Origin of the sequence: Arthrobacter sp. B3I4 (assembly GCF_030816855.1) — a bacterium.
In the GTDB taxonomy this organism is placed as follows: Bacteria; Actinomycetota; Actinomycetes; order Actinomycetales; family Micrococcaceae; genus Arthrobacter.
Genome location: NZ_JAUSYK010000001.1, coordinates 2,431,268 through 2,488,938 on the forward strand (window position 1 = coordinate 2,431,268; position 57,671 = coordinate 2,488,938).

The 57,671-nt window shown below is 67.8% G+C and carries 45 protein-coding genes and 4 pseudogenes (2 of these 49 running past the window's edge); 38 read left to right on the forward strand and 11 right to left on the reverse strand.

The annotated features are described in order from the left end of the window. From QFZ61_RS11630 to QFZ61_RS11650, 5 genes are all read left to right on the forward strand, one after another. Positions 1 to 175, forward strand: the end of a protein-coding gene (locus QFZ61_RS11630) for a lipopolysaccharide assembly protein LapB (protein ID WP_307036177.1). The gene continues 341 nt to the left of window position 1, outside the view; the window shows 175 of its 516 coding nt (coding positions 342-516); its start codon lies off the left edge, out of view; its stop codon occupies positions 173 to 175. A 148-nt stretch (positions 176 to 323) separates the two neighbouring features. Further along, entirely contained in the window at positions 324 to 887 is a 564-nt protein-coding gene (efp, locus tag QFZ61_RS11635; protein WP_090581102.1) for an elongation factor P, read from the forward strand. Beyond that, positions 887 to 1,297, forward strand: coding sequence for a transcription antitermination factor NusB (gene nusB / locus QFZ61_RS11640; protein WP_307036181.1), 411 nt, complete (start codon positions 887 to 889; stop codon positions 1,295 to 1,297). Before efp ends, nusB begins: the two co-directional genes overlap by 1 nt. 107 nt (positions 1,298 to 1,404) lie before the next feature. Beyond that, entirely contained in the window at positions 1,405 to 1,884 is a 480-nt protein-coding gene (locus tag QFZ61_RS11645) for a helix-turn-helix domain-containing protein (protein ID WP_307035401.1), read from the forward strand. A 14-nt stretch (positions 1,885 to 1,898) separates the two neighbouring features. Continuing rightward, on the forward strand, positions 1,899 to 2,666 hold the full coding sequence (locus QFZ61_RS11650) for an IS3 family transposase (RefSeq protein WP_307038155.1): 768 nt from the start codon (positions 1,899 to 1,901) through the stop codon (positions 2,664 to 2,666). 94 nt (positions 2,667 to 2,760) lie between these two features. Here the strand turns inward: QFZ61_RS11650 and QFZ61_RS11655 are convergent, their stop codons facing one another. Further along, a complete protein-coding gene (locus QFZ61_RS11655) occupies positions 2,761 to 4,014 on the reverse strand; it encodes a PrsW family intramembrane metalloprotease (protein WP_307036183.1) in 1,254 nt (417 codons plus the stop codon). A gap of 220 nt (positions 4,015 to 4,234) precedes the next feature. On the opposite strand from QFZ61_RS11655, the gene pyrR reads away from it, so the two are divergent. The 15 genes and pseudogenes from pyrR to QFZ61_RS11730 all read left to right on the forward strand — a co-directional run bounded on the left by pyrR (position 4,235) and on the right by QFZ61_RS11730 (position 23,155). Next, the gene (pyrR, locus tag QFZ61_RS11660; RefSeq protein ID WP_307036185.1) at positions 4,235 to 4,834 is read left to right on the forward strand and encodes a bifunctional pyr operon transcriptional regulator/uracil phosphoribosyltransferase PyrR; all 600 of its coding nucleotides are present in this window, start codon (positions 4,235 to 4,237) and stop codon (positions 4,832 to 4,834) included. Beyond that, entirely contained in the window at positions 4,831 to 5,838 is a 1,008-nt protein-coding gene (locus QFZ61_RS11665) for an aspartate carbamoyltransferase catalytic subunit (protein ID WP_307036187.1), read from the forward strand. The genes pyrR and QFZ61_RS11665 overlap by 4 nt, the downstream gene beginning before the upstream one ends. Beyond that, positions 5,838 to 7,223, forward strand: coding sequence for a dihydroorotase (locus QFZ61_RS11670; protein WP_307036189.1), 1,386 nt, complete (start codon positions 5,838 to 5,840; stop codon positions 7,221 to 7,223). Before QFZ61_RS11665 ends, QFZ61_RS11670 begins: the two co-directional genes overlap by 1 nt. After that, on the forward strand, positions 7,223 to 7,741 hold the full coding sequence (locus QFZ61_RS11675; RefSeq protein ID WP_307036190.1) for a hypothetical protein: 519 nt from the start codon (positions 7,223 to 7,225) through the stop codon (positions 7,739 to 7,741). The genes QFZ61_RS11670 and QFZ61_RS11675 overlap by 1 nt, the downstream gene beginning before the upstream one ends. A 19-nt stretch (positions 7,742 to 7,760) precedes the next feature. Then, positions 7,761 to 8,957, forward strand: a complete 1,197-nt coding sequence (carA, locus tag QFZ61_RS11680; RefSeq protein ID WP_307038157.1) for a glutamine-hydrolyzing carbamoyl-phosphate synthase small subunit — start codon at positions 7,761 to 7,763, stop codon at positions 8,955 to 8,957. Next, positions 8,957 to 12,286, forward strand: a complete 3,330-nt coding sequence (carB, locus tag QFZ61_RS11685) for a carbamoyl-phosphate synthase large subunit (protein ID WP_307036192.1) — start codon at positions 8,957 to 8,959, stop codon at positions 12,284 to 12,286. The genes carA and carB overlap by 1 nt, the downstream gene beginning before the upstream one ends. A gap of 52 nt (positions 12,287 to 12,338) precedes the next feature. Then, positions 12,339 to 13,181: an orotidine-5'-phosphate decarboxylase gene (gene pyrF / locus QFZ61_RS11690; RefSeq protein ID WP_307038159.1), complete on the forward strand. Its 843-nt coding sequence runs from the start codon at positions 12,339 to 12,341 to the stop codon at positions 13,179 to 13,181. A gap of 994 nt (positions 13,182 to 14,175) precedes the next feature. After that, positions 14,176 to 14,493: an integration host factor, actinobacterial type gene (gene mihF, locus QFZ61_RS11695; RefSeq protein WP_307036194.1), complete on the forward strand. Its 318-nt coding sequence runs from the start codon at positions 14,176 to 14,178 to the stop codon at positions 14,491 to 14,493. 37 nt (positions 14,494 to 14,530) lie between these two features. After that, positions 14,531 to 15,104: pseudogene (gene gmk / locus QFZ61_RS11700) on the forward strand (guanylate kinase). Between the two features lie 39 nt (positions 15,105 to 15,143). Then, a complete protein-coding gene (rpoZ, locus tag QFZ61_RS11705; protein WP_138769242.1) occupies positions 15,144 to 15,407 on the forward strand; it encodes a DNA-directed RNA polymerase subunit omega in 264 nt (87 codons plus the stop codon). A gap of 26 nt (positions 15,408 to 15,433) precedes the next feature. Continuing rightward, on the forward strand, positions 15,434 to 16,897 hold the full coding sequence (locus QFZ61_RS11710) for a phosphopantothenate--cysteine ligase family flavoprotein (RefSeq protein ID WP_307036197.1): 1,464 nt from the start codon (positions 15,434 to 15,436) through the stop codon (positions 16,895 to 16,897). A gap of 78 nt (positions 16,898 to 16,975) precedes the next feature. After that, positions 16,976 to 18,211, forward strand: coding sequence for a methionine adenosyltransferase (gene metK, locus QFZ61_RS11715; RefSeq protein ID WP_307036199.1), 1,236 nt, complete (start codon positions 16,976 to 16,978; stop codon positions 18,209 to 18,211). A gap of 148 nt (positions 18,212 to 18,359) precedes the next feature. After that, the gene (locus tag QFZ61_RS11720) at positions 18,360 to 20,588 is read left to right on the forward strand and encodes a primosomal protein N' (protein WP_307036201.1); all 2,229 of its coding nucleotides are present in this window, start codon (positions 18,360 to 18,362) and stop codon (positions 20,586 to 20,588) included. Positions 20,589 to 20,651: 63 nt separating this feature from the next. Further along, entirely contained in the window at positions 20,652 to 21,152 is a 501-nt protein-coding gene (locus QFZ61_RS11725; RefSeq protein ID WP_307036202.1) for an NUDIX domain-containing protein, read from the forward strand. A 44-nt stretch (positions 21,153 to 21,196) separates the two neighbouring features. Further along, complete coding sequence (locus tag QFZ61_RS11730) at positions 21,197 to 23,155, forward strand: DUF222 domain-containing protein (RefSeq protein WP_373427154.1); 1,959 nt, start codon at positions 21,197 to 21,199, stop codon at positions 23,153 to 23,155. A gap of 345 nt (positions 23,156 to 23,500) precedes the next feature. On the opposite strand, the pseudogene QFZ61_RS11735 reads toward QFZ61_RS11730, so the two are convergent. The 4 genes and pseudogenes from QFZ61_RS11735 to QFZ61_RS11750 form a co-directional block, all read right to left on the reverse strand. After that, positions 23,501 to 24,596, reverse strand: a pseudogene (locus QFZ61_RS11735) (glycosyltransferase family 4 protein). Beyond that, positions 24,593 to 25,522, reverse strand: coding sequence for an alpha/beta fold hydrolase (locus QFZ61_RS11740; RefSeq protein ID WP_307036205.1), 930 nt, complete (start codon positions 25,520 to 25,522; stop codon positions 24,593 to 24,595). Before QFZ61_RS11740 ends, QFZ61_RS11735 begins: the two are co-directional and overlap by 4 nt. Positions 25,523 to 25,533: 11 nt before the next feature. Next, positions 25,534 to 26,403, reverse strand: a complete 870-nt coding sequence (locus QFZ61_RS11745; RefSeq protein ID WP_307036207.1) for an aldo/keto reductase — start codon at positions 26,401 to 26,403, stop codon at positions 25,534 to 25,536. A 141-nt stretch (positions 26,404 to 26,544) separates the two neighbouring features. Further along, a pseudogene (locus QFZ61_RS11750) lies at positions 26,545 to 27,508 on the reverse strand (sugar-binding transcriptional regulator). A gap of 124 nt (positions 27,509 to 27,632) precedes the next feature. Here QFZ61_RS11750 and QFZ61_RS11755 point away from each other — a divergent pair. The 8 genes and pseudogenes from QFZ61_RS11755 to holA all read left to right on the forward strand — a co-directional run bounded on the left by QFZ61_RS11755 (position 27,633) and on the right by holA (position 40,114). After that, positions 27,633 to 29,405, forward strand: coding sequence for a glycerol-3-phosphate dehydrogenase/oxidase (locus tag QFZ61_RS11755; RefSeq protein ID WP_307036210.1), 1,773 nt, complete (start codon positions 27,633 to 27,635; stop codon positions 29,403 to 29,405). Positions 29,406 to 29,568: 163 nt separating this feature from the next. Beyond that, entirely contained in the window at positions 29,569 to 30,321 is a 753-nt protein-coding gene (locus tag QFZ61_RS11760) for an MIP/aquaporin family protein (protein ID WP_307036212.1), read from the forward strand. A gap of 57 nt (positions 30,322 to 30,378) precedes the next feature. Next, complete coding sequence (gene glpK, locus QFZ61_RS11765) at positions 30,379 to 31,893, forward strand: glycerol kinase GlpK (RefSeq protein ID WP_307036214.1); 1,515 nt, start codon at positions 30,379 to 30,381, stop codon at positions 31,891 to 31,893. A 408-nt stretch (positions 31,894 to 32,301) separates the two neighbouring features. Next, positions 32,302 to 34,831, forward strand: a pseudogene (gene leuS / locus QFZ61_RS11770) (leucine--tRNA ligase). An 83-nt stretch (positions 34,832 to 34,914) separates the two neighbouring features. Next, the gene (locus QFZ61_RS11775; protein ID WP_307036216.1) at positions 34,915 to 35,940 is read left to right on the forward strand and encodes a DegV family protein; all 1,026 of its coding nucleotides are present in this window, start codon (positions 34,915 to 34,917) and stop codon (positions 35,938 to 35,940) included. Between the two features lie 79 nt (positions 35,941 to 36,019). After that, positions 36,020 to 37,009, forward strand: a complete 990-nt coding sequence (locus QFZ61_RS11780) for a ComEA family DNA-binding protein (protein WP_307036218.1) — start codon at positions 36,020 to 36,022, stop codon at positions 37,007 to 37,009. A 565-nt stretch (positions 37,010 to 37,574) separates the two neighbouring features. After that, positions 37,575 to 39,167 (forward strand): ComEC/Rec2 family competence protein, encoded by a 1,593-nt coding sequence (locus tag QFZ61_RS11785; protein WP_307036220.1) that lies wholly within the window; start codon positions 37,575 to 37,577, stop codon positions 39,165 to 39,167. Further along, a complete protein-coding gene (holA, locus tag QFZ61_RS11790; RefSeq protein WP_307036222.1) occupies positions 39,101 to 40,114 on the forward strand; it encodes a DNA polymerase III subunit delta in 1,014 nt (337 codons plus the stop codon). Before QFZ61_RS11785 ends, holA begins: the two co-directional genes overlap by 67 nt. 154 nt (positions 40,115 to 40,268) lie before the next feature. Here holA and rpsT read toward each other — a convergent pair whose 3' ends face one another. Together rpsT and QFZ61_RS11800 are read right to left on the reverse strand one after the other, a co-directional pair. Then, a complete protein-coding gene (gene rpsT / locus QFZ61_RS11795; protein ID WP_307036225.1) occupies positions 40,269 to 40,529 on the reverse strand; it encodes a 30S ribosomal protein S20 in 261 nt (86 codons plus the stop codon). Between the two features lie 179 nt (positions 40,530 to 40,708). Further along, complete coding sequence (locus QFZ61_RS11800; RefSeq protein WP_307036226.1) at positions 40,709 to 41,293, reverse strand: type II toxin-antitoxin system PemK/MazF family toxin; 585 nt, start codon at positions 41,291 to 41,293, stop codon at positions 40,709 to 40,711. A 143-nt stretch (positions 41,294 to 41,436) separates the two neighbouring features. On the opposite strand from QFZ61_RS11800, the gene lepA reads away from it, so the two are divergent. Beyond that, positions 41,437 to 43,290 (forward strand): translation elongation factor 4, encoded by a 1,854-nt coding sequence (lepA, locus tag QFZ61_RS11805; protein WP_307036228.1) that lies wholly within the window; start codon positions 41,437 to 41,439, stop codon positions 43,288 to 43,290. 2 nt (positions 43,291 to 43,292) lie between these two features. After that, positions 43,293 to 44,531, forward strand: a complete 1,239-nt coding sequence (hemW, locus tag QFZ61_RS11810) for a radical SAM family heme chaperone HemW (RefSeq protein ID WP_307036230.1) — start codon at positions 43,293 to 43,295, stop codon at positions 44,529 to 44,531. Between the two features lie 80 nt (positions 44,532 to 44,611). Here the strand turns inward: hemW and QFZ61_RS11815 are convergent, their stop codons facing one another. After that, positions 44,612 to 45,031, reverse strand: coding sequence for a DUF4870 domain-containing protein (locus QFZ61_RS11815; RefSeq protein WP_307036233.1), 420 nt, complete (start codon positions 45,029 to 45,031; stop codon positions 44,612 to 44,614). Positions 45,032 to 45,153: 122 nt separating this feature from the next. Beyond that, positions 45,154 to 46,002 (reverse strand): DUF3097 domain-containing protein, encoded by an 849-nt coding sequence (locus tag QFZ61_RS11820; protein WP_307036235.1) that lies wholly within the window; start codon positions 46,000 to 46,002, stop codon positions 45,154 to 45,156. Between the two features lie 236 nt (positions 46,003 to 46,238). Here QFZ61_RS11820 and hrcA point away from each other — a divergent pair, with 236 nt between their 5' ends. The 3 genes from hrcA (at position 46,239) to QFZ61_RS11835 (ending at position 49,230) form a co-directional block, all read left to right on the forward strand. Next, positions 46,239 to 47,252: a heat-inducible transcriptional repressor HrcA gene (gene hrcA / locus QFZ61_RS11825; RefSeq protein ID WP_307036238.1), complete on the forward strand. Its 1,014-nt coding sequence runs from the start codon at positions 46,239 to 46,241 to the stop codon at positions 47,250 to 47,252. An 80-nt stretch (positions 47,253 to 47,332) separates the two neighbouring features. Further along, positions 47,333 to 48,460 (forward strand): molecular chaperone DnaJ, encoded by a 1,128-nt coding sequence (dnaJ, locus tag QFZ61_RS11830; RefSeq protein ID WP_307036240.1) that lies wholly within the window; start codon positions 47,333 to 47,335, stop codon positions 48,458 to 48,460. Positions 48,461 to 48,462: 2 nt separating this feature from the next. Next, positions 48,463 to 49,230: a 16S rRNA (uracil(1498)-N(3))-methyltransferase gene (locus tag QFZ61_RS11835; protein WP_307036242.1), complete on the forward strand. Its 768-nt coding sequence runs from the start codon at positions 48,463 to 48,465 to the stop codon at positions 49,228 to 49,230. A gap of 57 nt (positions 49,231 to 49,287) precedes the next feature. Here QFZ61_RS11835 and QFZ61_RS11840 read toward each other — a convergent pair whose 3' ends face one another. Further along, positions 49,288 to 50,178 carry a GerMN domain-containing protein gene (locus QFZ61_RS11840; protein ID WP_307036244.1) on the reverse strand — a complete coding sequence of 297 codons (891 nt, stop codon included), beginning with the start codon at positions 50,176 to 50,178 and terminating at the stop codon, positions 49,288 to 49,290. 431 nt (positions 50,179 to 50,609) lie between these two features. On the opposite strand from QFZ61_RS11840, the gene QFZ61_RS11845 reads away from it, so the two are divergent. The 5 genes from QFZ61_RS11845 to QFZ61_RS11865 all read left to right on the forward strand — a co-directional run bounded on the left by QFZ61_RS11845 (position 50,610) and on the right by QFZ61_RS11865 (position 56,111). Continuing rightward, positions 50,610 to 51,698: a PhoH family protein gene (locus tag QFZ61_RS11845; protein WP_307036246.1), complete on the forward strand. Its 1,089-nt coding sequence runs from the start codon at positions 50,610 to 50,612 to the stop codon at positions 51,696 to 51,698. Then, complete coding sequence (ybeY, locus tag QFZ61_RS11850; protein ID WP_307036248.1) at positions 51,695 to 52,168, forward strand: rRNA maturation RNase YbeY; 474 nt, start codon at positions 51,695 to 51,697, stop codon at positions 52,166 to 52,168. The genes QFZ61_RS11845 and ybeY overlap by 4 nt, the downstream gene beginning before the upstream one ends. Further along, positions 52,165 to 53,496 (forward strand): hemolysin family protein, encoded by a 1,332-nt coding sequence (locus QFZ61_RS11855; RefSeq protein ID WP_307036250.1) that lies wholly within the window; start codon positions 52,165 to 52,167, stop codon positions 53,494 to 53,496. Before ybeY ends, QFZ61_RS11855 begins: the two co-directional genes overlap by 4 nt. Next, complete coding sequence (era, locus tag QFZ61_RS11860) at positions 53,480 to 54,439, forward strand: GTPase Era (RefSeq protein WP_307036252.1); 960 nt, start codon at positions 53,480 to 53,482, stop codon at positions 54,437 to 54,439. Before QFZ61_RS11855 ends, era begins: the two co-directional genes overlap by 17 nt. Positions 54,440 to 54,521: 82 nt before the next feature. Next, positions 54,522 to 56,111, forward strand: coding sequence for an LCP family protein (locus QFZ61_RS11865; RefSeq protein ID WP_307036254.1), 1,590 nt, complete (start codon positions 54,522 to 54,524; stop codon positions 56,109 to 56,111). Positions 56,112 to 56,305: 194 nt separating this feature from the next. On the opposite strand, the gene QFZ61_RS11870 is transcribed toward QFZ61_RS11865, so the two are convergent. Next, positions 56,306 to 57,671 carry the 3' portion of a M13 family metallopeptidase gene (locus QFZ61_RS11870; protein WP_307036256.1) on the reverse strand. It continues 587 nt past the right edge of the window, so 1,366 of the gene's 1,953 nt are visible here — the last part of the coding sequence; its start codon lies beyond the right edge, outside the window — the gene reads right to left on this strand; it ends in the stop codon at positions 56,306 to 56,308.

Below are 57,671 nucleotides of genomic sequence, written 5' to 3' on the forward strand. Positions count from 1 at the left end.
CGTCGTCCGGCAACACCTGGGCCGGTCCTACTTCGCCGCGGGCAACACCACAGCCGCAGTCGAATCCTTCGCCAAGGCGCTGGACCTGCGGGTGGCGGGCGCCGCGGACGCCGCGCAAATCTATTCCTCCACGGTGGCGCTGCAGCGCGCACGGGACGTGCTCGACCGGGCTTGAGACCGGCCCGTCCGGCACCGGAGCGCCGAAACCGGTAGAATAGTATTTGGATTTTTGATAAAGACGCGCTGGCGGGGCCCGATCGGCCTGCCGGCAGGCATAAACGGCTGGCGGCTAGAACCAGCCAACAACGAAACCTGAGGATATTGTGGCAACGACTAACGACATCAAGAACGGAACCGTGCTGAAGCTTGAGGGCCAGCTGTGGAACATCATCGAGTTCCAGCACGTCAAGCCCGGCAAAGGCGGGGCCTTCGTCCGCACCAAGATGCGCAACGTGATGTCCGGCAAGGTCGTCGACAAGACCTTCAACGCCGGCCTCAAGATCGAAACCGCCACCGTTGACCGCCGCGACTACCAGTACCTGTACCAGGACGGCACCGACTTCGTCTTCATGGACACCTCGGACTTCGACCAGCTCACCGTCTCTGCGGCCACCGTCGGCGACGCGACCAACTTCATGCTCGAGAACCAGATGGTCAACATCGCCATCCACGAGGGCAACCCGCTCTACATCGAACTGCCGCCGAGCGTCGTCCTCGAAATCACCTACACCGAGCCCGGCCTGCAGGGTGACCGGTCCTCCGCCGGCACCAAGCCCGCCACCCTCGAAACGGGCTACGAGATCCAGGTTCCGTTGTTCGTCGAGAACAACACCAAGGTCAAGGTCGACACCCGTGACGGCAGCTACCTTGGCCGGGTCAACGACTAGTGAGCGCCCGCGGTAAGGCCCGTAACCGGGCCCTGGATGTTCTTTTTGAGGCGGAGCAGCGTTCCTCGTCCGCCTTCGATGTGCTGCGTTCCCGTCGTGAACAGACGGACCAGATCATCAACCCGTACACGCTGGAAATCGTCGAGGGCGTGGTGTCCCACCAGGCCGCAATCGATGAGTTCCTCGAGACCTACTCGCAGGGCTGGTCGCTGGAGCGGATGCCCTCCGTGGACCGCATCATCCTGCGGATCGGCATCTGGGAACTGCTCTACAACGACGACGTTCCCGACGGCGTTGCAGTAAGCGAGGCCGTCGCGCTGGCCAAGACGCTCTCCACCGACGAATCGCCGTCGTTCATTAACGGCCTGCTGGGCCGCCTGCAGCAGCTCAAGCCGTCACTGCTGGCCTGAGCGCCGCAAGCTAACCAGCCGCTAGCAAAAAGGGGCCGGTGCCTGAACTGCACCCCGAAAGTTGGATTCGAATTTGAGAATCTGACTTTCGGAGGTGCAGTTCCTTTATGGCCCGGTATTCACGACACGGGGATGAGGTCCGCGGCCGTTTGGCCGAGTTGGTTGACCGGGGGTTCGGGCGCAGGTCGATCGCCAGGGAGCTGGGTCTGCCGGGCACGAGTGTTGAGAAGCTGGTGGGGCAGTATCGTCGTCAGGGAATCGAAGGGCTGGTTCCGATGGCGACGAAGAAGTTTTATCCCGCTGACCTGAAGCTTGAGGCCGTGCTCGCCTACCTTGGGGGCGCCACCCGGGAGCAGGTGATGGCACGCTTCGAAATCCGCCACCTCTCCCAGCTTGAGGACTGGCTGCGCCGATACCGGGAAAATGGCGCGGCCGGTCTGCAACCTCGGAAACGGGGACGGAAGCCGCGGGCCGCGCCGGCGGAAGAGTCCCTGGAGCAGAAGGTGCGGCGCCTCGAGATGGAGAACGCCACACTAAAAAAATTGCAGGCTCTGGCGGCGGAGGAACGACGACGCAACTCAAGGTAGCTGTCGTCGCGTCGCTGGAGCAGCGCTACCCGGCCAAGGACCTGCTCGGCTTCCTGGGTCTGCCGGCCAGCACCTACTACTACCACCGCTCCCGGGCCGGGAAACCGGACCGCTATGCCCGTGAGAGGAAACTCCTTGCCCGGGTCTTCACCGAGAACCGGAAAGCCTACGGATACCGCAGGGTCCGCATCGCGCTGGCCCGCGACCACGGCATCCGGCTCAGCGGCAAGACCGTGGCCGCACTGATGCGCCAGGAAGGCTGCATCTGCAGAATACGGCGCCGCAAGTACAACTCCCACCGCGGCGAAATCGGACACGTGGCACCCAACAGGCTGGCCCGGGACTTCCAGGCCGATGCCCCGCACCTGAAGTGGGTGACAGACGTGACCGAGTTCCGGGTCGCCGACCAGAAGATGTACCTGTCCCCGGTGCTGGACCTGTTCAACGGCGAGATCATCGCCCACGCCGTGCGCCCGAGTCCGGCCCTGCCCCTGGTGATGGACATGCTCACCGACGCCTTCAAAGTCCTGAAGCCCGGTGAGCATCCGGTCCTCCACCAGTCCATGTCCCGCAAGGCCAACTGCTACGACAACGCAGCCATGGAAAGCTTCTTCGGTCACCTCAAGGAAGAGTTCTTCCACCACGACCGCTTCGACACGATCGAACAGTTCGAGCAGGGACTCAGCCAATACATCCACTGGTACAACCACACCCGCATCAAGGAAAAACTGAAGGGACTGAGCCCGGTGCAATACCGGACTCAGTCCCTTCACGTAGCCTAGAAGCACCGTTCAATAACGGCTCCAACTTTCGGGGAGCAGTTCAGCCCGCCGTCAGGCAGGAACCGGCCCCTTTTTGCTGCGCTCTGCGGGTTCGTCAGCGCAGCACAGCGTCCCGCAGGGAGAGGACCTCCCCGAGTTGGCGCTGCTCATCCTGCTGGTGCGCCGGAACGTCCCGGCCGCTGAGGACCCGTTGCCGGATCAGCGCGAGCCGGGTGGCGGCCTGCTGCAGTGCCTTCATCGGCCGGGCCCGGCCGATAGATCTGGCCCAGCGGAGCGCCGCGCGGCGCCCGGCAGGGGTGGCGAGCATGGCCACTTCCTGGCTCGAGAACCACCCTGCTGCCGCGTACTCCTGCAGCCGCTGGCGGGTCAGGCGGCGCTCGGCGACGCGCAGCAGCACAACGACCAGGACCGCCAGCAGGAAAATCGGCACCTGGACCAGGATGTACTGTGCCAGGAAATCCTGGCCCATCGAGTTCCAGCCGCTGTGCAGCAACATCGCGGGGACCAGCCCCAACGCGAAGGCCGGCAACGTCAGTGCCTTGTTCCAGCGCCGGGCAGCCATGCCAAGGATGAGCCCGGTGGTCCCGGTGAAGATCGCGTGCGCGAACGGTGACATCACCCCGCGGAGGAAAAACACCACGAACAGGTCCGTGCCGGGGTTGCTGGACTCGGCGATGGCCCGGCCGAAATAGAGGATGTTCTCGGTGAAGGCGAAACCGCCGGCAACGGTGAACGCGAACACGACGCCGTCAACCGGGCCGTCAAAGTGTTTCCGGGCGAACACCAGCAGTAACACCAGCCCAAGGGACTTGGAGAATTCCTCCACCACCGGTGCCTGCACCGTCACGGCAAAGGTGGTGTAGTCCAGCCCGGACGCGGGGCCGGCCGCGGCGGAGAAGAACGGCTCGATCAACATGACCACTGCAATCGACACCAGCGCGCCCCAGCCGAAGGCGAAGAACAGCAGACGCCTCGGCTCAGGTTCCCAGCGGTCAATGAAGCGGACGGCCAGCAGGACCGACGTCAGCGGCAGCAGCGATGCGACAAAGCCGATCACAAAGCCGCCCGGGCCGGTGTTGCCGAGCAGATAGGGCAGCACCAGGAACAGGCTCACAAAGGCGAGGACGCCGCCGCCCAGCACCAGGGCCACGACACCGGCGGAAGTCCGGGGCGCCGGAACGGCGCTGTACGGGGGTGCCAGCGCCGGCCGCGACTGCAACTGCCCGTCACCGGGCGCCGGCCGGTAGTGCTGCGGCCGGATCTGCCCCATCCAGCTGGGGTTCGCCTGCTGCGGCGGCCGGACAGGAACGGAGGACGGCCGCGCGGGCGGCGGATCGAAGCTGGTCATACAACGAGCCTAGGGCGCGGGTACGCGCGGGCCTAACACGAAGCCGGCCCGGCACTTCCCGGACGAGGGCCAAGCACGGTCCGGCGGGCTTAGGTGTGACGCAACCCGCCGCCGGGCGCCCCCTGCCGGGCCGGCAGGGGGCGCCGCCTGTGGTAATTTGGAGGCGCAAATGTTCCTTTTTTAATTCCGTCCCGTGAGGCGGGGAAAGGGGAGACGAGCGTTGAATTCTGTTCCAGAAGCACCGGTTCCGGCCAAGGTCCAACTCAGCAGGGTAGTCCTGACCCACGCTGACATCGACCGTGCACTCACTCGTATAGCCCATGAAATTCTCGAGTCCAACAAGGGCTCCCAGGACCTGGTCCTGCTGGGCATTCCGCGGCGCGGTTACCCGCTCGCCGTCCGGCTCGCCGCCAAGATCGCCGCCGCCGACCCGGGCGTTGACCCGGCCGCCATCGTCGGCCAGCTCGATGTCACCATGTTCCGGGACGACCTTTCGCACCAGCCGACCCGGCCGCCGTACCCCACCCAGCTGCCCCGCACCGGGATCGACAACAAAGTCGTGGTGCTGATCGATGACGTGCTGTATTCCGGCCGCACCATCCGCGCCGCGCTGGATGCGATCATCGACCTCGGCCGGCCGCGCATCGTCCGGCTCGCCGTCCTGATTGACCGCGGCCACCGCGAACTGCCGATCCGCGCGGACCACGTCGGCAAAAACCTTCCCACCTCCTCAGCGGAGAAGGTCCGGGTGCGGCTCGAAGAGACCGACTCCGCCGACGGCGCCCCGGTCAACGAAGTGGTCATCGAGGCCACCGCATGAAGCACCTGCTCTCCACCGAAAACCTGGGCTACGCCGACGCCATCCGGATCCTCGACACGGCCGAGGAGATGGCCGCAGTAGGGGAGCGGGAAGTCAAGAAGCTCCCCGCGCTGCGCGGCCGCACCGTGGTCAACCTCTTCTTCGAAGACTCCACCCGCACCCGCATCTCCTTCGAGGCCGCCGCCAAGCGGCTCTCCGCCGACGTCATCAACTTCGCCGCCAAGGGCTCCTCCGTTTCCAAGGGCGAGTCGCTCAAAGACACCGCCCAAACGCTCGCTGCGATGGGAGCCGACGCCGTCGTCATCCGGCACTGGGCCTCCGGCGCCCCGCACCGGCTGGCTGCCACCGACTGGATCGACGCCGCCGTGGTCAACGCCGGCGACGGCACCCACGAACACCCCACCCAGGCGCTGCTGGATGCGTTCACCATGCGCCGGCACTGGTCCAGGCTCGCCGGTGTCCCGTCCGCCGGGACGGACCTGCAGGGCATGCGGGTGGCAATCGCCGGGGACGTGCTGCACTCCCGGGTGGCCCGCTCCAACGTCTGGCTGCTGCGCACCCTGGGCGCCGAGGTCACCCTCGTCGCGCCGCCCACGCTGCTGCCGGTCGGCGTCGAACAGTGGCCCTGCGCGGTCAGCTACGACCTGGACGAGACCCTCGCCGGCGGCGTGGACGCCATGATGATGCTCCGCGTGCAGGGCGAACGGATGAACGCCTCGTTCTTCCCCACCACGCGCGAATACTCACGGCGCTGGGGCTTCGACGACAACCGCCTCCGCACCCTGGACCGACTCGGCATGAAAGACACCATCATCATGCACCCTGGGCCGATGAACCGCGGGCTGGAAATTTCCGCCGCGGCCGCCGACTCGCCCCGTTCCACCGTTCTGGCCCAGGTCCGCAACGGCGTGTCCGTCCGGATGGCCGCCCTCTACCTGCTGCTCTCCGGCGACACCCGCGGACCAGCACCCTCACCCGCCGCCTACTCCAAGGAGAGCCACTGATGGCATCACAGCAACAGGACACCGGCAGCACCGGCGCCTACCTGATCCGGGGCGCCGCCATCCTGGGCGGCGCCGCTGAGGACCTGCTGATCCGCGACGGGATCATTGCCGCCCGCGGGCAAAACCTCGACGCCGACGGCGCCACCGTGATTGACGCCGAGGGCCTCGTTGCGCTGCCCGGCATGGTGGACATCCACACCCACCTGCGCGAACCCGGCCGGGAAGACGCAGAAACCGTGGAAACCGGCACCCGCGCAGCCGCGCTCGGCGGTTACACCGCCGTGCACGCCATGGCCAACAGCACTCCGGTCGCCGACACCGCCGGTGTCGTCGAACAGGTCCTGACCCTGGGCCGCGCCGCCGGCTGGGTCGACGTCCGCCCGGTCGGTGCCGTCACCGTGGGCCTGGCCGGCGAGCGGCTCGCCGAGCTGGGCGCCATGGCCGACTCGCGCGCCCGCGTCCGGGTTTTCTCCGACGACGGCGTCTGCGTCAGCGATCCCGTCCTGATGCGCCGGGCCCTGGAATACGTCAAGGCGTTCGACGGCGTCGTCGCCCAGCACGCGCAGGAACCCCGGCTCACGGCCGGCGCCCAGATGAACGAAGGCGCGGTCTCCGCGGTCCTGGGCCTCGCAGGCTGGCCCGCCGTCGCCGAGGAAAGCATCATCGCCAGGGACGTGCTGCTGGCCCAGCACGTTGGATCCCGGCTGCATGTCTGCCACGTGTCGACCGCCGGCTCCGTGGAAATTGTCCGCTGGGCCAAGTCGCGCGGCATCAACGTCACCGCCGAGGTCACCCCGCACCACCTCTGGCTGACCGATGAGCTGGTCCGCAGCTACGACCCGGTCTTCAAGGTCAACCCGCCGCTGCGCACCGACGAGGACGTCCAGGCCCTGCGCGCCGCCCTCGCCGACGGAACCATCGACGTCGTCGGCACCGACCACGCCCCGCACCCGAGCGAGCACAAGGAATGCGAATGGGCGCAGGCGGCGATGGGCATGACCGGGCTGGAAACCGCGCTCTCCGTCGTCCAGCACACCATGATCGAGACCGGACTGATGGACTGGGCCGGCTTCGCCCGCGTCACCTCCGCCACACCGGCCGCGATCGGCAGGCTGACGGACCAGGGCCGGCCGCTGGAGACTGGCGAACCGGCGAACGTCATACTCGTGGACCCGGCTGCGCGCTGGACCGTGGACCCTTCTAAGATGGCAACCATGGGCCGTAACTCTCCTTTTGCCGGCCGGGAACTCCCGGGCAAGGTGGTGGCCACATTCTTCAAGGGGCACCCCACCGTCCTGGACGGCGAACTCAACACCCCTTACCGCTGGCCGGAGAACCCCGGAACTCCCGGCAGCCAGGGCACGGCAGCGGCAGGCCGGCCCTGATGGTCAAGGAACTCTCCCTGCTCCTGGTCGTGGTGCTGGTCGGTGTCGCGCTGGCGCTGATCTGGTTTGGCTGGCGCAACCGGCTGCGCCGCCAGGCCGACGTCGCGCCCCTGCCCGCCGTCCCCGCGGAACTCAGCGTGCCCCTGGCCGCCGCCGAAGGCCAGTACGTTGCCTCCACCACCGCCGGGGACTGGCTGGACCGGATCGCCGTCCACCAGCTGGGCCTGCGCACCAACGCGGACCTCAGCGTTCACCCGGAGGGCGTGCTCTTCGACCGGTCCGGCGCGGGCCCGCTCTTCATTCCGGCCGGCCGGCTCACCGGCGTGCGGCAGGAAAGCGGCATGACCGGAAAATTCGTCGAGAAGGACGGTCTCCTGGTGCTCAGCTGGATGCTCGGCAGCCGCGAACTGGACACCGGCTTCCGCACCCGCCGGGCCGAGGACAAAGCCGTACTCCTCAGCACCCTCCAAGATTTGATCTCCGCTGCCCCCCAGGCAGAAGCCGATAGTGGAAAGTAAGAACGTGACGGACTCCAAAATGACAGCATCCACCCCTGCCGTGCTCGTGCTCGAGGACGGACGGACCTTCCGGGGCCGCAGCTACGGCGCCACCGGCACCGCCCTGGGCGAAGCGGTCTTCGCGACCGGCATGACCGGCTACCAAGAGACCATCACCGATCCCTCCTACGCCCGCCAGCTCGTGGTGCAGACCGCCCCGCACATCGGCAACACCGGCGTGAACAAGGACGACGCCGAATCCCGCCGCATCTGGGTCGCCGGCTACATCGTCCGCGACGCCGCGCGCCGGCCGTCCAACTGGCGCTCGGAGCGCAGCCTGGACGAGGAACTCGCCGAGCAGGGCGTCATCGGCATCCAGGGCGTCGACACCCGCGCGATCACCCGGCACCTGCGCGAACACAAAACCATGCGCGCAGGGATTTTCTCCGGCGACGCCGCAACAGCCACCGACAAGGAGCTCGTGGACGCCGTCCTCGCGAGCGCGCCGATGGAAGGCTCCCGGCTCGCCGAGGAGGTCAGCGTCGACGCCGCTTACACCGTCGAGCCCGGCGACTGGGGCTGGGACGGCGAGCCGCGCTTCAGCATCGCCGCGATCGACCTTGGCATCAAGCGCATGACCCCGATCCGCTTCGCCCAGCGCGGCGTCCGGGTCCACGTCCTGCCGGCCACCGCCACGATCGAGGACATCAAGGCCGTCAACCCGGACGGCGTGTTCATGTCCAACGGCCCCGGCGACCCCGCCACCGCCGACAGCCAGGTCAGCCTGCTGCGCTCCGTCCTGGACGCGAAGCTGCCCTACTTCGGCATCTGCTTCGGCAACCAGATCCTGGGCCGCGCCCTGGGCTTTGGCACCTACAAGCTGCGCTACGGCCACCGCGGCATCAACCAGCCCGTGATGGACCGGCGCACCGGCAAGGTCGAAATCACCTCGCAGAACCACGGCTTCGCCGTCGATGCCCCGCTCGACGGCGCCACGATGGCGCCCGAGGAGCGGTTCGGCCGCGTCGAGGTCAGCCACGTGAGCCTCAACGACGACGTCGTCGAGGGCCTGTCCTGCCTGGACATCCCCGCCTTCTCGGTCCAGTACCACCCCGAGGCGGCCTCCGGCCCGCACGACGCCGCGTACCTCTTCGACCGCTTCATCCAGCTGATGGCGGACACCAAAAACGCTGACACCAACACCGCCACTGACTCCAAGACTGAGGACAAGAAGTAATGCCCAAGAGAACTGACCTGAAAAGCGTCCTGGTCATCGGTTCCGGCCCGATCGTGATCGGCCAGGCGGCCGAATTCGACTACTCCGGCACGCAGGCACTGCGCGTCCTCAAGGAGGAAGGCCTGCGCGTCATTCTCGTCAACTCCAACCCGGCCACCATCATGACCGACCCGGAGTTCGCCGACGCTACCTACATCGAACCGATCACGCCCGAAGTGGTTGAAAAGATCATCGCCAAGGAACGCCCGGACGCGATCCTGCCGACCCTGGGCGGGCAGACGGCGCTGAACACCGCCATCGCGCTGGACAAGAACGGCGTGCTCGAGAAGTACAACGTGGAGCTGATCGGCGCCAACATCGCAGCGATCGAACTCGGTGAGGACCGGGAGAAGTTCAAGGGCGTGGTGGAACGCTGCGGCGCCGAATCCGCCCGCAGCCACATCATCCACAGCATGGACGAGGCCCTCACCGCGGCCGAGGACCTCGGCTACCCAATGGTCGTCCGGCCGTCGTTCACCATGGGCGGCCTCGGCTCGGGCCTGGCCTACAACGAGGACGACCTGCGCCGGATCGTCGGCCAGGGCCTGCAGTACAGCCCCACGTCCGAGGTGCTGCTCGAAGAGAGCATCCTGGGCTGGAAAGAGTACGAGCTTGAGATGATGCGGGACAAGAACGACAACGTCGTGGTGGTCTGTTCGATCGAGAACTTCGACCCGGTCGGCGTGCACACCGGCGACTCGATCACGGTGGCCCCGGCGCTGACCCTCACGGACCGCGAATACCAGCGCCTGCGCGACATCTCCATCGCCGTGATCCGCGAAGTCGGCGTCGACACCGGCGGCTGCAACATCCAGTTCGCTGTCGAGCCGGACACCGGACGCGTCGTGGTGATCGAGATGAACCCCCGGGTCTCCCGCTCCTCGGCCCTGGCGTCCAAGGCCACCGGGTTCGCGATCGCCAAGATCGCCACGAAGCTCTCACTCGGCTACACGCTGGATGAGATCCCGAACGACATCACGCAGAAGACCCCGGCCTCCTTCGAACCGACCCTGGATTACGTCGTCGTCAAGGTCCCGCGCTTTGCCTTCGAGAAGTTCCCGGCCGCGGACTCCACCCTGACCACCACCATGAAGTCCGTGGGCGAGGCGATGGCGATGGGCCGGAACTTCACCGAGGCGCTGCAAAAGGCGCTGCGGTCGCTGGAGCAAAAAGGTTCCCAGCTGGACTTCAGCCCGGTCCCGGAATGGGAAGTGCCGGAACTGATCGAAAAGGCCAAGCGCCCCAGCACCGAACGCCTGCACCAGGTCCAGCGCGCCCTGCTCGGCGGCGCCACCGTGGAGCAGCTCTTCGAAGCCTCCAAGATCGACCCGTGGTACCTGGACCAGCTCCAGCTGCTCAACGAGATCGCGGAGGAGATCCGCCACTCCACCGCCCTGACCCAGGAGATGCTGCAGCACGCCAAGCGGCACGGCTTCTCCGACGAGCAGATCGGTGCGCTGACGCACAACTCCGAAGCCGTCGTCCGTGGCGTGCGGCAGGCCCTCGGCATCCGCCCGGTCTACAAGACCGTGGACACCTGCGCCGCCGAATTCGCCGCGTACACCCCGTACCACTACTCCTCCTACGACGAGGAGGACGAGGTGGCGCTGCACGCCAAACCCTCGATCATCATCCTGGGCTCCGGACCCAACCGGATCGGCCAGGGCATCGAGTTCGATTACTCCTGCGTGCACGCCTCCATGGCGCTGCGGAAGGCCGGCTACGAGACCGTCATGGTCAACTGCAACCCGGAAACCGTCTCCACCGACTACGACATCTCCACCCGGTTGTACTTCGAGCCGCTCACGCTCGAGGACGTCCTCGAAGTGATCGCGGCCGAGGAACGCACCGGCGGCGTGATGGGCGTCTTCGTCCAACTCGGCGGCCAGACGCCGCTCAAGCTTGCCCAGCAGCTCGCCGACGCCGGTGTGCCGATCCTTGGCACCTCGCCGGAAGCGATCGACCTGGCCGAGCACCGCGGCGCCTTCTCCCGGGTCCTGGACGAGGCGGGGCTGATCTCGCCGAAGAACGGCACCGCCGTTTCCTTCGACGACGCGAAGAAGATCGCGGACGAGATCGGCTACCCGGTCCTGGTCCGGCCCTCCTACGTGCTCGGCGGCCGCGGCATGGAGATCGTCTACGACGAGCCGAACCTGTCCCGCTACATCGCCAACGCCACCGAGATCACGCCGGACCACCCGGTGCTGATCGACCGGTTCCTCGAGGACGCCGTCGAGATCGACGTCGACGCGCTCTTCGACGGCAAGGACCTGTACCTCGGCGGGATCATGGAGCACATCGAGGAAGCCGGCATCCACTCCGGTGACTCCGCCTGCGTGCTGCCGCCGATCACCCTGGGCAACAACGTGATCGACCGGGTCCGGACCGCCACCCGGGCCATCGCCGAAGGCGTCGGCGTCCGGGGCCTGATCAACATCCAGTTCGCCCTCGCCTCCGACGTGCTCTACGTGCTCGAAGCGAACCCGCGGGCCTCCCGCACCGTGCCGTTTGTTTCCAAGGCCACCGGCGTGCAGATGGCCAAGGCCGCCGCCCTGATCGGCACCGGCGTCACCATCAACCAGCTCCGCAGCGCCTACAAGATGCTGCCGGAAACCGGTGACGGCTCCACCCTGCCGCTGGACGCGCCGGTCGCGGTCAAGGAGGCTGTCCTGCCGTTCAGCCGCTTCCGCACCGTCGAGGGCAAGGTCGTCGACTCCCTGCTGGGTCCGGAAATGCGTTCCACCGGCGAAGTCATGGGCATCGACAAACACTTCGACACCGCCTTCGCCAAGAGCCAGGCCGCCGCCAACAACGCGCTGCCCACCGAAGGCAAGGTCTTCGTCTCCGTCGCCAACCGGGACAAGCGCGCCGTCATCATGGCGGTCAAGCGGCTCTCCGACCTCGGCTTCGAGATCGTCTCCACCGGCGGCACCGCCGACGTCCTGCGCCGCAACGGTCTGCAGGCCACCACGGTCCGCAAGGTCGCGGAAGGCTCCAGTGCCGAGGGCGAAGGAACCATTACGGACCTGATCGTCGCCGGTGAGATTGACATGGTGTTCAACACTCCGTCCGGCGGCGAGGCCCGCGGCGACGGCTACGAAATCCGTGCCGCCGCCACCTCGATCGGCATCCCGTGCATCACCACGGTGGCGGAGTTCAACGCCGCCGTGCAGGCCATCGAGGCGATGCGAACGTACGAATGGTCGGTCACCAGCCTCCAGGAGCACGCCGCGGCGCTGGCCGCCTCCCAGTCCCGGGTCGCGCAGGACGCGGTGGCGCAGCATGCCTGAGGCCGCTATCGGCGCCTCCGGTGCGACACCTGGCCGGGAGCCCTTCGGTGCGATGCCTGGCCGGGAGCCCTTCGGCTCCCGGCTCGGCCGTGCGATGGCCGAGCGCGGGCCGCTGTGCGTCGGCATCGATCCGCACCCGGCGCTGCTGCAGCGCTGGGGGCTGAACGACGACGCCGCGGGCCTGGAGCGCTTCTCCCTGACCGTGCTTGAAGCAGTGGGGCCGCTCGCTGCCGCGGTGAAGCCGCAGGTCGCGCTGTATGAGCGGCACGGTTCCGCCGGCATCGCCGTGCTGGAACGCACCCTGGCGGCCTGCAGCGAGGCGGGCGTGCTCAGCATCGCCGATGCCAAGCGCGGGGATATCGGTTCCACCATGGCCGCCTACGCCGATGCTTGGCTGCGGGACGGCTCAGCACTGGCCGCCGACGCGGTGACGTTGAGCCCGTACCTTGGCTTCGAATCCCTCCGGCCGGCCCTGGACCTCGCGGCCGAGGCCGGTCGCGGCGTCTTTGTCCTGGCCCTGACGTCCAACCCGGAAGGCGCCTCCGTGCAGCACGTCGGCGGCTCGGACTCAGTGGCCCGCCGCATCGCCCGCGCTGCCGCCGTCGAAAACCAGCGCTACGCCGGGGGCCTGGGGTCGGTGGGACTCGTCGTCGGCGCCACCGTCGGGTCCGCCCTGGCGGACCTGGACCTGGACCTCGCAGCGGTCCGCGGGCCCATCCTGGCGCCGGGCCTCGGCGCCCAGGGAGCCACTGCCGCGGACCTGCGGCGCACCTTCGGCAGCGCCTACGGCCAGGTGCTCGGCACCTCCAGCCGGGACATCCTTGCCGCCGGCCCGCAGCCGTCGGCGCTGCAGGCTGCGGCGCAACGGACCCTGGACGAACTCCGCGCCGTATAGCGATCGGGGCTCATCCGCCTGGGCGGAATGGCGTTTGTGGGCCGGGCTTGCGGGGCTAGCTGCGTCGGTTGCCACAGATGGCCGCTAAGGGCCCGGTATTGCGGCCGTATGTGGCGAACGGAGGGCGCCGGCTGTCCCGTCAGGCCGGGTTGGGCACGTCCGGGGCTCTAGCTGCGACGATTCGCCACAGATGGCCGCTAAGGGCCCGGTATTGCGGCCATCTCTGGCGAACGGGTGACGCGCCGGCTGTCCCGTCAGACCGGGCTGGGCACGTCCGCGGCTCTAGCTGCGACGATTCGCCACAGACGGCCGCTAAGGGCCCTCCACTGCGGCCATCTCTGGCGAACGGGTGACGCGCCGGCTGTCCCGCCGGGCCGGGCTGGGCACGTCCGCGGCTCTAGCTGCGACGATTCGCCACAGACGGCCGCTAAGGGCCCGGTATTGCGGCCATCTCTGGCGAACGGGTGACGCGCCGGCTGTGCCGTCAGACCGGGCTGGGCACGTCAGCGGCTCTAGCTGCGACGATTCGCCACAGATGGCCGCTAAGGAATCGGTATTGCGGCCCTCTGCGGCGAACGGGTGACGCCGCCCAGCCTACCTGCCATGTTGTGGCGGGCGTTTTGGGGCAGAAGTACACCGCTAACCCTCCGCGCTGGGACAGCCGGGTTGGGGCTGGCCCGCAGCCTTGGCTGTGCCGATTCGTCGCAGAAGGCCGCTATGGACCTGGTATTCCGGCCATCTATGGCAAACGGCCAGCGCCGACTGTCCCGGCAGCCCCTTACGCCACGACCCGCAGCCCCACGGCTGCCGCCTGGCCAATTAGGCGTCGGCCGCAGCTGTAGCGCCGGAAGCGATCCATTGCTTTCCGGCGACTCCAGACTGTAAGTTCAGGACAAGTCCGCGGTACCGGCCGGGGTATGCGCGGCCCGTTTCATGGTCTCGTCTGACCAGGCCGTTTGCGTGGTCTGGGCTGACAATGCAGGGAGGACCTCAGTTGAGCTTGCGACCACTCACGCCGGAGGAGCGTGCCGACGCCCTGCAGAAGGCTGCCGCGGCGAGGGTGGCGCGGGCCGCAGCCAAGGACCGGCTGAAGTCAGGGGAGCTGTCCATCGCGCAGCTGCTCAGCGCGTCGGAGACGGACGAAGCTATCGCCCGCATGCGTGTTGTGGAGCTGCTGGAGGCCCTGCCGCGAATCGGGCATGTACGTGCCGTGGCGATTATGGACCGGCTCGGGATTGCTGCTTCCCGGCGGGTAAGGGGACTGGGAATCCACCAGCGCGCGGCGCTGGTAGATTTTATGAACGAGAAGTAGCTCGGCCACCGAGCTTCCCCACCGCCTAAAGGAACATGTGAGCAAGAAACCGGGACTGACAGTCCTCGCCGGTCCGACGGCTGTTGGCAAAGGCACCGTCTCGACCTATATCCGGGACAACTACCCCGAAGTCTGGCTTTCAGTGTCGGCCACCACGCGCGCTCCGCGGCCCGGTGAGATCGACGGGGTGCACTACTACTTCAAGTCCAAAGAGGAGTTTGACGCCCTCGTGGCGGGCGGGCGAGCTCTTGGAATGGGCCGTGGTGCACGGCCAGAACACTTACGGCACCCTCAAGAGCACGGTCAATGCGGCCATTGCCGAGGGTCGCTCCGTGTTGCTGGAGATCGACCTGCAGGGCGCACGCCAGGTGAAGCAGGCCGTTCCGGACGCCCAGTTCGTCTTCCTTGCCCCGCCGAGCTGGGAAGAATTGGTGCGTCGTCTGGTAGGCCGCGGCACGGAATCCGCGGAGGAACAGCAGCGACGGCTGGAAACCGGTAAAGTAGAACTAGCCGCTGAACCGGAGTTCGACCACACAGTCATCAATGATGACGTACGTCGGGCAGCGGACGAGCTTGTTTCACTCATGGGGCTCACGCCGCACCCGCACTAACCGCAGGGTCGGAATGGCCCGTAAGAATTTGGAGAATTCGTGTCCACGAACCTTGAAGGCATCATCAACCCGCCGATCGACGAGCTGCTGAAGGCTGCCGATTCGAAGTACGGACTGGTGATTTTCGGTGCCAAGCGCGCCCGCCAAATCAACGCCTACTACGCCCAGCTGCACGAGGGCCTCTTCGAGTACGTCGGCCCGCTGGTTGACACCAAGCTGAATGAAAAGTCGCTTTCCATCGCCCTGCGCGAGATCAACGAAGGCAAGCTCGTTTCCACGCCGATTGAAGCCGCCGCAGAGTAATTGCTCTGCTGCCTGACGGAGGTCACGTGCGCATAGTCCTCGGAGTCGGGGGAGGGATTGCCGCCTACAAGGTGGCATCGCTCCTCCGGCTTTTTACTGAAGCCGGTCATGACGTCACCGTCATTCCCACGGAGGCTGCAACCCGTTTCGTCGGTGTGGCCACCTGGGAGGCCCTCTCCGGGCATCCGGTCAGCAACAGCGTCTTCGACGAGGTCCACATCGTCAACCACGTCCGGCTGGGGCACGAGGCAGAGCTGATAGTGGTGGCACCGGCGACGGCGGACCTGCTCGCGCGCGCCGCCACCGGCCAGGCTAACGACCTGCTGACGAACACGCTCCTGATGGCAGGCGGCCCGGTGCTGATGGCTCCGGCGATGCACACCGAGATGTGGCGCCACCCGGCCACCCAGGCGAACGTGGAAACCTTGCGCAGCCGCGGTGTTACCGTGCTCGAGCCTGCGACCGGCCGACTCACCGGTGCGGATTCGGGTCCGGGCCGGCTGCCCGAGCCGGAGGCGATCTTCGCTGCGGCCGTGGCCCTGGCCGCAGCCTCGGCCATCCCCAACGCACCGGACCTGCCGGCGGACGACCTGCCGGCGCAGGACGCGTCCGACCTGCCCACGGACGACGCGCCGACGCCCGCCGCGCCGACTACCGACGAGAACGCGCTGGCGCGGTACGTGCCGATGCCGGACTCGCCGGCGTCGGACGCGCTGACTACCGACGTGTTGAACTCAGCGGTTCGCGCCGAAGCGGTTCTCGCCGAAGCGGTTCGCGCCGAAGCGCCCGCCGCCGTCGGACCTCTGACCGGACTCACCGTGACCATCAGCGCCGGCGGCACCCGGGAACCCCTGGACCCGGTCCGCTTCCTGGGCAACCGGTCCTCCGGCAAGCAGGGCGTGGCTCTGGCTGTCGCGGCCCAGGCGGCCGGCGCCCGCGTCCGGCTCCTGGCCGCCCACATGGACGTTCCCGCGCCTTCCGGCGTCGAGGTGGTGCAGGTCGAAACCGCACTGGAACTGCGCCGGGCTGCCCTGCATGCGGCGGCGGACTCCGACGTCATCATCATGGCCGCCGCCGTCGCGGATTTTCGCGCCGCCGATGTCTCCGGAACCAAGATCAAGAAGCGCGACGACGCCGCGGACCCGGTGATTACCCTGATTCGCAACCCCGACATCCTGCGTGAACTGGTCGAGGTCCGCGACGCCGCCTCCCGTAATCAGCTGATCGTCGGCTTCGCCGCCGAAACCGGCGACGCCGACGGCGACGTGCTGGAGTACGCCGCGGCAAAGCTGCGCCGCAAGGCCTGCGACCTGCTCGTGGTCAACCAGGTCGGGAAGGACCAGGTCTTCGGCTTGGACGACAACGCCGTAGTCATCCTTGCCCGCTCCGGCTCCGAACCCCAAGAGGCGTCGGGTACGAAGTCCGACGTCGCGGCTGCCGTGATCGACCGCATCAGCGCCGAGTTGAGCCGGGCCGTTCCGCCGGCTTGAGCGCTGGGGTAATCAAGGTCTCCTTAGCAGGGGACTCACGCCGCCGGACGCCCGTTTCCTAACCAGTAAGGTAGTTGAGTGACTTTACCGCTGCAGATTCCAGACTTCCACGGGTCCACGCCCGCCTCGCTCCGGCTCTTCACATCAGAGTCGGTGACCGAAGGACACCCCGACAAGATCTGCGACCAGATCAGCGATGCGATCCTCGATGCTTTGCTCGCCAAAGATCCGGAGTCCCGGGTGGCGGTGGAGACCCTGGCCACCACCGGCCTGGTCCATGTGGCCGGCGAAGTCACCACTGATGCCTACGTGGAGATTCCGCAGATCGTGCGGGAAACCATTCTCGGGATCGGCTACGACTCCTCCGCCAACGGCTTCGACGGCGCCCGCTGCGGCGTGTCGGTGTCCATCGGCCAGCAGTCCAACGACATCGCCGGCGGCGTGTTCAACTCCCTCGAAGCGCGCGAAGGCCGCCAGGAAGATGACTACGACCTGCAGGGTGCCGGGGACCAGGGACTGATGTTCGGCTATGCCAGCGACGAGACGCCGTCGTATATGCCGGTCCCGATCTGGCTCGCGCACCGGCTCTCTGAACGGCTCACCGAGGTCCGCAAGTCCGGCCAGCTGGACTACCTGCGGCCCGATGGCAAGACCCAGGTCACGGTCGGCTACGACGGTGACCGTCCGGTCTCCGTCGAGACCGTCGTCATTTCCAGCCAGCACGCTGAGGGCGCAAGCCTGGACCAGCTCCGCGCCGACCTGGCCGAGCACGTGGTCAACCCGGTGATGGCCATGTCCAACCTCGACACTTCCCGGTCCCGCAACATTCTCAACCCCGCCGGCGCCTTCGTCATCGGCGGACCGGTGGGCGACGCCGGGCTGACCGGCCGCAAGATCATCGTCGATACCTACGGCGGCATGGCCCGGCACGGCGGCGGCGCCTTCTCCGGTAAGGACCCGTCCAAGGTTGACCGCTCCGCAGCCTACGCGATGCGCTGGGTGGCGAAGAACGTGGTGGCGGCCGGCCTCGCCAAGCGCGCTGAAATCCAGATCGCCTACGCGATCGGGCAGGCCCGCCCGGTGGGTACTTACGTGGAAACCTTCGGGACCGAAACCGTGGACCCGGCCCGGATCAGCGCAGCCATCGCCGAGATCTTCGACCTCCGCCCCCGTGCCATCATCGACGCCTTGGACCTGAAGCGCCCGATCTACGCCAAGACGGCCGCGCACGGCCACTTCGGCCGGGAAGACCCGGACTTCACCTGGGAACGCCTGGACCGCGTCGACGCGTTGAAGGCCTTCTTCAACGCGTAAGACGCCTACCGAGGCGCCGACCGTCCCGCCCGGACGTCGCGTCAGAGTGCCAGGACGTTCCGGCGCCCGTACGTCCCGGATCGAAATTGTCATAGCTGTGTGATGTGCTGTAGCCAGGCCGCCGAACGGGGGCCTGGCTACAGGATTTATGTCAGCAGGTGTTATCCGTGAGGGACTGCCGACCGCCGGCGGCGTCAGCCCCGGCAGCCACAGAAGGGAGGCAGGTACCGTGCAAAATGCCCGGGCCGGTGCAGCAGCGCCGGAGGAGCCACTCCAGCTCTCACTGCTGCACGGCTTCCCAGCCTCGGCGGCTGCCGCGGGGCCTACCCTGGCCGGGGAGCTGCCGGTGGCCCGGGTGTTGCTGGACTCTTTTCTCCCGCATTTGGACCGGCCGTTCGACTACAGCGTGCCGGCCGAGCTGGACGCCGCGGCCCGTCCGGGCGTCCGGGTGCGGGTTAAATTCGGCGGCCAGGAGCTCGGCGGGTTCCTGGTTGAGCGCACGGCTGCGTCCGACGCAGGCCATGCCCTGGTTCCGCTGCACAAAGTGGTGTCCCCGGTGCCGGTACTCACGGCCGAGGTCGCCGGGCTGGCCGCGAAGGTGGCGGCCCGTTATGCCGGCACGGTCAGCGACGTGATCCGTGTTGCGGTCCCACCACGGATGGCCCGGCTCGAAAAGGAGTTCGCGCCCGGCGGCGTGCTGGACCCGGCACTTTTCGCCGCTGACGGCGGCGGCGACCGCGTGCCGCCGGTGTCGGCTGCCGCTTCCCACTGGGCAGAGTACCGCAACGGCCCAGCCTTCCTGCAGCACCTGGCCGCTGGCGAATCGCCCAGGGCGGCGCTGAGCGCCCTGCAGGGATTCGGCCCCGGCGGCTGGCCCCACTTGGTGGCCGAAGCCGTGGCCGCCGTCCGCCGGTCCGGCCGGGGCGCCGTCGTCGTGGTGCCCGATTACCGCGACCTGGACCGGGCGGAAGCGGCGCTGCGGGAGCTTCTCCCGGCCGGGGATATTGCCCGGCTGACCGCCGACGACGGCCCGACCCCGCGGTACCGCAACTTCCTGCGCGTGCTCAGCGGTGCGGCGCACGTCGTCGTGGGGACGCGTTCCGCCGCCTACGCTCCGGTGCGTGACCTGGGCCTGGTGGTGTGCTGGGACGACGGCGATGATCTGCACATCGAGCAGCGTTCCCCCTATGCCCATGCACGGGAGGTTCTGTTGCTCCGTGCCGCTCATGAGGGGGCGGCCTGCCTGCTCGCCGGGCACGCCCGCAGCACGGAAACGCAACGGCTGGTGGAATCCGGCTGGGCTTTCCCGGTCGAGGCGGACCGCTCGGTGGTGCGCAGGACAGTTCCGCGCGTGCTCAACACGGCCGACAGCTTTGAACAGGAGCGCGATCCGCTGGCACGCGTCGCACGCCTGCCGGGCGCCGCATGGCGAGCGGCCAAGGAGGGGCTGGAACGGGGACCGGTGCTGGTCCAGGTGGCGAGGGCCGGCTACGCGCCGTCCCTGGTGTGCGACCGCTGCCGGGAACAAGCCCGCTGCACGGCCTGCAACGGCCCGTTGGCCATGTCCGGGTCAGCCGGCAGCGGCGCGGTACCCGTGTGTAAGTGGTGTTCAGCAGCGGCTCCGCAGTGGCGCTGCCTGCACTGCAACGGGGTTCGGCTCCGCCGCGGAGCCACCGGAGCGCTGCGGACTGCCGAGGAGTTGGGACGTGCGTTTCCCGGCAAGCCGGTGGTGAACTCTTCCGGTGACCGTGTCCTGGCGACGGTGCCGGACACGAAAGCCCTGGTCGTCGCCACCGTGGGTGCCGAGCCGGTGGCTGCCGGAGGCTACGCCGCTGCACTGTTGCTCGACGGTGATTCGCTGTTGCGCCGCGAAAATCTGCGGGCGGGGGAGGACGCTGTGCGCCGCTGGTTCAACGCTGCCGCACTGGTCCGCCCCGCGTCCGAGGGCGGCTTGGTGGTTATCACCGCGGAGGACACTGCCGGGGTCGGGGCGCTGCTGCGTTGGGACCCGGCGGGGTACGCAGGCCGCGAACTTGCCCTGCGGCAGGAGTTGTCGCTGCCGCCCGCCGTTCGGATCGCGTCCATCACGGGCAGAAGGTCCGCCGTCGGGCACTTCACCGACGCCGTCGAAACGGGGTTGGCTAAACAAGGCATCGTGCTGCGTACGGCCGGACCGGCACCGCTTTCGGGCCCCGGCGCTGGGTCGGCACCGGCGGCGGAGCGCCGAAGCGGTGAGGATGTCAGAACCCTGCTGTTCGTCCCGTACGGCCAGGCCAGCGACGTCACGAAGGCGTTGCACGCAGTCAAGGCGGCGGCAGCGGCGAAGCGTACCGACGATCCGGTGCAGGTGCGGCTGGACGGCGTCGACGTCCTCTAGGTGGGGCTGCGCTGCGCCGGCGGAGTCCGCGCCGGCCGAGTACTGCAATCGAGGGGGATGCCAATGTACGACGGACGTGTCATCGAGGCAGCCGTCCGCGACATGACGGCGGCCCATGCCGGGGAAGAAGACCTTGCCAACTGGTTCCGAACGCGGTGGCTGCCGGAGCTGCGTCCGCTGGCAGCCGATGTCTGGGTGTTCACACCGGACTTCCGGCGGATCCTCGTCGTTGAGCACTGCTGGCGGGGCTTGGTACCGCCGGGCGGTCGGGTGGAGCCGGGCGAAACTCAGCGAGAGGGTGCAATTCGAGAGCTTGCCGAAGAAACTGGACTCGAGCTCCTCGTGGACGCTCGTCCGGCTTTTGCGGCGGCCCGCGCGTACCGGGAGGACTGGCCGCCGACGTTGAACCTGTCCTATTGGACGGTCGCTGACCCGGCCTCGGAACTGACACCTGAGCCTGGCCAACCCGCGCGATGGGTGGACGTTGACTCGAAGTGGCGGACGTTCCACACAGCGGATTCCGCAGTGATAGCGGGGTTCGCGGCCACACAGCGCCCGCGCTGAGGAATCGCCCTAAATCGTCAGTGCCTGCTTTTAGTCTTTGTGGTGTGAGAAGCGGTGTGGCTTTGAGTGCGGAGACCAGGGCGGCGGTGGCGGCGCTGGCTGCTTCTGCGGTGGCGTTCGCTGCCTCCGTGGGCGTCGGGCCGGAATGCTGGGATCCGCCCGCCGCCGGTCCCCGGCCCGCCGGTCAGGGTCAACCGGACAGGGGCTCTGTGAACGATGCCGGTTCTTTGCCTGACCCCGGCGCCGGTGCCTATGCTGCCGATGCCGATGCTGATGCCGGTCCGGTGTTTGATGCTGATCCGTTGCGGGAGTTGGCGGATGCATGTCTGGATGGAATGGCGGCGGTGGCGCGGTTTGAGGCGGGGTCCGCGGCGGTGAAAGCCCGGTTCGCCGCCGAGTACCTCGCGGCGGAGGAGTCGGTGGCGTCCCCGGCCGGCTCTGGTAGGGACCGCATGATGCGCCAGGTCGCCGAGACCGCGGAGGTCGCGTGCGCGTTGACGGTCAGTGAGCGTACTGCCGGGGCGTTGTTGTGCCAGGCGGTGACGTTGACGACGGTGTTGCCGTTGACGCTGGCGTCGTTGCAGGCCGGGCATATTTCCTGGCAGCACGCCCGGGTGCTGGTCGATGAGACGACGAACCTGGACCCGGCGGCCGCGGCTGCTTTGGAGCGGAACTTCCTGGCACCCTATTTTCCCGGTATGGGGGTTCCGGATCGGGCGCGGGGCTGCCTGGCAGGGGACCTGGTCCCTGGCCGGTTCCGGGCGAAAGCACGCGTTTGGCGTGAACGACACCACCCGGCCAGCATCGAAGCCCGGCACACCCGCAGTGTGCTCGACCGCCGGGTTGAATTCCTGCCGGACAACGACGGGATGGCGTGGTTCAACACCTACCTGCCCGCCGACACAGCGGCGGGGATCTGGGCGCGGACCACCGCCGAAGCCCGCGCCCTGCAATCCCCGGACGAGGCCCGGACCCTGACCCAGCTGCGCGCAGACGTCGCCGCAACCCTGCTCCAAAGCGGCTACCTGGCACCCACCGGCACGGCGGTTACCGGCACCGGTGGCCACACTGCCGGCGCGGGCGAGGGGGACGGCCCTGAGGCCCCTGCCGCCGGTCTCGCCCTGGGAGCTGGAGACTTCTCCGGGGCGGGCCTGATCGGTGACGTGCTGTCGCCGCGGGCGCAGGTGCTGGTCACCGTCCCGGTCCTGTCCCTCATGGGTGTTACGGATGAACCGGCGATGCTCGACGGGTACGGCCCGGTCCCTCCGTCGATGGCCCGGCGGCTCGTCGCCGAGGGCGCGGATTCGTTCTACCGGGTGCTGACGGATCCACGGGATGGAGCGCCGCTGGAGATCGGCCGGACAAGCTACCGGTTGACCAAGGCGCAGCGGCAATGGCTGCGGCTCCGCGACGGCAGATGCCCCTTTCCGGGGTGTAACAACCCATCGCTGGATAACGAGGCGGACCATCTGCTGGCTTGGGCCGACGGAGGTACCACCGGGATCTCGAACCTCGGCCAGCCCTGCCGCAAGCACCACAGCCTCAAACACAACTCGGCCTGGACCCCGACAAGGGCGGACAAAGACCATCCGCCGGGCTGGACCTCACCGGCCGGACGGACCTACCCCAGCGAACACCAGGACTGGGAACCACCCAATTTACCCGATCAGCTCCTACCGGATGAGCTCCTGCCCGGTGAGCTCCTGCCCGGTCAGCTCCTGCCCGGTGAGCTCCTGCCCGGTCAGCTCCTGCCGGATGAGCTCCTACCGGATGACCCCGTATTCGACCGCGAGCCCCCACCGGACTGGGAACTCGACGATGACGCCCATGCCCGAGTCAGCCCGATGGAGGATTCGAAACTGGTGCTGCTCGAGGGACTGCTCCTGAACCTGCTAAAGCGGTTGGAGCCTCAAAGGGAACTGCACGCCCGCTCCTTCCCGGACTGGCAGTGGTATGCGGGCAGGCGCACCTTGTCGAAGGATCTACGGTTCCATTCGGCCTGACGGCGGGCGCCGGACCACCTCAGGAGATAGAGCGTTGCCTAGCGCCTGCCAGCAGCCCCGAGGAGTTGGCGCCTGCCAGCGCCCCCGAGGAGTTGGCGCCTGCCAGCAGCCCCGAGGAGTTGGCGCCTGCCAGCGGCCCCGAGGAGTTGGCGCCTGCCAGCGGCCCCGAGGAGTTGGCGCCTGCCAGCGGCCCCGAGGAGTTGGCGGTGCCAACAGCCCAGCACCGTCAGCACCATCAACAGCCCCAGGGCAGCCCGGGGCGGTCCCGGCGTAGCCAGCGGTGCCTCGCGTCGCCGGCAGCCCAGCGACACCAGCGACACCAGCGCCGCCAGAGGGCCAGCAACGCTAGCGACGCTTACGGCCTGCCCACAGGGCCACCGCTTCCTCCGCGGCCGCCAGCAACCGCCGTGCCGACTCGTCCCAACTGAACTCCGCGGCGCGCTGCACCGCACGGACGGAGCGGTCTTTCCACAGTGCAGGCTCCTCGAGCGCGCGCACGGCCGCAGCAAAGTCCGACGGGGACTCAGGATCCACATAACTGACAGCGTCCCCGCCCACCTCACGGAAGATCGGTATGTCGCTCGCGATGACCGGTGTGCCGTGCGACATCGCCTCGACCAGCGGCAGGCCGTAGCCTTCGGCTTTGGACAGGCTGATCAAAGCGGTGGCGCAGGCCAACAGCTCCTCATACTCGGCATCCGTTACACCGTTGTGGAACACGATGTTGCCCGCGACCGCGTTCGGGGCCAGGGCCTCCAGTTCAGCCCGGCGTTCCGGGGTAATCCGGCTCAGCAGGTGCAGGGTCATCTCCGGGAGTTCGGCCATGCCCCGGACCATCGTCTCGACGTTCTTGTAGGGCATGAACGAGCCCATGTAGAGCAACGTCTTGTCCGCCCCGGCGCCCGGATCCCGCGGTGTGAGCCCCGGCTGCGGCGCGTTCCCGACGATCCGCACCGGGCGCTTGGTGAGCCGGTATTTTGCAATCAACGCTTCGGTGGTCGAGCTGATGGTGGCGACGACGTCGGCCCGGTTCAGCAACAGCCGCTGCGGCCAGAATGCCTTGTGGTACAGCCCGCCACAGCACCCGTACCGGGGCCGGCAGGAATCCCGGAGGCGCCGGGTGCTCGTAATAGATCAGGTCATGAAGGGTCAGGACCAGGGCATAGTTTCGACCCCAGCTGCCCATGGTCTGCATCGGGCAGACCACCACGTCAGCGCCGAGCCGGTTGACCTTGGCCGCCACAAATAACTCGGCCGGCGAGAGCGGACTGTTGATCAGGGTGTAGGGCACGTCGGGCAGCAACGCCAACTGGCGGGTGTCGCTAATCAGCATGGAAACGTCGGCGACCTTGCTCGCGGCGGCAATCAGGCTGGAGCCGTAGCGGCTGATCCCGTCGTGGTGGTCCAGCCGGGTGAAGCGGGCATCAATAAGGATTTTCACGCGGCATGGTCCTTCAGGAAGCGGCGGATGAAACCTGCAGCAGGCTCCGGGGTTTCGTAGTGGATGAGATGCCCGACGTCGGGAATCACTTCCAGCGTCCCGTCCGGCAGCAGAGGCAGCAACTTGTGTTGATCGGGAAGCGAGGCGATTTCGTCCTTCTCACCGGCCACCAGCAGCACCGGGAGGGCCAGCCGCGGTGCCACTTCGGCGACGTTGCTTCCCACCGAAGCCTTGAAAGCTTCGAGCAGGCTGTCACGGTCAGCGAAAGCGGAGAAATAGGCGCTGTGCTGCGCGTGTACGAACCGCCGCAGGGTTTTGTCCCTGGTCTTGGCCATCGTCTCGCTCATCACACGGACGATGAGCTGGTTGCGCAGCAACGCATTGCCGAGACCGCGGGGGAGGCGGGCGGCTGCTTCGTAGTAGAGCACCGCGGCCTTGGTCATCAGACCCTTGGGTCCCTCAAGGGCGGGTGCCGCAATGGGGTTGATGAGGATCAGCTCGGCGACCGACCCTGGATGGTCCGCCACGAAGTGGCTGGCGACGATCGACCCGAAGGAGTGTCCCAGCAGCACAGTGTCCGGCCCCAGGCCGAGAGCCGCCATGAAATCGCTGATGAACCGGCCGTAACCGCTGACAGTGTGGCCGCCCGCCGGGAACGCGCCCGAGGCGCCGAAGCCCGGCAGATCCGGCATGATCAGGCGCATGTCGGGCAGCTGATCGGCCACGCGGAGCAGGCCATGGTGGTCCCCGCGGAAACCGTGGATCACCAGGATTGTCCGGGTTTCCGGAGTTTGCCTGACCGGCTGGTAGCTCCAGTAGGCGACGCGGGTGCCGTTCAGGTCCACCGCTGAACTGCTGCTGCGGGATTCCAAATTGGCGCTGAAGAGGGGCTCCAGGGGAGAAGGCTCGGCGGCCACGTGTTCCATTCGTTCGGGTCCTAGTTGACGTTGTCCGGATTGGAACCGGTGCGGAAGCCGCGCTCCAGCCCTGCGAGGGCGTCCAGGTCTGCGGTGCTGAGGGTGAAACTGAAAATGTCGTGGTTTTCGTGGATGCGGGCGTAGGAGCTGGCCTTGGGGATGACGACGTTGCCCAGTTCCAAGTGCCAGCGCAGTATGATTTGCGCGGCGGTCCGGCCGTGTGCCGCTGCCAGTTCCAACACCACCGGGTCCTGCAGCACCTGTCCGCGTCCGAGGGGGCTCCAGGCTTCCGTGGTGACCCCGAGAGATGCGTGCAGCGCCCTCAGCTCGGCCTGCTGGAGCCAAGGGTGCAGTTCAATCTGGTTCACGGCCGGTACCACTTCCGCCGTCTGGAGCAGGCGTTCCAGGTGGGCGGGCTGGAAGTTGGACACGCCAATGGCGCGGACCCTGCCTTCGCGGTACAGCGTCTCAAGCGCGCGGTAGCTTTCGGTGTACAGACCGCGCCGGGGGCAGGGCCAATGGATCAAGTAGAGGTCGACGTATTCAAGACCGAGCTTGGCGACAGACGTGTCGAAAGCACGCAGCGTCGAATCATAACCCTGGTCGTCGTTCCACAGCTTCGTGGTCAGGAACAGATCCTCACGGCCGATCGCGGGATGCAGCTCGCCGGAGCCGCCGGCCGAACCGTCGAAGGCGGACAGGGCGCCGACCGCCTTTCCCACCCCGGCTTCGTTCCCGTACATCGCCGCCGTATCGAAATGGCGATATCCGGCTTCCAGCGCCATGGTGACCAGTCCTGCCGCCTCGGCCGGCGGCACCTTGTACAGCCCAAACCCAAGGCGGTCCATCAGCACACCGTTGTTCAGGGCCACCCGGGGGGAAATTCTCATAGCAACGACTCTACCCAGTCCGCCGTCGACGCCGTGCCGCCGACCCGTGCCGTCGGCCCCGTGCCGTTGGGCTCCCAGTCCGCCGTCGACCCCGTACCGTAGACCGCCTGCCGGCGTAGGTCCCCCGGCGCCGGCCCAGGGTCAGGCAAGGCCCTCGGTGCTGATCAGGCGCCGGGCACTGGCCTCGTCCAGGATCAAGTCAGTTGCCAGGCCGGCGGCGAGGGCGCCCCGCAGCCCGTTGATTTTGGACGCACCCGACACCACGCAAATCCGACGCCGTACCTGCCGGAGCTGGGCCAGATCCGGCCCGGTGGAGCGTTCGTTCAAGGTAATTCCGTCGGACGATCCGTCGGCGCGGAAGAAGACCGTGGCAACGTCGCCGACGACGTCGGACCCGGCCAGGACGTTGAGGTCTTCCTCGTCCAGGTAACCGCCAGCGTAAACATGGCTGGGGTAGTCGGCGTCGACCGATCCGACACCGAAGATGGCGATACTCATCCGGGACTGCAACTGCAGGATGCGCTGGACACTGCGTTCATTCCACATCGCCTTCTTCGTTGCGGCGTGGTCAAAGAACGCCGGCACCGGGAACTGCTCCACCCGTGCGCCGTAGGCGCTGCCGAACCGGCGCATGATGTCCGAAGCGTAGGTAATGCCCGTGGTCTGCATGTTTCCCGCGCCGTTGAGCTGCACAATGACGCTGTCATGCGTGATCTTGCGGGTCAGGTGCCTGCTCACCGCGCTCAACGTGGAACCCCACGCCACCCCGATGATCGCGTTCGAATCCACCAGGGGGCCGATCGTCCGGGCGGCCTGCATTGCGACCGCGGTCCAGCGTTTCCGCTTCATTCAGCGTGTCTACCACCGGAACGACATGGACGTCGACCTTGTACTCGGCCCGGATCCTGCTCGCCAGCTCCGGGCCGGTGTCCAGCGGGCTGCGGATCTGGATCTGTACCAGGCCCGTTTCCCGGGCCGCGGAGAGCAGCCTCGACACCGTCGAGCGGGAAGTCCGCAACTCCCGTGCGATCGCGTCCATGGTCAGATCCTGCAGGTAATACAGCTGGGCGGCCCGGAGGGCGTCAGACGGACGGGTAGGGGACATCTCGGCTCCGTTCTGCACGTTTGTGCATAGTGCTTGACTCCATTTTCCATTAGTCCAAACAATAGTGGTGAACGGCGGCGCGCCTGAGAGCGCGCGGCGCAGCGTCAAGCCCCAAGGAGCAGTTTTGGGAAACAAGGTTTCATCCGGTCATTCGGCGTCGAGCAGGCAGCGCACATCCGTGCAGCAATTGCGGAACCGGCCCCACGCGCAGGTCCTCATCATCGGCGGGGGCATCAACGGCGTCGGAACCTTCCGGGATCTGGCCATGCAGGGTGTTGACGTCGCCCTCGTCGAACGGGGCGACTTTTGCCAGGGCGCCAGCGGCGCTTCCTCGCACATGATCCACGGCGGGATCCGGTACCTCGAAAACGGCGAATTCCGCCTGGTCCAGGAGTCGGTAGTCGAACGAAACCGGCTGCTCCGCATCGCCCCGCACTACGTGAAACCGCTGCAGACCACCATTCCCATCTTCAGCACGTTCTCCGGCATCCTCAACGCGCCGCTGCGGTTCCTCACTCACAAGCAGGGAAAGCACACCGAGCGCGGCGCCTTCCTGATCAAACTGGGCCTGAGCATGTACGACTTCTTCTCCCGCGACGGCGGCACCGTCCCGCGCCACCAGTTCCGCGGCCGCAAGCGCGCCCTGGCCGAACTGCCCCGGCTCCACCCGGGCATCAAGTACGCCGCCACCTACTTCGACGCCTCCGTCCACAACCCTGAGCGGCTCACCCTGGACGTGCTCCAGGACGGCGAGAAGGCCGGCCAGGCCGGCGGCAACGGCGCCCGCGCCAGCAACTACCTCTCCCTGGTATCCATGCAGGCAGCGTCCGCGGGCAAGGCCAGCACCGTCCAGCTTCGTGACGAGCTGACCGGCGAGGTGTTTGATTTCAACGCCGACGTCGTGGTGAACACCACCGGCGCGTGGGTGGACCTCACCAACCAGGCCATGGGTGCCGCCTCGGCCTTCATGGGCGGCACCAAGGGCTCGCACATCGTCCTGGACCACCCGGAACTGCTGGCCGCCTGCCAGGGGCGGGAAATCTTCTTCGAGCACACCGACGGCAGGATCGTGCTGATCTACCCGATGGGCGACCGGGTCCTGGTCGGCACGACCGACGTCGACGCCGACATGGCCGAGGACGCGGTGTGCACCGAGGCCGAAATCGACTACTTCTTCGACCTCATCGGGCACGTCTTCCCCGACGTCGCCGTGGACCGGGAGCAGATCGTCTACACCTTCGCCGGTGTCCGCCCGCTGCCCAAGCACGACGCCACCCAGCCTGGATTCGTCAGCCGCGACTACCGGATCGAGCGCCGCGGCCCGGCAACCGGGGAGGACGGTGCGGTTGTGCTCAGCCTGGTGGGCGGCAAATGGACTACCTTCCGTGCCCTCGCCGAGCACCTGAGCGACGACGTCCTGGCCGAACTCGGCCAGGAGCGGAAGGTCTCGACGGCGAAACTGGCCATCGGCGGCGGCGCCGGCTTCCCCGAGACCGAAGACGGCATCCAGCGCTGGATCAAGGCCCACATGTCCGCGGACCGGGACGCGGACCGGACCGCCGGCCTGCTCACCCGCTACGGCACGCGTGCGGTGGATGTGATGGCCTACCTCGACGCCGGAACCGACCGGACGCTGCGCTCCACCCGGGAGCTGAGCGTGCGTGAGCTGGAGTTCATGGCCCAAAACGAGCAGGTGGGACACCTGATCGACGTACTCATTCGCCGCACTTCGCTTGCCTTCCGCGGGCTCGTGACGGGTGAACTGCTGAACGAGGTCGCCGAGGTCCTGTCCGGCCCGCTGGGCTGGGACGCGGCCGCCCGCACCGCCGAGATCAACCACGCCCAGGAGGTGCTTGAGCGTTTCCATGGCGTCCAGGTCCACAGCCTGGTCGCCTGACAGCTTGTGTGCCCGGATGGGTTAGCCCGGGCACAAAGACTGCCGAGGATCCCGGTTCCCTCCGGGGACCCCGGCAGTGACCGACCGGCAGCGCGCAAACGCTGCCGGTCCAACGTTCCCTCAAACTCGCGGGGAACGACAACAGAAAATAGAGGAGTCAAAGATGTCTCTTGGAATAGTTTTCCTATCCGAAGTATTCGGCACCGCAATGCTGACCCTGCTGGGTTGCGGCGTTGTGGCCAACGTGGCGCTCAAGGGCACGAAAGGCAACAACGGCGGGTTCCTGATGGTTACCTGGGGTTGGGGCATTGCCGTCTTCGCCGGTGTCTTCGTCGCCGCCAAGTCGGGTGCGCACCTGAACCCCGCCGTCACCTTCGGCCTCCTGCTTAACGGCAAGAAGGAGTACGCCCCGGGAGTCCCCGTCGACTTCGGCTCCACCCTGACTTACTTCGGCGCGGAACTGCTCGGCGCTTTCCTGGGTGCCGTGGTCATGTGGCTTGCCCACAAGCAGCACTTCGATGTCGAGCCGGAACCGGCCAGCAAGCTGGGCGTCTTCTCCACCGGCCCGGCCATCCGCTCCACGCCGTGGAACCTCATCACGGAGATCGTCGGCACCTTTGTCCTGGTCTTTGTCATCCTGACCTTCGGCGGGACGCCGTCCGGACTCGGCCCGCTGGCCGTCGCCCTGCTGGTGGTCGGCATCGGCGTTTCCCTCGGCGGCCCCACCGGTTACGCCATCAACCCGGCCCGTGACCTTGGTCCGCGCATCGCCCACGCCCTGCTGCCGATCAAGGGCAAGGGTTCCTCCGACTGGAGCTACTCCTGGATCCCGGTCGTCGGACCGCTGGTCGGCGGCGGTCTCGCCGGCATCGTCGCCGCGATCGTGCCGATCATCGCGACCGCTGCAGCCTCGTAAGAACCACCACCGTACGCATCACATTCAACCGCTAGGCCAACAGACAAGGACGTCAACGTGAACCAGTATGTAATCGCCATTGACCAGGGAACGACCAGCACCCGCGCCATCGTGTTCGACCACAGCGGCAACATCGTTTCCTCCGGCCAGATGGAACACGAGCAGATCTTCCCGCAGGCCGGCTGGGTGGAGCACGACCCGGCCGAGATTTGGAACAACACCCGCGAGGTCATCGCCTCGGCGCTGTCCAAGGCCAACCTCACCCGGCACGACATCGCCGCGGTCGGCATCACCAACCAGCGTGAAACGGCGGTGGTCTGGGACAAGACCACCGGCAAGGCCGTCTACAACGCAATCGTCTGGCAGGACACCCGCACCCAGTCGATCGTGGACGAACTGGCCAAGGACGGCGGTCCGGACCGGTTCAAGCAGACGGTCGGCCTGCCGCTCGCGACCTACTTCTCGGGAACGAAGATCAAATGGATCCTCGACAACGTCGAAGGCGCCCGCGCGAAGGCCGAAGCCGGCGACCTGGTGTTCGGCAACACCGACAGCTGGGTGCTGTGGAACCTGACCGGCGGCACGGACGGGGGCGTGCACGTCACCGACGTGACCAACGCGTCCCGGACCATGTTCATGGACCTTGAAACGCTGTCCTGGGACCAGGGGATTCTGGATGCCTTCGGCGTCCCGGCCTCCATGATGCCGGCGATCAAGTCGTCCTCCGAGGTGTACGGCAACGTGCACACCTCCCAGCTGCTGCGCGAGGTCCCGGTCGCCGGCATCCTGGGTGACCAGCAGGCGGCCACGTTCGGCCAGGCTGCGTTCGATACCGGCGAAGCCAAGAACACCTACGGCACGGGCTGCTTCCTTATCTTCAACACCGGTGAGGAGATCGTCCACTCCAAGAACGGCCTGCTGACCACGGTCGGGTACAAGCTCGGCGACGCCAAGCCGCATTATGCGCTGGAGGGTTCCATCGCGGTGACCGGTTCGCTGGTGCAGTGGCTGCGCGACAACCTCAACATGATCAGCAGCGCCCCCGAGGTGGAGCGCCTCGCCGCTTCGGTCGAGGACAACGGCGGGGTGTACATCGTCCCGGCCTTCTCCGGCCTGTTCGCTCCGTACTGGCGTTCCGATGCCCGCGGCGCGATCGTCGGCCTGACCCGGTTCGTGAACAAGAACCACATCGCCCGCGCGGCGCTGGAGGCCACGGCGTTCCAGACCCGCGAGGTGCTCGACGCCGTCAACGCCGACTCGGGTGTGCCGCTGACGGAACTGAAGGTCGACGGCGGCATGGTCGCCAACGACGCGTTGATGCAGTTCCAGGCGGACATCCTTGGCGTTCCGGTGATCCGGCCGAAGGTCGTCGAGACGACGTCGCTGGGCGCCGCCTACGCGGCAGGCCTCGCCGTCGGCTTCTGGAAGGATCTCGGCGAGTGCTCCGCCAACTGGTCCGAGGACAAGCGCTGGGAGCCGCAGATGGATGAGGCCGAGCGGGATCGCCAGATGCGTCTCTGGAAGAAGGCCGTCACCAAGTCCATGGACTGGGTCGACGAGGACGTGAAGTAAGTTCCAGCCTCTGTCGAGGGAGGCCGCACCCGCCCCGCCCGTCCCCTGCTGCTCCCTGACACTCGCAAGCTCGTGTCGGGGCCCTCGCAGCAGGGGGCCCCTCGCGGTGCCCACCACACCATGGCGGGGTGCGGCCTCCCTCTCCATTGCGTCCGTACTCCAGCCGCTCGGATCGACGTGGTTCGGATTGGGCGGGGTGTGGGTGCGCTAAAGTAGTCGTATGCGCGCGATCCTTCTGCTTAGCTAGCCGCCCGGCATCCCGGCGACAACCCGGATTGCCGAGCGGCAGCCCCTCCGTGTGAGGGGCTTTTGTGTGTCCGGGCCAGTTGCCGGGGCAGCAGCAGGGGACCAAGGGACCAGGCGGGACAGCCTGATCCGACCAGATTGAAAGAACAGAAGAGGCCAGCAGTGAGCGTTCAGCCGGAGACAGAGACCGGAACAGCAGCAGCCGTCGCGAACGAAGGCCCCGAAGAGGGCGCCTACAGCTTCGCCGCCATGGAGGCCAAATGGCCGCAGGTCTGGGAGGACCTCAAGGTCTTCACGCCCCTGGATGACGGCTCCAAGGAGCGGCGCTACGTGCTGGATATGTTCCCGTACCCGTCCGGCGACCTGCACATGGGCCACGCCGAAGCGTTCGCGATGGGCGACGTCGTCGCCCGCTACCTGCGCCAGCAAGGCTTCGACGTGCTGCACCCGATCGGCTGGGACTCCTTCGGGCTGCCGGCAGAGAACGCCGCGATCAAGCGCAACGCGCACCCCAGCGAGTGGACCTACGCCAACATCGACACCCAGGCGGCGTCATTCAAGCGCTACGCCATCTCCGCTGACTGGTCCCGGCGGCTGCACACCTCCGATCCCGGCTACTACCGCTGGACGCAGTGGCTGTTCAAGCGTTTCTACGAACGCGGACTCGCCTACCGCAAGAACTCGCCGGTCAACTGGTGCCCCAAGGACCAGACCGTGCTGGCCAACGAGCAGGTCGTCAACGGTGCGTGCGAACGGTGCGGTACCGCAGTGACCAAGAAGTCCCTGAACCAGTGGTACTTCAAGATCACCGACTACGCCGACCGGCTGCTGGACGACATGGAAGAGCTGCGCGGGCACTGGCCCGAGCGCGTGCTGGCGATGCAGAAAAACTGGATCGGCCGCTCCGAAGGGGCACACGTCAACTTCGTGGTTGAGGCCGACGGCGGCAAGCCCGCCAAGGACGTCACGGTCTTCACCACCCGGCCGGACACCCTGTACGGCGCGACGTTCTTCGTCGTCGCCGCGGACGCGCCGATCGCCGTCGAGCTGGTCACCGACGAACACGCACCGGCCCTGGACGCGTACCGCGAACAGGTCAAGGCGCTCTCGGAAATCGAACGCCAGTCCACCGAGCGGGAAAAGACCGGCGTCTTCACCGGACGGTATGCGGTCAACCCGCTCAACGGTGAGAAGCTGCCAGTCTGGGCGGCGGACTACGTCCTGGCCGACTACGGCACCGGCGCGATCATGGCCGTCCCGGCCCACGACCAGCGCGACCTGGACTTCGCCAAGACCTTTGACCTGCCGGTGCGCGCGGTCGTGGACACCGGGGAGGAAGACCCGGCCGTGTCGGGCACCGCCACCACCGGCGAGGGCACCCTGATCAACTCCGGCGCCCTCGACGGTCTGCCCAAAGCCGAGGCCATCCCGGCTGCCATCGGCATTCTGGAACAGCAGGGCACCGGCGAGAAGTTCGTCAACTTCCGCCTGCGCGACTGGCTGCTGAGCCGCCAGCGGTTCTGGGGCGCCCCCATTCCGATCATCCACTGCCCGGCCTGCGGCGAGGTGCCGGTCCCCGACGACCAGCTGCCGGTCACCCTGCCGGAGAACCTGCGCGGCGAGGACCTGTCCCCGAAGGGTACCTCCCCGCTCGCCGCCGCCGAGGCCTGGGTTAACGTGGACTGCCCCTCCTGCCACGGACCCGCCAAGCGCGACACGGACACCATGGACACCTTCGTGGACTCGTCCTGGTACTTCCTGCGGTTCGTCTCGCCCGATTACACCGAAGGCCCCTTCGATCCGGCCAAGATCAACGACTGGATGCCGGTGGGCCAGTACGTCGGCGGCGTCGAGCACGCCATCCTGCACCTGCTCTACGCCCGGTTCTTCACCAAGGTCATCCACGACATGGGCCTGATCGACGCTGACGAACCGTTCCGCGCGCTGCTGAACCAGGGCCAGGTGCTCAACGGCGGCAAGGCCATGAGCAAGTCGCTGGGCAACGGCGTGGACCTGGGCGAGCAGCTGGACAAGTACGGCGTCGACGCCGTGCGCTTGACCATGATCTTCGCCTCCCCGCCGGAGGACGACGTCGACTGGGCGGATGTGTCGCCGTCGGGCTCCGCGAAGTTCCTGGCCCGCGCCTGGCGGCTCGGCCAGGATGTCACCAGCGAACCCGGCGTCGACTTCACCTCCGGTGACCGGGCGCTGCGCACAGTCACGCACCGCACCATCGCCGACGCCGAGGCGCTGCTGGATGCCAACAAGTTCAACGTGGTGGTGGCCAAGCTGATGGAACTGGTCAACGCGACGCGTAAGACCATCGATAGCGGGGCCGGCGGCGCGGACCCGGCCGTGCGTGAAGCCGTCGAAGCTGTAGCGGTGATCCTCAGCCTGTTCGCTCCGTACACCGCGGAGGACCTGTGGAATGTCCTCGGGCACCCGGCGTCTGTTGCGAACGCCGGCTGGCCGACCCACGACGAGGCGCTGCTGGTGCAGGACACCGTCACCGCCGTCGTGCAGGTCCAGGGCAAGGTGCGCGACCGGCTCGAAGTGTCTCCGGGCGTTTCCGAGGCTGAGCTACGCGAACTGGGCGCTGGCTTCCGAGAATGTCCAGCGTGCGCTGGACGGCCGGGGTATCCGCACCGTGATCGTGCGGGCGCCTAAACTGGTCAACATCGTCCCGGCCTAGCCGATACGGGACATTTCCGACCTAGTCGTTAACCCGGCCGCCGGCACCAGCCGGCGGCCGGAACTCTTCCCAGGAGGTGCGCCGTGCCCGACCGTGAGCCTCCGGGCTGGCCATGGCTGCGTGAGCGGCTTACACGGCTGCGTCAGGCCACCCGGCCCGGTGCGGTGCCGGAGCCGATGCCTGCGGCCGCCGCCAGGACAGCGGTGGTCACCGATTCCGCGGCCGCGCTGCCCGCGGAGTGGGTGCGCGACTTTACCGCCGACGGCCGCCTGGCCGTGGTCCCGATGCCCGTCATGGTCGGCGACGAGATCTACGGCGAGGGTGAGGACGACATCGCCGAGACCATCGCCGTGGCCCTGGCCAGCGGCGTTCCGGTCCGGACGTCCAGGCCCTCGCCCGGGCAGTTCGAACAGGCCTATCTCGCGGCGGCGGCGCGGGGGTTTGAGTCAATCGTCTCGGTCCACATCTCCGCAGAACTCTCCGGCACTGCGGATTCCGCCCGGCTCGCCGCAGCCCGGGTCGGGATCCCGGTGGAAGTTCTCGACTCCCGCACCGTCGGAATGGCCCAGGGCATGGGCGTGCAGAGCGCCGTCGTGGCAGCAGCCGACGGTCGGAGCGCGGCGGAGGTCCGGAGCTTCGCGCAGGAAAGGCTGGCCCGGACCAAGGTCTACTTCTATGTGCCCAGCCTCGAGCAACTGCGCCGCGGCGGACGAATCGGTGCCGCCGCGTCGCTGTGGGGCACGATGTTCTCGATCAAGCCGATCCTGGCCGTCGACGACGGCAAAGTTGTGCCGCTGGAAAAGGTCCGTTCGGCCGCCCGGGCCATTGCGAGGCTGGAGGAAATTGCCGTGGCGGATGCGCTGTCCCGCCCCGACGGGGAAGCTCGGGTCGCCGTTCACCACTTTGGCAACCCCGCCGAGGCAGAGCAGCTGGCGGCCCGTCTGGGTCGGCTGCTGCCCGGCTGCCCGCCCGCACAGATCAGTTCGCTGCCGGCCGTGCTTGCCGCCCACGCTGGGCTCGGGGTACTGGCCGTGATCGTGGGGGAGAGCAGTACCCCGCTTTCCGTGATTGCGGGGACGGCCGGGAGCCCCGGGACTCTTTCCACCTAGGAGCTTTCCACCTAGCAGCTTTCCACATAGTCGTTCCGGCGCCTGTGCGGGCCCCGGCCGTGTTCCTACGGTTGGAGGTATGCCGCGACGACCCTTGGAACCCCGTGCCCGCAGCCAAACCGCCGTGGCGCGGCACCGCTGGGCGGCCAGCCTCGGTCCGAGTGATGACCAGCTCCTCGCTGCACCGCTGGCGGAGCCGCTGCCGGACGGGCTGGAGGAGGGCCGGGGGCAAAACAGGCCACCGCCCCAGGCGCAGCTGCGTGGGGTGCCTTCCACTGAAGGCCGGACTCCTGCCCCCGCCGTGTTCAGGTGGCGCACCGGCCGAGCTTCCGCCCTTCTACTCGTGGTGGTCGCCGTGCTGCTGGGCGGTTGGTTCTGGTGGCAGGCGGCCGACGGCGCTCCGCGCGTCAAGCCTCTCGACCGGCCAGCCGCGGCTACGCCGACCGGCACAAGGGCAACCGACGCAACTGACCTCGGCTCTGCCGGTTCAGGGGCAGCGGAAGGCGCTGCGGCGGGTGCTGTCGATGCGGGTGCCACAGGGACGGGCACCGCAACAGCCGGCATCATTGTCGTCCACGTGGCGGGGGCGGTGGCCAGCCCGGGCGTGGTGGAGCTGCCCGCCGGAAGCCGGCTGCACCAGGCCGTCGAGGCAGCCGGCGGAAGTACCGTCGCCGCTGACCTGGACCGGCTGAACCTCGCCGCGGTGCTGGAGGACGGGCAGAAGATCCTGGTTCAAGAACGCGGAAGCCCGGACGCCGCGGACCCGGCCAGTCCTTCCGGTGGTTCGGCGGTTAGCGGTTCCGCCGGGTCCGGTGGAGCCGGGCAGGGTGGGTCCGAGTCCGATGGAGCCGGGTCAGGCCGGTCAGGCACGCCGACCCAAAAGGTTAACCTAAACACTGCAGACGCCGAGGAGCTGGCCACGTTGCCGCGGGTTGGTCCGATCCTCGCCCAGCGCATCGTGGACTGGCGAAAGCAGCACGGCAGGTTCGGGAGCGTGCAGGAGCTCGATGCCGTGGAAGGCGTCGGCCCCAAGCTCCTGGAGACACTGCTGCCGCTGGTCAGCGTCTGATGCGGACCTCCGAGAGGGGTGGCCGTCAGTGATGGCCGGTGAACAGGTGCAGCCGCGCCGCTGGCAATCCCTGCGTGACGCTGCCGCAGCGAGTGTGGCCCAGGGCACCGGCGAGCGGCAAGGTGCCGCGGGACCCGCTCTTGCGGGACTGCCTGCCGCTGCTCGGCCCGTTGCGGCCCCGCCCGAGGCGGCCGTCACGGGCCTCACTCGGCGGTTCGCGGCGTTGCGTGGCCGGTTGGAAGATGCGCGGCTGGCAGTTGTCCAGCGGCGGTCAACCGGGGCCAGAAAACGGCGCCCCGGCCAAAGTCCGGAGCGGCGTCACCGCACTGACCTGCGGCTGGTACCCGCTGCGCTGCTGGTGTGGGGAACTGCCCTGGCCACCGGCTGGCTTGAGCCGGTGGCCATCGCCGTGCTGTGCGTGGGACTGGCCGCCGCGGCCGTGCTGTTGTTACTGCCGTTTCGCCAATCCCGCGCTGCCGGCAGGGGCGGAAGAGGCGGGAAGGGCGTCGGCAACCGCACTGCCGGCAGGGGCGGGAAGGGGACGGTCCGAAGCTTTCGGGCCACTTTGGCGACCGCCCTCGTGCTGTCCGTGGCCGCAGCCGCGCACGCCGCGGTGGCATCGGCACAGCGGCACGACGACGCGCTCGTCCAAGCCGTCACCAACCGCGCGTCCGTGGTCGCAGAGGTGGAAGTCGAAGATCAGCCGAGACAGCTCGCCGTACCGGGCCGCTCCGGCGAACCGGACCGCTGGGCGGTTCCTGCCGTCCTCCAGGTCCTGGTCTTTGACGGCCGCCGGGTGGAGGCCCGTGCCGCCATCCTCGTGCTCGGCGGGGCGGAATGGGGCGGCGCCGAAGCCGGTGAACGGTTCCGCATCGCGGGCCGGCTGAAGCCGGCCGCCGCAGGGGAAGCGGAAGCCGCAATGCTCTCGGTAACTGCCAACCCGGTACGGTTGTCGGTGAAGAACGGACGCGAACCGGAGTGGAGCCCGGACTGGGAGTCGGGCCGGGATTCCGGCAGCCAGCTGGCCCCGGGGAAGCTCCGCAGCAGCTTCGCCGCAGCTGCCGAAGCATTGCCAGGTGATGCCCGCGGCCTGCTCCCGGGCATGGTCACCGGCGACACCGCCGCACTTGACCCCGAGCTTGCGGCCGCCATGAGAGTTGTCGGCATGACGCATCTGACGGCAGTGAGCGGAGCCAACTGCAGCTTGGTACTTGGGGCATTGCTGCTGGCCGCCCGCTCGCTGCGGCTGCCCCGTCCGGTGGCCGCCGTACTAGCCCTCGCAGGACTGGGGCTGTTCGTCCTGATGGTCGGCCCGGAACCCAGTGTGCTCCGGGCCGCGTGCATGGGCGCGATCGGACTTTCCGCGCTCACCGCCGGCCGGTCAGGGCGGGGGCTCAGCCTGCTCTGCGTGACATCGATCGGATTGTTGCTGGCGGACCCCGCACTGGCGGCCGACTTCGGCTTCTTGCTCTCGGTGCTGGCCACGCTCGGCATCATCGTGGCCGGCAGACCGATCATGGAATGGCTGCCCGCCGTCGTGCCCCGTGCGGTAGCCGCGGCCTTGGCCGTGCCACTGTCCGCCCAGGTGTTCTGCGGGCCGGTGATCGTGCTGCTCCAGCCGCAGTTCTCCAGCTACTCGCTGGCGGCGAATCTGGCTTCCGGTGCACTGGTGGCGCCGGTGACCCTGCTGGGCACCCTCGCGGTACCGCTCGTGCCATGGGCGCCGGCCCTCGCCGCAGTACCGGTCACCACGGCGGGCGCCTTTGCGTCGGGGGTGGCCGGTATCGCCCGCTATTTCGCGGCGTTGCCCGGCGCGGCCCTTCCGTGGCCCGAAGGTGCCGTCGGCGCCGTGACCATGGCTGTGTTCTCAGCGCTCACCCTGGCGGCGGTCTGGCTCGCCACCCACCGGGCTGCAGCCTGGGACAGGGCCTTGGAACTGCACGCCGGGACGACACGCCGGCTGGATGCCATGCTGGACCGTGGTATCCGCCGTACGGACAGGGAACCGGCACCAAGCCGACGTGGCTTGGTGGACCGATCCCGCCGTGGCAGGCTTAGAGTCTGCAAACCAACTTTCCGGAGGAACCACCAGTGGCTGCTGCCCAACCCCAACGCACCAGGACCACGGCGACGAACACCGCCACCTGGCGCGACGTGACACCGGCACCGGTGGTGCTGGTGGGTGGCCCCGAGGACTACCTCGGCTCCCGCGCCATGGACCGGATCCGCAGCCAGGTCCGCGCCGCGGCCCCCGACGTCGAAGTCACCCGGCTCAACGCCGGCAGTTACGAACCCGGCACGCTGGCGATGAACGTCAGCCCGTCCCTCTTCGGCGAGCAGAAGCTGATCGAAGTGGACGGCGTGGAAGCCATGAACGACGCCTTCCTCGCCGACGCCCTGAAGTACCTGACCCATCCCGAGGCAGACGCGATCCTGGTGCTGCGGCACGGCGGGGGAGTGCGGGGCAAGAAACTCCTCGACGCGATCAAGGCCGGCGGCTTCCCCGTAGTGGACTGCCAGCCGCTGAAGAAGGACGCGGACAAAGCCGCCTTCGTCACCACCGAGTTCAAGGCAGCGTCCCGGCGGATCGAGCCGGAGGCCGTGCATGCCCTGGTCAACGCCGTCGGTGCCCAGCTGGCCGAACTCGCGGCGGCCTGCAGCCAGTTGATTTCCGACGCGACGGCGGCGGTGGATGTGGACATGGTGGACCGCTACTACGGCGGCCGGGTGGAAGCCACAGGCTTCAAGGTGGCGGACGCGGCGATGGCCGGCAACGCGCCGCTGGCCCTTTCCACCCTGCGCCATGCGCTGGACACCGGTGCCGACCCCGTGCCGATCGTGGCAGCGCTGGCAGCGAAGCTGCGGTCCCTGGCCAAGGTGGCGGGCGCCCAGGGCTCATCGGCGCAGATTGCCAAGCAGCTCGGCATGCAGCCCTGGCTTGTCGAGCAGGCGCAACGCGACGTCCGGCGCTGGACTCCGGAGGGCCTCGTCAGGTCCATCCAGGTCACGGCGGAGGCGGACGCGCAGGTCAAGGGGCTCTCGCGCGACCCGGTCTACGCCGTCGAGCACGCGGTGACCGTGATCGCCGGCTCCGCCCGGCGCTGAGCGTACCCCGGAAACAGCTCGGGCGCTGAGTGTGGCCCGGCACCGAGGCGGCCCGGGCAACGGTGGGCGGCGCTGGTCCGGCGGTGTTAACTGGCTGTGGCCGGCACCCGAGGGGTGCCGGCCACAATCGTCAGTTCAGTTGAACTGGAAAACCTTAGAGTGCGTTGACCTTCTTGGAGATCGCGGACTTGCGGTTTGCAGCGTTGTTCTTGTGCAGAACACCCTTGCTGACAGCCTTGTCCAGCTTGCGGCTGGCAGAAACCAGTGCAGCAGCAGCGGCATCCTTGTCGGTGGACGCAACTGCGGTATTGACGGCGCGGATGGCCGTCTTCAGCTCGGACTTTACTGCGTTGTTGCGCAGGCGAGCCTTTTCGTTGGTCAGGATGCGCTTCTTCTGGGACTTGATATTAGCCACGTGTGAACTCTCTTTTTCAATGCGGAAAATGGTCTAGAGGGCTTTCAGATTGGCCATTGACTGAGCGGCGTGGGGATACCTATGGCGACCAACCATCTGTGGCCGTCGACCTGCACGGACACACAGCTGTCAATAATAGCAGAACCGCACTTGAGATGGCGATTGGGCGCCGTCGAAGGTCAGGACCAGCCGTGCCGGCTGCGCAACGCCGAGGAGATGGCGCGGAAGCGCCCGGCGTCAAGGATGGCACCTTCCCGCCGCACATCCCGGGGGCTGATCTGCAGGATCCTATCCAGCCGCGCCTCGCTGGGGCGCCACTGCCGGTCCCAGGGGCCGGTTCCGATATCGACGTAATCGTCGGCGCGCCGCGAGTCGCCGTCGTGGTCCTTGCTGGTCAGCATCAGGCCCAGCAAGTAACGGCCGTGGCTTCCCACCAGCAGCACCGGGCGGTCCTTGCCGCGGTTGTAGTCCTCTTCGAAGGGCACCCAGGTCCAGACGATTTCGCCGGGCTCGGGCTGGCCGTTGGCGGCGGGGGAGTACTGCACCTTGGCCTTGCCGCGGAAGTCGCCGGGGTAGGAGCCAGTCAGCCCGCCGGGACCGCGTCCCGGCCGTGCGGGAGCTTTCCCGCGGGCCCTTTCCGGAGCCCGTCCCGGCGCCGCGCCGGCGGGCGGCCGGGTCGTCGTCGGAGTGCTGCCGCCGAGCCGGTTGAGGAAGCGCAGGGTGCCGCGGACGGCGTTGCCGAGCGAGCGAAAGTTCAGGGCCATGGGGAAACCCTACCGGTGACCGTGTGGGAGACTAGAGAAACGAGAAATGCGGCCTGCCGCAGCGACGTTGCGCACCGGCCCAGAAGGCCCGTGGACAACCCGCGGAACAAACCCACCAGTATTGCCAACAGTAAGGACCCTGCGTGTCTCCCATGGCCCGCACCGCCCCGGTGCCTGCCGCAACAGATCCGGCCCTCATCCGGAACTTCTGCATCATTGCGCACATTGACCACGGCAAGTCCACACTGGCCGACCGGATGCTCCAGTTCACCGGGGTCGTCCAGTCCCGCGACATGAAGGCCCAGTACCTGGACCGGATGGACATTGAGCGCGAACGCGGCATCACCATCAAGTCCCAGGCCGTCCGCATGCCCTGGGAGCTGGAGGGCAGAAGCTACGCCCTGAACATGATTGACACTCCTGGCCACGTCGACTTCACCTATGAGGTTTCCCGGTCGCTGGCGGCCTGTGAAGGTGCCGTACTGCTGGTGGACGCCGCGCAGGGCATCGAGGCCCAGACTCTCGCCAACCTCTACTTGGCGATGGAGAACAACCTTACGATCATTCCGGTGCTGAACAAGATCGACCTGCCGGCCGCCCAGCCGGAGAAGTACGCTGAGGAACTGGCCAACCTGATCGGCGGCGACCCCGATGAGGTGCTGCGGGTCTCCGGCAAGACCGGCGCCGGCGTCGAGGTCCTCTTGGACAAGATCGTCCGCGATTTGCCCGCCCCCGTCGGCGACCCAGACGCCCCCGCCCGGGCAATGATTTTCGACTCCGTCTATGACACTTACCGCGGCGTCGTCACCTACGTCCGCGTGGTCGACGGCATGCTGCACCCGCGTGAGCGCATCCAGATGATGTCCACCCGCGCCACCCACGAACTGCTCGAGATCGGCGTCAGCTCCCCGGAGCCCACGCCGTCCAAGGGCCTCGGCGTCGGCGAGGTCGGTTACCTGATCACCGGTGTGAAGGACGTCCGCCAGTCCAAGGTCGGCGACACCGTCACCAACCTGGCCAAGCCCGCCACCGACTCGCTGCCCGGGTACGCGGACGCCAAGCCCATGGTCTTCTCCGGCCTGTACCCGCTGGACGGCACCGACTACCCGGTGCTCCGCGACGCACTGGAAAAATTGATGCTCAACGACGCCGCCCTGGTCTATGAGCCGGAAACCTCCGCCGCGCTGGGCTTCGGCTTCCGCGTCGGCTTCCTCGGACTGCTGCACCTGGAAATCACCCGGGAGCGGCTGGAACGCGAATACAACCTGGACCTGATCTCCACCGCGCCCAACGTGGAGTACGAAGTGACGCTGGAGGACAAAAAGGTCGTCCACGTCACCAACCCCAGCGAGTACCCCACCGGCAAGGTCGCAGAGGTGCGCGAACCGATGGTGTCCGCCACCATTCTGGCGCCCAACGAATTCGTCGGCGCCATCATGGAGCTGTGCCAGAGCCGCCGCGGCGTCATGGGCGGAATGGACTACCTCTCCGAAGACCGCGTGGAAATCCGGTACCGGCTGCCGCTGGCCGAGATCGTCTTTGACTTCTTCGACATCCTCAAGTCCAGGACCCGCGGCTACGGTTCGCTGGACTGGAAGGCCGACGGCGACCAGGTCGCCGACCTGGTCAAGGTCGACATCATGCTCCAGGGCGAACAGGTGGACGCCTTCAGCGCCATCACGCACCGCGACAAGGCCTACGCCTACGGTGTGATGATGACGGGCAAACTGCGCGAGCTTATCCCGCGGCAACAGTTCGAGGTGCCCATCCAGGCTGCCATCGGCTCCCGGATCATCGCCCGCGAGAGCATCCGCGCCATCCGCAAGGACGTCCTGGCCAAGTGCTACGGCGGTGACATCACCCGAAAGCGCAAACTGCTGGAAAAGCAGAAGGAAGGCAAGAAGCGCATGAAGATGGTGGGCCGCGTCGAGGTGCCGCAGGAGGCGTTCATCGCCGCACTGACCACGGAAGAATCCAAGGACAAGGCCAAGAAGTAACCATGCCAAGCGCACTACCCCTCGGCGACCCCGCGCCGTCGGACGGGCTGCTGCCCGCCCAGGCGCTGGAGGGCGCCGGGGGCCGGGCCTTCGGGCTCTACGTTCACATCCCCTTCTGCGCGGTGCGCTGCGGCTACTGCGACTTCAACACCTACACCGCCACGGAACTCGGCGGCGGGGCGTCCCAGGATGCCTACGCCGACACCGCCGTCGCGGAGGTCGAGTTCGCGGCCCGCGCCCTCGCCGCCTCCAGGCTGCCGCAGCGTCCGCTGAGCACCGTCTTCTTCGGCGGCGGCACCCCCACCCTCCTTCCGGCGGAAGACCTGGCCCGCATCCTGCGCGCCGCCGTCGACACCTGGGGCCTTGCACCGGGTGCCGAAGTGACCACCGAGGCGAACCCGGACTCGGTGACCCGCGAGTCCCTGCAGCTGCTGGCCGACACCGGCTTCACCCGGGTGTCCTTCGGGATGCAGTCCGCCGTGCCGCACGTCCTGAAGGTCCTGGACCGGACCCACACGCCCAGCCGGGTGCCCTTGGTGGTCGAATGGGCCCGGGAGGTCGGGCTGGCCGTCAGCCTCGACCTGATCTACGGCACGCCCGGCGAGTCCCTGGCGGACTGGCGCCACTCGCTGGAGACGGCCCTGTCCTACCGCCCGGACCACATCAGCGCCTACGCCCTGATCGTCGAGGAGGGCACCAAGCTCGCCGCGCAGATCCGCCGCGGCGAGGTCCCGGGGATCGACGACGACGACCACGCGGCCAAGTACGAATTGGCCGACGAACTCATCTCCGCCGCCGGACTGGGCTGGTACGAGGTCAGCAACTGGGCCCGCACCCCGGCGCAGGCCTGCCGGCACAATCTTGCCTATTGGCGGGGTGACGACTGGTGGGGCGTCGGCCCCGGCGCGCACTCACACATGGGCGGGGTGCGGTGGTGGAACGTCAAGCATCCCACCGCCTACGCCAGCCGGCTGCAGGCGGGCGTGTCACCCGCCGCAGGCCGGGAAACGCTCGACGCCGGGACCCGGAACATGGAGCGCATCATGCTGGAGGCACGGCTGGTCACGGGACTGGACATCCCGGCCCTCGGCGGGCTGGGGGATGCCGGACGGCACGCCGTCGCCGGTCTGATTGCCGATGGCCTGGTGGATCCGGGCGAAGCGTTCAAGGGCCGGCTCGTGCTCACCCTCAAGGGCAGGCTGCTCGCCGACGCCGTGGTCCGCCGGATCCTGCCGGACTAGGTCCGTTCGGGCGGGCCGGACGTGCCCGTTCGGGCGGGCCGGAAGTGTCCGTTCGCGCGGGCCGGAAGTGTCCGCTCGCGCTACTTGATCCAGCGCAGGTTGAACTCGTAGCGGTGCGGCTGGCCGCGGTTGACGTGGATGCCGGCCGCCACGGAAAAGCATGCCAGGGCTATCCAGATGATGGTGGCGAGCACGGCGAAGAGGTTGCCCACCACCGGAACGAACACCAGCAGGTTGGCGACCACCGCGGCGATCGTGGGCGGCAGCGTGAAGTTCAGGGCTTCCTTCGACTCCTGGGCTGTGAACGGGCCGCGGTCCTTGAAGATCAAGTAGATCAGCAGCGCTGGGACGCAGCCGAGGATGCCGCCAAAGTGCGCCAGGGTAGCCCACTGGCGGTCTTCGCTGGCGGTCAGCGGCAGTGCATTCGCGGGGACGCCATGGTACGGCGACTGGCCGTGGCCGGCCTGGTGGTCCGTGTGTTCGCGAGCGTCTTCTGCCACGTGTCGTCCTTTGGATTGCGGTGATGCGTTGGTACCCGTACGAGCCGCGGCCGCGACATAGTGCAGCGGCCGCCGCTCCAAGAATACTTGGTCAGGCGGCGGATTGGAGCACGGGGCGCCGGTTAGGGCGCCGTCAGGAAGTCGATGACCTCTTCCACCCGGCCCAGCAGGGACGGTTCGAGGTCCGCGTAGCTGCGGACTGCGCCGAGCAGCTTCTGCCAGCCCAGACCGATGTCTTCCTTGGTGCTGTGCGGCCAGCCAAAGGCGGTAAGGATGCCGGTCTTCCAGTCCACCCCGCGCGGAATCACGGGCCACCCTTCGATGCCCAGCACTGCCGGCCGGATGGCCTGCCAGACATCCACGTACGGATGCCCGACGATCAGCACGTTGCCCCTGGCGCCGGGTGAGGCCATGACGGCGTCGGCGATCCGGGACTCCTTGGAGTCCGGCACGAGGTGGTCCACCAGCACGCCCAGCCGGCGGCCCGGACCGGGTCCGAACTCCTTCACCGCCGCGGCAAGGTCGTCAATGCCGTGCAGCGGCTCGACGACGATTCCCTCCACCCGGAGGTCGTCGCCCCAGACCTTTTCGACGAGTTCGGCGTCATGCTTGCCTTCCACCCAGATCCGGCTCGCCTTGGCAACCTGGGCTCGCTGCCCCGCAACGCGGACGGAGCCGGAGGCGGTGCGCGCACCGGCGGATCCGGCGGGAGCGCGCGGGGCGGGCGGCATCAGCCGGATCGGACGGCCTTCCAGCAGGAAACCGAAACCCAGCCGGAAGGACCGGGACTTGCCGCGCCGGTCCTCGAGCGCCACGAGATGCATGCCGCCGGACTTCTCCACCCGTGTCACCGCGCCGACCCAGCCGGACTGCACATCCTCCAGCACCATCCCGCGTTCCACCGGGATCTCGGGCAGCTGGGCCTTGGCGGGGGCGGAGAGCTCCTGCGGGCCCCAATTCTGGTACGACATCGGCTACACACTGCTTTGCACTGGGAAATTTTTGAAAGAACCGAACACTGCTGGACCGCGCGTGTGCCCGGAAACACTCATCCCGGCGGTCACGCCAGCAGCGAATCCAATGCTAACAACGGCGCGACTCATATTAGACTTGTTAGCACTGAGGCATGCCGAGTGCTAACAGCCGGGTACTTTTGCGCCCGGCCGAAAGCCCGGTGGACCGGTTACGGCTCGATTGGAGGTGCGGCGTGAGCGAACCACGCAAACTCGAAGTGCTGCGCGCCATCGTGGAAGACTACGTGCACTCCCGGGAACCCGTGGGCTCCAAGGCCCTGGTGGAGCGGCACCACCTTGGCGTTTCCAGCGCCACGATCCGCAATGATATGGCCGCCCTGGAAGACGAGGGCCTGATTACGGCGCCGCACACCAGCGCCGGCCGGATTCCGACCGACAAGGGCTACCGCCTCTTCGTGGACCAGATTTCGGCCGTCAAGCCGCTCTCCCCGGCCGAGCGCCGGGCGATCCAGGCGCTGCTGGAGGGGTCCGATGACCTCGACGACGCGCTGGACCGGACGGTACGGCTGCTCTCGCAACTGACCAACCAGGTCGCCGTGGTGCAGTACCCGCTGCTGAGCCGGGCCCGGGTCCGGCACATCGAGTTCGTGCTGCTGGCCCCCCGCAAGGTGCTCACCGTGCTGATTGCAGACACCGGCAAGGTGGAGCAGCGGGTGATCGACGTCGGCCAGGACTTCGGCGACGACGCTCTCGCGGAGCTTCGGACCCTGTTCCTGGCCAGGCTTTCGGGTACCCCGCTGAACCTGCTGCCGCAGTCGTTGCAGGGCGTGGTGGACAGCTGCCCGGCGGCGCGCCGCGGCGCCGCCCAGGCGCTGGCGCGGGGACTGGAGTCCCTTGCCGCCAGCAGCCGGGAAGAGCGGATGGTCATGGCCGGGACCGCGAACCTCGCTCGTTCCAACGTGGACTTCCCGCTCAGCATCGGCCCGGTGCTGGAGGCTCTCGAAGAGCAGGTGGTGATGCTCCGCCTGCTCAGCGACATGGCGGAGGACCCCCGCGGGGTGACCGTGAGCATCGGCCGGGAAAACCCCTACGACGGGCTATCCGAAGCGTCCGTCGTGGCCACCGGTTACGGCCCGGACGCTACCGCCAAGGTGGGGGTGCTCGGGCCGACCCGGATGGACTATCCCACCACCATGGCGGCCGTCCGCGCGGTGGCCCGTTACCTCTCGAGGATTCTCGGCCCCTAAGGGCACGAATCCGGCGACAGCCGTTTTACCGACACAGGTTTGCCCGTCACAGGCAGTACAACCAGGAAGAGATACACACTTTGAGCAGCCACTATGACGTTCTTGGAGTTTCCCGCGAAGCGACCGGGGAAGAAATCAAGAAGGCTTACCGCAAACTGGCGCGGACCCTGCACCCGGACGTCAACCCGGGTCCCGATGCGTCCGAGCGCTTCAAGGCCGTCACGCACGCCTACGAGGTGCTGTCCGACCCGCAGAAGCGCAGGGTCTACGACACCACCGGCAACGAGAACGGCAACGACAACGGCTTCGGCGGCGGATACGCCGGCCAGGGCTTCGCCTTCCAGGACATCTTTGAAACGTTCTTCGGCGGTGCCGGGGGCCAGGGCGGACCCGCGTCCCGGGTCCGGCGCGGCCAGGACGCGCTGATCAGTGTCCGGATCGAACTGCGCGACGCCGTCTTCGGCGTGAACAAGAAGCTCGAAGTGGACACCGCTGTCACCTGCCCCACCTGTGAGGGCTCCTGCTGCCGCGAGGGCAGCCACCCCGAGCGCTGCGATATCTGCGGCGGCAGCGGCCAGGTCCAGCGCGCGGTGCGCTCCATCCTCGGCCAGGTTATGACCAGCGCGCCCTGCGGCAGCTGCGAGGGATTCGGCACCGTGATCAAGGATCCGTGCAACGAGTGCGCCGGGCAGGGCCGGATCCGCAGCCGCCGTTCGCTCACCGTGAAGGTCCCCGCCGGCGTCGCCACCGGCACCCGGATCCAGCTCTCCGGCCAGGGCGAGGCCGGCCCCGCCGGCGGCCCCTCCGGTGACCTCTACGTGGAAATCCGGGTCAACAACGACCCGACCTACGTCCGCGAGGGCGACGACCTGCACGCGAGCCTCAACATCCCCATGACCGCAGCGGCGCTGGGCACCGAACTGACCCTGGACACCTTCGACGGCGAGCAGGAAATCGGTGTCAAAGCCGGTACCCAGTCCGGTGAAATCATCACGTTGCGCGGCCTAGGCGTGACGCACCTGCGCGGCTACGGCCGCGGCGACCTCAAGGTCCATCTGCAGGTGGACACCCCCGCCAAGCTCGACTCGGCGCAGGAGGATCTGTTGCGGCAGCTCGCCAAACTCCGCGGCGAGCAGTTCACCGAGGGCAAGCTGGCCGCCAGCGGCGGTGTCTTCGCCAAGCTCCGGGACCGTCTCGGTAACCTGTAGCGGTGAGCAACCCGGTCTTCTTCACCGCCGCGGGATCCCTGGATGAGCAGGTCCCCGGTTCCAGCTTCGTGCTCGACGGCGCCGAGGCCCGCCACGCTGTCACGGTCAAGCGCCTGGCCGTGGGGGAGCCGGTCGACATCGCCGACGGCGCTGGCCGGCGGATCACCGGAACCGTCACCGCCGTCGCGCCCGCGGAACTGACAGTGGAGTGCGCCGAAGTAAGCACGGAGGCCCGGCCCGAGATCCGGCTGGTCCTCGTGCAGGCCCTGGCCAAGGGCGACCGCGATGAACTGGCCGCCGAAACCGCCACCGAACTGGGGATTGATGCCGTCGTGCCGTGGCAGGCGGAACGCTCGATCGTCCGGTGGAAGCCGGAGCGCGCGGCCAAGGCGCACGCCAAGTGGCAGTCCGTGGTGACTGCAGCCGCGAAACAGGCGCGGCGCGCGTGGATCCCCGAGGTCCGGGCCGCCGTCGACGGCGGGTCCCTCCGGGCGGCCGTGGCGGCCGCGGACCTGGCGGTGATCCTGCACGAGGACGCGGTGCGGCCGTTGCGGCAGGTGCTGGAAGCCTGGCAGCGGGACGCCGGCGGCGGGGGGCCCCGTGAAGTGCTCCTGATTGTTGGACCGGAAGGCGGAATCAGCCCCCGCGAGGTCACCCGGCTGTGCGACGCCGGCGCGGTCACCGCTCTGCTGGGCCACCATGTGCTCCGGTCATCGACGGCGGGGCCCGCTGCCACCGTCCTGGCCAGCGATATTCTGGGCCGCTGGTAGGCCCGCTTCAGTCGATGTTCGTCGCGGCCGCGGGCCGTGGCTCGGTGTTGACGGTGCCTACTTGACCGTGAACCCGCGGGTGTCGACGTACAGGTCCTGCACTTTGCCTTCGGGGTCCAGCTGGGAAACCCGCACTTCGTAATTGCCGCGGCCGAGGTTCAGCGAGAAGTTGAACAGGCCGGGCTGGGCAGCGTCGGCACCAGCAGTGACGTTGCCGGTCAGGTAGGGCGTCCGGGCGGCACCGTCCGCGCGAAGGATCTCCCAGCGCAGTTTCCCGCCCGGGACCGTGCTGCGGCCCGAGATCTTGACCGTTCCCTCGGTCAGGCCGGTGCCCTCCTGCGGATCGATGATCCACACGGGCGCCACCATCCCGGCGCTGCGCGAGGTCGGGGAGCCGAGCCGCACCCGGTTGAACGCGACGTAGTCGGTGTGGCCGTCCACGAGGATGACCACCTGGATCTGCTGCCCGGTATCAGTCAGGCCGGCACTGGCGCCGGCCGCGGTGGCGGTGTAGACCAGCTGCTGGATGGCGCGTTCGGCCATGTCCGCATCAACGTTGCTGTTGAAGGCGTCCGCGGAGACGTCCACGGTGATCACGTTCTTGCCGGAAATCGAAGTCGCCAGCTTCCTCGGGTTCTGCCAGGGGGTGAAGAAATCCGGGTCCAGCGGCTTTTCCGACATCATCACCCGCAGGGCCCGGGTAATCGGATTGTCCTGTTCGTTCACGTCGCGGAACTCGCGGTAGAGGAAAACGTTGTTGTTGTTGCTGCGCCCGATCCAGTAGACGGGGGCTTTGTTGGCCGCCTGCGCGGACTCCAGCGGCGCGCTGGTGGTGGCCGTGCCTGCCGCCGGCCCCGGGACTGTCTGCGTCGGGGTGCCGGCGTCGGTGATCCCGGGCTGCGGTGTGGCGACGCAGCCGGAGAGCGCAATGGCCGCGGGCAGCACCATGAGCAACAGGCCGCGGCGGGTACGCCGGGCTGCTCTCCTGATTACTCTGCGGTGCGTGATTGCCGCTGTCCCTTCGCTGGCTCCGGTGTGACTGGTTTTTTGGCCCGCCCCGACCGGCGTCGACTGGGCGGACCGTGAGCGCGCGCGGGTGGCGGCGCACGGTCCAATCCAGCATTACACGAGGCGCTGCCGCTGCGGGCAGGGTTTGGCGGGCGCCGCCGAACTGCAACGGGAACGATATGAGGACGATATGAAGTTGATACCTAAGGCCGGATCCAACCAGCCGCCCGCGCGGGCGTGCGGCGCCGCTGGCGTAAGATAGAAGGAACCGCCGGAGCCCGGCGCGGACGGCCAAGGGCCGTCGGCGAAGCGTCCGCGGCGGGGCGACCATTTCCAAACTGGAGGGGACCAGAGGCCTACGGGCCAACACCATGACTGAAGCAGCGAACAGCAAGGCCCGGCTCGGCACGGGCGAGCGCACCGCAGGGGAATTCCCGCACTCCCTCCCAGGTTTGCGGACGGAGGTGGTTCTCTTCGACAACACCGACCAGATGGTGCAGTCGCTGGGCAGTCACGACGAAGCATTGCGCTTCATCGAAAGCCAGTTCCCGGGCGTCGACTTCCATGCCCGCGGCAACGAGCTCTCGATCAGCGGTCCGGCCGCCGACGTGCCACGGATCATGCGCCTGCTCAACGAGGTGCGCGGCCTGGTGGCCCGCGGGACGGTCATCACCCCTGCAGTGCTGCAGCAGCTCGTGTCGATGCTTCGCAGCCAGTCGCTGCAGAGCCCGGTGGACGTGCTTACCCTCAACATTCTTTCCAGCCGCGGCAAGACCATCCGGCCCAAGACCCTGAACCAGAAGAACTATGTGGACGCCATTGACGCGAACACGGTGATCTTCGGAATCGGCCCCGCCGGCACCGGCAAGACCTACCTCGCCATGGCCAAGGCTGTTCAGGCCCTGCAGCAAAAGGAAGTCAACCGCATCATCCTGACCCGGCCCGCGGTCGAGGCGGGGGAGCGGCTCGGATTCCTGCCCGGCACCCTCAGCGACAAGATCGACCCGTACCTCCGGCCGTTGTACGACGCGCTGCACGACATGATGGACCCGGAGTCCATTCCCCGGCTGATGGCTGCCGGCACCATTGAAGTGGCGCCGCTGGCGTATATGCGAGGCCGCACACTTAACGATGCCTTCATCATCCTTGACGAGGCGCAGAACACCACGCCGGAGCAGATGAAGATGTTCCTGACCCGGCTCGGCTTCGGCTCCAAAATGGTCGTCACCGGTGACGTCACCCAGGTGGACCTGCCGTTCGGCACCCGCTCCGGGCTGCGGATCGTGGAGGACATCCTGCAGGGCATCGAGGACGTGCACTTCTCGGTGCTGGATTCCTCCGACGTCGTCCGGCACCGGCTGGTCGGCGACATCGTGAACGCCTACAGCGTCTGGGACGAGACCCAAAGGAAACGGGTCAAGCACTCCGTCGCCCGGGAGAACCGCGGGGAGCGGGCATGAGCATCGAGATCAACAACGAGTCCGGCGTCGCCGTCGACGAAGCGGAACTGGTAGCGCTGGCCCGGTACGTTTTCGAACGGCTCTTCATCCACCCGCAAGCCGAGCTGTCTATCCTGCTGGTGGATGAACCGGCGATGGAAAAACTGCACATCGAGCTGATGGACGAACCCGGCTCAACCGACGTGCTCTCCGTGCCGATGGATGAGCTCACCCCCGGCACACCGGATAAGCCGACACCGCAGGGCATGCTGGGCGACATCGCAATCTGCCCTCAGGTAGCCGAGCTGCAGGCCGCAAACGCCGGCCACTCCACCCAGGACGAGATGCTGTTGCTCGCCACCCACGGCATCCTGCACCTGCTGGGCTTTGACCACGCGGAGCCGGAGGAAAAGGAAGAGATGTTCGGCCTGCAGCGCGAACTGCTCTCCGGTTTCACCGGCAAGGACGCCCCGGCAGAGACGATTCAGTGACCCCACTGATCCTGGCCGGCATGGCGCTGGTCTTCCTCAGTTTTGCCGCCGTGCTCACCGCGGCGGAGGCAGCCTTCAACTACCTGCCCAGGCACGACGCCGAACAGGCGGTGCTGCACAGCCGCGGCACCGCAATCAAACGGATCCTGGCCCAGCCCGTGGCGCACATGCGGGCGTTGCGGTTCTGGCGGATCTGGTTCGAGATGGCGTCGGCGGTGGCGGTGACGGTGCTGCTGCACAGCCTGCTTGACAACGTCTGGCTCGCCGGACTGGCAGCCACCGGCATCATGGCCATCATCGGCTTCGTTCTGGTAGGGGTCTCACCCCGCCAGCTCGGCCGGGTACACGCCGCCGGGATGGTCCGCTTCTCCGCGCCGCTGATCCGCCTGCTGTGCCGCGTGCTAGGGCCTATTCCGGGCTGGCTGGTCACCCTCGGCAGCGCCGTGGCGCCCGGGGCCCCCGCCGACAACGAGGCTTTCTTCAGCGAGGAGGAGTTCCGCGAACTCGTCGAGCGCGCCAGCGAGTCCGACGTGATTGAAGACAACGAAGCCGAGCTGATCCAGTCCGTCTTCGACTTCGGTGACACCCTGGTGCGCGCCGTCATGGTTCCCCGCACCGACATTTTGTCCATCGACTCCGGCTCCAGCCTGCACCGGGCCATGTCGCTCTTCCTGCGTTCGGGCTACTCACGGATCCCCGTGATCGGCGAGAACACGGACCAGATCCTGGGAATCGTGTACCTCAAGGACGTCGCCGCGGTGATCCACAACCTGGCCCCAGGGGATGAACCGCCGCTCGTGGATGAGCTCGCCCGCGAGGTGCGCTACGTGCCGGACTCCAAGCCCGTGAGCGAACTGCTCCGGGAACTGCAAAAGGAGTCCACGCACGTGGCCATCGTGATCGACGAGTACGGCGGAACCGCCGGGCTGGTCACGCTCGAGGACCTCATCGAGGAGATCGTCGGCGAAATCGTGGACGAGTACGACACCGAGGCCGCCGAAGCCGTGGAACTGGGCGATGGCAGCTACCGGGTCAGCGCCAAGATGAGCATCGACGATCTCGGCGAGCTCTTCGACCTGGAACTGGACGACGAAGAGGTGGACACCGTGGGCGGGCTGCTCGCCAAGGCGCTCGGCCGGGTGCCGATCGTCGGGAGCACCGTCGCCGTCGACGGTGTCAGCCTCCGCGCCGACCGGCTGGAGGGCCGCCGGAACCGCGTCAGCCACATCATTGCGGCCGCTGTTCCAAAGGAAGAAACTGACCTTGGCGAGCTTCTCGACCAGGCCGAAACAACGCAACAGGGAGTTCCACGTGAGCAAGCAGAATAAGTCCGACGGCGAGGCCCCCTTCGGCGGCTACCACGCGGGGTTCGCGGTGCTGGTGGGACGGCCGAACGCGGGCAAATCCACCCTCACTAACGCCCTGGTCGGCCAGAAGGTCGCCATCACCTCCGCCAAGCCGCAGACCACGCGGCACACCATCCGCGGCATCGTGCACCGCGACGACGCGCAGCTGATCCTGGTCGACACGCCCGGCCTGCACCGGCCCCGGACGCTGCTGGGCAAGCGCCTCAACGAGCTGGTTGCCGACACCCTCGCCGAGGTCGACGCCATCGGCTTCTGCCTGCCCGCCAACGAGAAGATCGGCCCCGGGGACAAATTCATCGCCGCCCAGCTGGCAGCCATCGGGAACAAGCCCGTGATCGCGCTCGTCACGAAGGCGGACACGGTGGACCGGCAGGCCCTCACCGAGCAGTTGCTCGCCGTCGCCGCCCTGGGCCGCGACGTGCTGGGCGAGGACGGCTGGAAGGACATCGTCCCGGTCTCCGCCACCGACGGCTTCCAGGTCGGGACGGTCGCTGACGTGCTGATCAGCCACCTGCCGCCGTCGCCGCCGCTGTACCCGGACGGCCACCTGACGGACGAGCCGGAAGCGGTGATGATCGCCGAACTCATCCGGGAGGCTGCCCTGGAGGGCGTCCGGGACGAACTGCCGCACTCCCTGGCCGTGGTGGTCGACGAGATCGTCCCGCGTGAAGGCCGCCCGGAAGACCGTCCGTTCCTGGACGTCCGGGTCAACCTGTACGTGGAGCGGCCCTCGCAGAAGGCCATCATCATCGGCAAGGGCGGGGCACGGCTCCGCGAAGTCGGCACGACGGCGCGCAAGGCCATCGAGGCGCTCCTCGGCGCCCGCATCTACCTGGATCTGCACGTCAAGGTCGCCAAGGACTGGCAGCGGGACCCGAAGCAGCTGGTGAAGCTGGGCTTCTAGGCCCGCGGCACGTCCAACGGGGTTTTCCCAGTTTCGGGCACTAAAATGGGGCGACTCCCGCCCGTAAAGGAAGGCACCACCCGTGGTTCGACCCCGTGACAACCGTGCAGACGGAACCGGCCCCCCGGTTCGGTCAGGCGCCGCTGCCCGGCACACGGAAGACGCTTCCGTCGGCCCCGCCCGCCATCTGGGCACCCAGCACCGTACCCCCGGATGGCTCCGGGCGACGACGATCATCATCTCGGTGCTGCTGGTCGGCGTGATCGCCTTCGGCGCCTACTGGCTCATCCGGCTGCAGGGGAACCTCTCCAAGCAGGCGCTCGGCGCGGGCAACAGCCGCACCGACGGCGCGCTCGATGAAGCCAGGGACCGGATGCAGATCCTGATCCTCGGCTCAGACACCCGTGACGGCAAGAACTCCCAGTACGGCGGCGCCGGGGACTCCACCGGCTACGGACACTCTGACGTGATGATGCTGATGGACATCTCGGCGGACAACAAACGCGTCAACGTCATCAGCTTCCCGCGTGACCTGCTCGTGGACATTCCGAAGTGCGTGGACCAGGAGACGAAAAAGGAATTCCCGGCCCAAAAGAACGTCATGATCAACGCCGCTATGTCCGAGGCCGGGATCGGCTGTGCCGTGGACACCGTCAACAAGCTGACGGGACTTGAGATCGACCACTTCATGATGGCGGACTTCAATTCGGTGAAGGAGCTTTCCAATACGGTGGGCGGCGTCGACGTCTGCGTCAGCGACGCCGTTTACGACCCGGACTCCGGGTTGCGCCTGCCCAAGGGCACGTCCAAGGTCCAGGGCGAGCAGGCCCTCTCTTACGTCCGCACGCGTCATGCCTTCGGCGACGGCAGCGACCTCGGCCGGATCAAGGCGCAGCAGGGTTTCCTGTCCTCGCTGGTCCGCAAGATCAAGGATGACGGCACGCTCAGCAACCCCGCCAAGATGCTCGGTATCGCTGACGCGATCACACGGAACCTCACCGTCGACGAAGCCCTGGCCTCCGTCCCGACGCTGCTGACGGTCGGCAACCGGCTCAAGAGCATCGACGTCGGGAAAGTCGCCTTCGTCGCTGCCCCCACCGAACCTGCCGTCTCCGACTCCAACCGGCTGCAGCTGGCTGAACCGGCTGCCTCGCAGCTTTTCGCGGCCCTGCGCAAGGACGTCGACCTGACCGACCCCGCCGCAACCACTGCCGCCCCCACCGACAGCGCCTCCGCCGGCGCCTCCGCCAGTCCCGAGCCGACGGACAGCGCCTCCGCGGCGGCGACGGCGTATAACAAGGCGCTGCAGCCGGTCACCGTCGCGAACGGCTCCGGGGACGCGGCGAAGGCCAAGCAGGCCGTCGCGGCCCTCACCGCTGCCGGCTTCACGCAGACCGGGCAGCTGAGCGCCAGGGCTGTGGCAGCGTCGGCCGTGTACTACGGGACCGGCTTCGCGGACGTGGCCGCTGACGTCGCAGCGCTGCTGGGGATCCCCGCCAGCAAGGTGCTCCCCGCGGCGGGGGTATCCGGCGTCCAGGCCTACCTCGGCAGCGATTACACCGCCGGGGCCCCGCAACCTGACGCTTCGCCGGCGCTCCCGCCGGACATCGTCAACCAGACTGCCGGCGACACGGTCTGCCAGCAGGCGAACCCGGCACTCATCACGCGCTAGGACGCACAAGCGCAGGTAACGGCAGGTAAGCGCAGGCGACGCGTACTGCCGGGCAAGGACAAAAGGCCGGGGCCGGGTGAAGTCACCCGGCCCCGGCCTTTCGGTTTCCGGCCCGCCCTACGCTTCCGTCCGGTCCTTCTCCTCCGCCTGAACTCTTCCGCCTGTATTCTTCCGCCTGAACTAGGCGGCCGCCGTTACCAGATGCTGACGCGCTCCTCGGGAGACAGCCACATGCCGTCCTGCTCCGCGGTGCCGAACGCGGCATGGAACGCGTCCAGGTTCCGGGCGATCTCGTTGGTGCGGAACTCATTGGGGGAGTGCGGGTCCGTCGCGAGCCGCCGGACGGATTCCTCGCCGCGGATCACCTGCCGCCAGATTGCCGCCCAGGACGCGAAGAAGCGCTGGGCGCCGGTGAGGCCGTCCAGGACCGGGGGCTCGTTTCCGTCCAGGCTGATCAGGTACGCCTTGTACGCAATCGTCAGGCCGCCGAGGTCGCCGATGTTCTCGCCCAGGGTCAGCTTGCCGTTGACGTGCTGGCCCGCAGCTTCGGCGGGGGAGAGGGCGTCGAACTGCGCCACCAACTTTGAGGTCAGCGCCTCGAACGCGGTCCGGTCCGCTTCGGTCCACCAGTTCCGGAGCAGGCCGCTGCCGTCGTACTGGGAACCCTGGTCATCGAAGCCGTGGCCGATCTCGTGGCCGATCACGGCACCGATGCCGCCGTAGTTCACAGCGTCGTCGGCGTCGGCCGTGAAGAACGGCGGCTGCAGGATGGCCGCCGGAAACACGATCTCATTGAGCAGCGGGTGGTAGTAGGCGTTCACCGTCTGCGGCGTCATGAGCCACTTCTCACGGTCCACCGGCTTGCCCACCTCGTCCAGGTGGCGGTCGACGTCGGCGTTGTGGGCGCGCTCCACATTGCCCAGCAGGTCCGACTCGTCGATCACCACGGCCGAGTAGTCGATCCACTTGTCCGGGTAGCCGATCTTGGGCCGGAAAGAGTCCAGCTTCTTCAGCGCTTCCCGCTTTGTCTCTTCGCCCATCCAGGCCAGCCCGGTGATGGACTCCCGGTACGCCTCCGTCAGGTTGCCCACCAGGGTCCGCATGTCCTCTTTATGGCTCTCCGGGAAGTGCCGGGCGACGTAAATCTGCCCGACCGCCTCGCCGAGCGCGGCCTCGACGACGGCGACGCCGCGCTTCCAGCGGTCACGGTTGCGCGGGGTGCCGCTCAGAGTGGTGCCGTAGAAGGCGAAGCTGGCGTCCACGAAGGCGGCAGACAGGTACGGCGCGGCCGCGCTGATCACCCGCGTGGCAAGCCATTCCTGCCACGCGGCCAGCGGGACTGTTTCGAGCAGGGCGGCGGCGCCGGTGAAGAAGTCCGGGGTGCTGACCACCAGCTCGGCACGCTTGTCCGGGTCGATCGCGGCGGCGTCGAACCAAGCCGGCAGCAGCGGGAACAGCCGGGCCGCTTCGTCGGCGGACTTCAGGTTGTAGGTCTTCTGCGGGTTGCGCAGCGTGACCTTGTCCCAGTGGTGGGAGGCCAGCGATGTCTCCAGTTCCACC

Excerpts from the sequence above, each read along its gene's own strand:
- QFZ61_RS11655 (WP_307036183.1), bottom strand. The coding sequence starts at position 4,014 with ATGACCAGCTTCGATCCGCCGCCCGCGCGGCCGTCCTCCGTTCCTGTC.
- QFZ61_RS11725 (WP_307036202.1), top strand. The coding sequence starts at position 20,652 with ATGTACGACGGACGTGTCATCGAGGCAGCCGTCCGCGACATGACGGCG.
- QFZ61_RS11645 (WP_307035401.1), top strand. The coding sequence starts at position 1,405 with ATGGCCCGGTATTCACGACACGGGGATGAGGTCCGCGGCCGTTTGGCC.
- QFZ61_RS11720 (WP_307036201.1), top strand. The coding sequence starts at position 18,360 with ATGTCAGCAGGTGTTATCCGTGAGGGACTGCCGACCGCCGGCGGCGTC.
- pyrF (WP_307038159.1), top strand. The coding sequence starts at position 12,339 with ATGCCTGGCCGGGAGCCCTTCGGCTCCCGGCTCGGCCGTGCGATGGCC.
- QFZ61_RS11670 (WP_307036189.1), top strand. The coding sequence starts at position 5,838 with ATGGCATCACAGCAACAGGACACCGGCAGCACCGGCGCCTACCTGATC.
- QFZ61_RS11820 (WP_307036235.1), bottom strand. The coding sequence starts at position 46,002 with ATGTCGTACCAGAATTGGGGCCCGCAGGAGCTCTCCGCCCCCGCCAAG.
- carB (WP_307036192.1), top strand. The coding sequence starts at position 8,957 with ATGCCCAAGAGAACTGACCTGAAAAGCGTCCTGGTCATCGGTTCCGGC.
- QFZ61_RS11745 (WP_307036207.1), bottom strand. The coding sequence starts at position 26,403 with ATGAGAATTTCCCCCCGGGTGGCCCTGAACAACGGTGTGCTGATGGAC.
- ybeY (WP_307036248.1), top strand. The coding sequence starts at position 51,695 with ATGAGCATCGAGATCAACAACGAGTCCGGCGTCGCCGTCGACGAAGCG.
- QFZ61_RS11760 (WP_307036212.1), top strand. The coding sequence starts at position 29,569 with ATGTCTCTTGGAATAGTTTTCCTATCCGAAGTATTCGGCACCGCAATG.
- QFZ61_RS11800 (WP_307036226.1), bottom strand. The coding sequence starts at position 41,293 with ATGGCCCTGAACTTTCGCTCGCTCGGCAACGCCGTCCGCGGCACCCTG.
- QFZ61_RS11780 (WP_307036218.1), top strand. The coding sequence starts at position 36,020 with ATGCCGCGACGACCCTTGGAACCCCGTGCCCGCAGCCAAACCGCCGTG.
- QFZ61_RS11740 (WP_307036205.1), bottom strand. The coding sequence starts at position 25,522 with ATGGAACACGTGGCCGCCGAGCCTTCTCCCCTGGAGCCCCTCTTCAGC.
- hemW (WP_307036230.1), top strand. The coding sequence starts at position 43,293 with ATGCCAAGCGCACTACCCCTCGGCGACCCCGCGCCGTCGGACGGGCTG.
- QFZ61_RS11675 (WP_307036190.1), top strand. The coding sequence starts at position 7,223 with ATGGTCAAGGAACTCTCCCTGCTCCTGGTCGTGGTGCTGGTCGGTGTC.
- QFZ61_RS11840 (WP_307036244.1), bottom strand. The coding sequence starts at position 50,178 with ATGGTGCTGCCCGCGGCCATTGCGCTCTCCGGCTGCGTCGCCACACCG.
- carA (WP_307038157.1), top strand. The coding sequence starts at position 7,761 with ATGACAGCATCCACCCCTGCCGTGCTCGTGCTCGAGGACGGACGGACC.
- QFZ61_RS11665 (WP_307036187.1), top strand. The coding sequence starts at position 4,831 with ATGAAGCACCTGCTCTCCACCGAAAACCTGGGCTACGCCGACGCCATC.
- QFZ61_RS11845 (WP_307036246.1), top strand. The coding sequence starts at position 50,610 with ATGACTGAAGCAGCGAACAGCAAGGCCCGGCTCGGCACGGGCGAGCGC.